The sequence below is a fragment of the Pseudoalteromonas rubra genome, from assembly GCF_000967655.1.
Lineage (GTDB): Bacteria > Pseudomonadota > Gammaproteobacteria > Enterobacterales > Alteromonadaceae > Pseudoalteromonas > Pseudoalteromonas rubra_A.
Genome location: NZ_JXYA01000037.1, coordinates 1 through 57,671, shown reverse-complemented (window position 1 = coordinate 57,671; position 57,671 = coordinate 1). Strand labels below are relative to the sequence as shown.

The window sequence follows — 57,671 nt, the reverse complement described above, 5'->3', positions numbered from 1 at the left end:
ACATCGTGGCGATAGAATCACCTTGCTATTTTGGCATTGTTGAGCTGGTAGAAAACCTGGGACTGAAAGCGATAGAAATCCCCGTATGTCCGGACGACGGGCTGTGGCTTGACGATCTCAGTGCTGCGTTGTCACGTCATTCCATCAAAGCCTGCCTGTTCTCGACCAGTATTAATAACCCACTGGGCAGTCAGATGCCCGAATCTCGTATGCAGCAGTTGCTGAAATTACTGTGTGCACATGACGTGGTACTCATTGAAGATGATGTGTATGGCGATTTATATTTTGGTGAGCAGCGAATAAGGCCGGCGCAGTGCTTTGCAACACCCGGCGAGGTGCTGACCTGCTCGTCGTTTTCTAAAACCGTAGCGCCGGGTTACCGGGTTGGCTGGATGCTGGCAGGGCCTTACAGCGCGCGGGCAAAGCGCTTTAAACGTGCGCTGAGCTGCTCGGCGCCGATGATGAATCAATGGGCGTTGGCAGATTTTATGGCCAGTGGTGAGTTTCAGCGCCATTTACGGCAATTACGCAAGCGCCTTTACGATAATAAACAGAAAATGCGCCTGGCTGTGCAAAAGTACTTTCCCGAACATGTGCGTGTCAGTGACCCAAAAGGGGGATGTGTGTTGTGGCTGGATCTGGGCGGAGCTTACGATGGCGGCCTGTTTTTTCAGCTGGCACTGCGCGCGGGGATCAGCGTAGCGCCGGGCGCGATATTCAGCGCCTATGAGCGCTATCGCAGTTGCGTGCGGATCAGTTATGGTTTGCCCTGGAGCGCAGAAATGGAGGGTTATGTGCGCACCCTCGGCGCGCTCGTACAGCAGGCGAAAAAGCAGCCACAGCCGCAGTCAGTGTAATACTGATGTCGGTGTGGCTGACTGCGCAGGGAAAACCTTTAGCGATAGTTAAACAATTGATAGCCTTCTAGCTGAGGGATCATCGCACTCAGCTGTGCTTCTTGTACTGCAATTGTTTCAAACCGGCCACATAATGCGTTGGCCTGTTGCTCCAGAGCTTTTGCCTGGCCTTCGACGCGTTGCTCCAGCTCACTGCCGAGACTTTCCATGCGCTGCTCGAAGCTGTCCATGTCGCCACCGGAGTTCACCATTTCAGATCCAATGGCAACCAACAGGCTGCCAATTGACTCCATCATGGCACCTTCTATGGCTTGTTCTATTTTTTCTTCAAACTGGTGCTCAAACTGCTCACCAAACTCATTAAAGGTTTGCTCACCCATTACAAAGGTACCTTGTTGATAGAACGCGCCTTCAATCTCTGAGTGCAGCTCGTCAATCAGCCCAGTCAAGGTATCAAAGCTATGCAAATTGAAGGCGGAGGCGACTTCCCCAATAGCGACTCCGGCCAGCTCGACGCCCTGCAATGCAATGCTGGCCACTTTGGGCAGTTCGGCCCTGAGGGTGTCGGCATACGTTTGCATGGCCAGGCGTTCATCCTGGCTGAGATTAACGGGTTGATCTGCGATATACAGATAGCCCTGCGCGTCTATCATCACAGGCTGACCATTGCCATTTTTGATATACACCTGATCGGGCGTAATTTGTACATCGTTTTTAAAATCTACGGCGCACTCATCAGTGTTGACAGAAAAATGTGTATCGGTATGGGCTATCGCCTGGCTAGATAAAACCAGCGTTGAAGCGAGTAAAATTGTTTTCATGCTATGTTCCTTGGGCTGTTGATGACACAGAGGAAGTAACAAAAACAGTGCCAGATTATTATGCTATTGATAAAAATGGCTTTTTATTGTTTTGGTCGCTTTGCTGGCGTGCTTGTTAGTTAGTGATATGACCAAAAAATAGTGATTTTAACCAGTTTGTATATTGGCTATTTTGGCAATAAAAAATATTTATCGTATAGATAAAAAAGTCTTGCTTTTCAGCGCCCGCATTTAGCGCTAAATACTAACTTAAGCAGTGTCAGCACAGCGTGGACTGCTGGACCATTTAGCACAATTAAGTTTTGGAGCTCATCGTGGGTAAAACATTTTCCTATGATCCGTTAGATGACGATTATGAAGACGACTTCGGGTCGTTAGACAAAGAATTACAGGCACAGCAAAAGAAGCGGGTGAAACGCCGTCTGGATGACTATCTGGAGCAGAAACGGCTGAAACGTAATCTTGGAGAGGACGACCTAGACTTTTTAGATGATTGAGCGGGTAAACTGGCCAGTCAGGCCAACTCGACATGACCTAATGTGCCGAGATACAGAATTAAAGACGAAGGCAGCACCAGCTGCCTTACTTATTTTATAAGCTTAGTCTTTGAATGAATTGTGGCAATCTTTACAGCCTTTTGCCCAATCTTTGAATGCCGCGCCAATGATCTTTTTGTCACCTGATTGTGCTGCTACCGACAATTTTTGCGCATAGTCTGCGAAAGCTTGTGCTTTCTTATCAAACGTCGCTCTGTCAGACCAGATTGCTGGTAAAGCGTCTGTTGCGCCTTTATCAGATCCTGCCGGGAAGGCTTCCCAAGGCATTGCAGACAGCTGGGCTGCATTGTTTGCGCGCTGCTTAAAGCGCTCCGCATCAAACGGTACCTTGCCTTTGAGCATATCGCCCATATCGCCAATCTGATAACGGATCAGCTGAAACGCGGCTTTACGGTACTCGATGGCGTCTTCTGGTTTTTCGAATATTGAACTTGCTTGTACATTCAGAGCGAGTCCGCTTAGCAAACTTGTTAATAGTAACGTGATTCTCATTTTGACCCCTTAAATTAAAAAACAGCTCCTTTTCTATGCCTTTACAAAAGATATTGCAAGTCTCTTAGACGAGTTGGGTGTTCTGGACTAAAGTTGATGTTCAATTTGTATTTTTTTTGTTCTCTTTGCTTTACAACTTCATCAATGTGACAACATGATGGCGTATTGGTTTACGTTTGTTTACAGTCTCAAACTTCTTAATAAACATAGGCTTGTGCCTATTGTTGTGATTTGATTGAAAACTTTGTAACTTCTTTGTGTGTTTAATATTGTAATTAACAGTGAAGTCACACTATATTGATGGACGAATCTACTCTCTAAAACTAAAAGAAACATCTTTTACACAACAAGTCCTAGGGGAAACTATGGCCAAGTATTCATTTAAAGCCACCGCGGTAGCAACAGCGGTCTCAGGTGCATTAATGGCAGCGTCAGCGACGGCTGCGACGCAGCTTCCAACAGCACCCGCTTCTTTACAGGTAAAAGCTGAAGCACTCAGCAACCCGCAACAGGAAAGAGCAGGAGCATATCTAGTTGTTCTGAAGCAGTCTACAGCGGTTGACCTGATGTCTAAAGGTACGTACAGCAGAGCCGCAGCAAAGCATACATATGCCACCGTACAGGCCGCACAGTTTAATTTAAGAGAACAAATTCAAAAGCTTGAGCCGAGTGCTAAAGTACTGGGTTCAACCAAAGTGCTGGCTTCTACGCTGATCGTTGAGGCATCCGACAGCACACTTGATAAACTGCGTAATGATGCTTCTGTAGAGCGTATTTTACCACTTCGAAATTCGCGACTGTTTGTTGAAGAGAGCTCAGGTTACATCGGTGCTGATGCCGTAAAACAAAACCTGAATGTCACCGGTAAAGATGTCAAAGTAGCAGTATTGGATACTGGTATTGACTACACACACAAAGTATTTAACGAAGCCGCCGGTACAGTCGAAGCTTATGAAGCGGAAGCTGCCGACCCGACAACTGTAGCTTGGCCACAGGGTCAGGTAAAAGGTGGTTACGACTTTGTACGTAACGATGCTGACCCGATTGAGGATGATCCTAAGTTTCGCCCGGAAGCGGATGGACTTTCTGACCACGGTACCCACGTATCACATGATGTAACGGGTATCGCACCAGATGTTGAATTGTATGTGTATTCAGTGTGTGGTGATGAGGGTTGTACCTGGGCTGCGCAGATCAACGCACTTGAGGCGGCAATGGATCCCAATGGTGATGGCGACATCAGCGACCGTGTTGACCTGATGAATATGTCACTGGGTGGCGAATTTGGTAGCACGTACACCGGCGACGGCACACAATACCTTATCCAGCGCGCGGTTGAGTTAGGCACCAACATGATCATTGCGGCCGGTAATGACGACGATATTCCGTTCCGTGTTGGTGGCCCAAGTACAACACCTAATGCGATTTCAGTTGCGTCTTTGACTCACCCTACACTTGAGAGCCTGTTCGGTGAAGGCACAATGGCCGGTTCAGAAACTGTGATCCAGCCTGCGAGCTTTGGCCCGCAAGCAGCTTTTGCCTTTACCCAAGACGACGCCGAGCTGGTTTACCCAAGCGAAAACCAAAATGGCTGTGACCTGGATGGCGGAGCAAACCCGTTTGCTGACATGGACTTTACAGGTAAAGCGGTTCTGATTGACCGTGGTGCCTGTGCTTTCACAGAGAAAGTACTTAATGCTCAGGAGCGTGGTGCAGCACTGGTTCTGATTGCGAACAACAATGACGATGGTACACCAGCACCTATGGGTGGTAGCGATGCGGCAGTGACTATCCCGTCTGTGGGTATTAACTTTGCAGCCGGTGCAGCGCTTAAAAACCAACTGCGTGATGGCGCGGCAACCTATAGCATCTCTGGTACTTTGAAATCTCAGACCGGCGGCGTGTCTGACTTCTCTTCACGTGGTCCTTCAATGGACGGTTTGTTGAAGCCTGAAATTGCGGCACCGGGTTCAGATATTCTGGCGGCGCTTCCAGGTAGCGGTGATCAGCTGCACAGAAAGTCTGGTACCTCTATGGCAAGCCCAATCGTGGCAGGTGCTGTGGCACTGATGAAAGAAGGTCGTCCTGAGCTGGATGCCTTTGAAATCAAAGCAATGCTGATGAACACTGCCAACCTGGATATCCATGTAGATTCATTGAATGTTGACCCTGCGTCACCACTGGCGCCAATCAGCCGCATCGGTGCGGGTCTGGTTGACGTTGAAAAAGCGATTGCGTCGCCTGTGGCTGCCTGGGTAGACCTGCCAGAGTTTGATACTAAGCAAGCGGCTCTGTCGTTTGGTGCTAAACGTCTTGCAGAGACTAAAACCTATACTAAGTCTGTCGTGTTACGTAACTTCTCAAATGAAGAGCGCACTTATAACTTGCGCATGGAGCACCGCTATCAGAACGATGTGGACTCTGGCGCAGTGATGTTTGAGCACCCGCAGACAGTAGTTGTACCAGCAAATCAGACAATCCTGATTGACGTTGATATGACCATAGATCCAAGCAAGCTGCCTGAGTTTGGCATCATGAACCCGTTCGACAATGACGAACTGGCACAAGGTGTTGCAGCACTGGATTTAGCTGAGTACGACGGTGCCTTAATCTTTGATGATGCGGCAACAGATGGCGACCATGATTTGCATGTTGTTTACCACGTACTGCCAAAAGCAGCTGAGGAAGCTGAGTTTGGTATCGAAGCTGGCGAGGAAATGTCTCACCTGATGGTTAAGAACACCGGTGCTGTGGCTATCTCGGGTATGGCTGAGCAAGTTGTGGCAATCAGTGAAGATGATAACCGTCAATTTGACATCAAGTCGGTTACAACCGCAGCATTCCAAAGCGATAACTGTGATTCAGGCATTTTCACAACTTTCTCTATTCAGTTACAGGATGGACTTAACCACCTGCGTCAAGCTGGCTACCGTATGGAGTTTGATCTTAACAACGACGGTATTGCTGATAAGTTCATGACGAACCTGAACGATGTTGGTGACAATGCCGCAGTGCGTGGTCGTAGCCGTACACTGATTGGTTCAATCGTTGATGGCGAGGATCAGTGGGAGTGGGGTACGCCTATGTTACATGAGTCTGGTGAAGACACTGTAACATTTGCTGCGTGTACTGAATTACTGGGGCTGAATGCAGACGCGGTTGGCATGCCATTTGGTATTCAGGCGTTTGTTGGTCTGGAAAACTACGATGTTGGTATCTGGGATAAGCCGACTGATTCAGTAAATGGTGGCTTTATCTTTGGTATGAACCCGACGGTCACGCTGAAAGACAGTGAAGATCAAGCACTAAGAGAGTTGGCACCAGGTGAAAAAGCGATGGTTGAGTTCGATATGCCATTTGCGTTCACATCCACTACAAGCACAAACGTCATGGCAGTTGTGCCAGGTGACTTGGACGTACCAGCGCTACCTGAACTGGTTGTTGACGGTGACTTGAGCGTAAGCGAAAACGCTGAGCCAATGCCTGTTGCAACGGTTACCTTCGGTGCTGAGTCTCCTGCGTTCCCAATTATGGGTTACCGTATAGAAGGCATGCACGCAGACAGCTTCGCGATTGACAATAAGGGCGTTATCTCACTGGTAAGCTCTGAAAATCTAGACGTTGAGATGGGCGTTGAAAGCGTAGAGCTGAAAGTGATGGCGATGGACACTCTGGGTTCTTCAACCATGACTGACATTGAAATCGCAGTGACCAATGAGCATGACGAGATGCCAGTGGTTGCACACGGCCAAGTGTTCAGCATGATGGACGGTGCACCAGCCGGTACTGTTGTTGGTACGCTTGACTACGCTGTATTTGAAAGCGCAGCTGATGGCATTGTTGGTGGTACTGTAGAAGGTACTGACCTGTTTGAAATCAACGAGAAAGGTGAACTGGTAACAACAGCTGAAGTCAACCAGCTGGCAGTGCCGAGCTATACCTTCAAAGTAATGGTTGAAGACAGCGTAGGTCTGAAGTCTGAGATGGTTGACGTAACGGTTGATGTTGTACTGAACCCTGCACTGCACTCACCAGTGGTTGACCACGGTCAAATCTTCTCAGTAACTGAAAACGCTCAGCTAGGTACTGTTATCGGCAGACTGGCTTACTCTGACCCAGATGCAGATGTATCACCTGTAACTGAGTTCATCGTAACGGGTACTAATCTGTTCACTGTTGACGCTGATGGCGCCGTCCGTGTGAGCGGCGAAATTGACTTCGAATTTGAAAAAGAAGTGAGCTTCCAGGTTCAGGCGAAAGACTCTGCACAGTTTGTATCAGAGGTTGTAACTGTACGTGTTAACGTGACTAACGTGACTGGTGGTGATGACAATGACGACGATGATTCAGGTTCACTGGCTTGGTTGACGTTACTTGCAGCACCGTTTGCAGCACTACGCCGCCGTAAGCGTAAATAAGCAACTAATTAAGCATTAGTTGAAAAAACCGCTCCGGGTTCGCCCGGGGCGGTTTTTTTATGGCTGAGCGCGAAGGAGCAGGATTGGCGCTATCACGGTTAGTAATAGCGCTATCCATTGTGAGCGTCATAAGGTGATGGATGGACAGGAGAAGTATTCGCTCAGGCTGCTTTCACAGCCCGGGCATGAATGAAAAGGTTGTGTGTTTGGGTCACGTGTCGTAAATGAGCTGGTTATTCCCCGATATCCTTGAATATCATGCCACGCCGCATGCTGCGAGTGGCCAAAAAAACCTCAGCGAGTAACGCCAAAAATGCGCAGATCAATAGCAGCATGGCGGCGATAAAGCAGCTCGACAGGGTCACGCCCAGTGATAGGGTATACAGGTGAGACACAAACAGCACCATGACCACGGCGCATACTAACAGCGCAGACAGCACGCTCATGCTAAAAGCCACATGAATATAGCGCGAACGTTTAAGTAAAGCGCGCATTTCACGGGTAAGGTGATCTTTTAGCTCTTCATCCTGGCTGTTGTTTAATTTACGGTCCAGCAATCGGGCTCGGTCGGTGATCCGCGCCAAACGATTTGATAAGACCCCCAAAGTGGCTGCAATACCGGTGATCAAAAAAACCGGTGCTACCGCGGTTTGGATCACCTTGGCCATCGTTAGTATGCTGACAACATCCCCATTCATCGCCAGCGTACCTGCTCAATGATCCCCGGCTGTTCACCAATCAGTGTATTCACGACCCGATTGTGCTCGTCCAGCATGATCAGGCGCGGGATCCCTTTATTGGCGTAGTGCTGGTAAATGGCGCGATCGGGGTCGGCAACCAGCTGAAAGTCGATACCAAAGGATGTTCGGAATGCTTTGAGTGTATCGGCATCTTCTTCACGGCCTATGGCAATGATCTGCAGCGTGGGATCCGTCAGCAACGCAGACGCCTTGAGTTCATTCAGGGTGCGTTGAGAGTCAGAACACCAGGTGGCAAACAGAATTACCAGCTTCTTTCCCCGGGCCAGCACGACTGGTTGGCCATCTATATTGGTCAGCTGAGTATGCTTGAAGATGTCACCCGGATTGATGTAAGTTTCATACCCCTTTGCATGGGGGACGGGCTGCTGTGTGGTATGACAGGCGCTAAGCTGGCTGCCCAGCGCAGCTATCAAAGCAGCCATGGCGAGACGTTTTATCATTATTGTGGTCCTTGCGTTACAATGCTCCCCATTAATGCGTATTTTTCAGGTGAGTGCAAGTTTCAACGACGTATCTTAGGATGCGCCTAAACACACCCACCTGAACCCATCAGAGTTCATTTCAGAGTGTCACAACCATGTTGTATGTTTCTTTGTTCTTTTCGGCGTTGCTCTCCGCAACCTTATTGCCAGCCTCTTCGGAGTTGTTGCTGAGTGGGTTGGTTGTAAAGCAGCAGGGGGCGCTGTTAATGCTGTGGCTCAGTGCAACGGCCGGCAATGTACTTGGCAGTGTGATAAATTATTACTTGGGCACTATGGTGAGCCGAGTTGAAAACAAACGCTGGTTTCCCGTTTCCAGGCCAGCAATGGACAAGGCGCAGCGGCAATTTCAGAAATATGGCGTGTATAGCCTGCTGTTTGCCTGGCTGCCCGTGGTGGGCGATCCGCTCACGCTGGTTGCCGGTGTTTTTCGCACTCGATTTAGCCTTTTCCTGTTGCTGGTGACTGCGGGTAAGGGTCTGCGATATGCGGTGGTGATAGGGCTGGCAGCCAAATTGATATAAGCGGCTGCCAGGTTGTGCTTAGGCGGGTTTGCGCCACTCAAGGGTCAGAGAAACTGAGTCCGCAAAGCGCAGTGCATGCGGTTTATCAACCCTGACCTTGGCATAGCTGACGTCCGGGTGCTGATGACACTCCGTCAGAATGTCGGCGACCAGCTTCTCTAACAACAGGAAGTGGCCGTCCTCGACTTTCGCTATCACCGCTTTGGTAATGGTTTTGTAGTTCAGTGCGTGGCCAACCTCATCGTGGAACAGGCACTCCGCATCAGCCGGGTAGTGGATCTCGATATTGATCACCACGTCCTGTTTTTTCTCTCTTTCTTCTTGATTGAAGCCGATGAAAGTACGTAACCTCAGGTTCGTAATATTGATGATGGCCGTGTGCATAAGCGGTCCTTAGCGTTTCAGTAGTTGTAGGAATTCATTGCGTGTTTTGGCATCTTCACGGAAGTTACCCAGCATGACGGAGGTGCGCATCTGTGAGTTTTGTTTCTCAACGCCACGCATCATCATACACATATGCTTTGCCTCAATGACTACACCGACACCGCGCGCTCCGGTTACTTCCTCTACGGCTTTGGCAATTTGGTGCGTCAGCTGTTCCTGGATCTGAAAGCGGCGTGCGTACATATCAACAATGCGTGCAAACTTAGATAAGCCTAACACCTTACCATTGGGAATGTAAGCGATGTGGGCGCGCCCGACAAAAGGCAGCAAGTGGTGTTCGCACATAGAATACAGCTCAATGTCCTGGATCAGTACCATGTCATCAGCGTCAGAGCTAAACACCGCGTTGTTAGTCACATCACTGAGCTCCTGACGATAGCCCTGAGTCAGGTATTCCATTGCCTTGGCAGCACGTTTGGGGGTATCGAGCAGCCCTTCACGGTCTTTGTCCTCGCCAACGGCGGTGATGATCTGTTGAAAACTGCTCTTTAATTCTTCATGCATAATAAAACTCACTGTAGTTGATTCGCTCAGGCCCGCTATTTCAGGTGGCGGCCTCCGTCAACGGCCAAGGTACGGCCGGTGATGTAATTACTTTTACGCAGCAACTCGATGGCGTCGATCACTTCGCGACAACCCGGTTCAATGCCCATAATGGATTTTTTCAGTGTTTTCGCCCTGTATTCCTCACTGTCATCTTGATTAAAAATGATCAGTGACGGGGCCACCGAGTTTACTTTGATATCCGGCGCATACTTGGCTGCAAAGGAGCGGCTGAGGTTATCCAGAGCCGCTTTGCTGGCCGCATAGGCAATATGTTTCGGGCTGCCTTTTTCGACCACATAATCCGTAATATGAATGATGTCCGCGGTTTCATGATAATTTTGCAGCAAAGGCGCCAGGCCCATATTCAGCAGATATGGCACTTTGGCGTGAATGTGCATCATGGCATCAAACAGGGCGTTGTGATCCGGGTTACGCGCTTCACAATCCCAGCTGGATGCATTGTGTATCAGAGCGCTCAGCGTATCGGTGTGTTGCTGAACCTGGGCAATTAATGCGTCAACAGCTCCGGCTTGATTGAAATCAGCCTGGATACAGATCACGCCCTGTTCAGTCAGGGTGTCGATGACCGGGTGTTTAGTGCGATATGTCATGATCACCGGGATATCTTCAGCAACAAAGTGCTGAACCATCGCCAGCCCAATACGCTGTGCGGCTCCGGTGATCAAAATGGGCGCTGTCATTGGCATCTATCCTTCTTTGCAAAGTGAACGGGTGGCGGGTGCTCCCGCGATTGTACCTGTAGTGCGTCTGGCCTTTTACGTGGTGCAGCGCAGGCCAGATCACTCAGACTACATTGAGGTATTACTCATGGTCGTAAATAGTTGGTATGGGCTGGCGCTTGTGTTGTGTCTTTTGATAAATATTGATCAGCAGCTGTTCAACATCCAGACTGATGGGCTGACCTTCCAGAAAGTCATCAATGTCATCATAGCTCAGACCCAGCGCCTCTTCGTCGGCAAGACCCGGGCGGTCACACTCTAAGTCCGCGGTGGGGGTTTTATGTACTAATGATTGCGGTGCACCCAAGTGATCGGCCAATGCACGCACCTGACGTTTAGACAGACCAAATAGCGGGGCTAAATCACAGGCACCGTCGCCAAACTTGGTATAGAAACCGGTGATATTTTCTGCGCTATGATCGGTACCAACCACCAGGCCGCGTGTCAGTCCTGCTATCTCATACTGAGCAACCATGCGCTGTCTGGCTTTGACATTACCTTTCACAAAATCGACCAGAGCGGCACTGGGTAACTGGGTATCGCTGAGCTGCATCGCCTGAATTGCCTGCTCATGCATGGCATCGGCTGCGGCCTTGATATTAACGGTCAGGCGCTTACTGGGCTGAATAAACTCCAGTGCCTGTTGCGCTTCGTCTTCATCAGCCTGGGTGCCGTATGGCAAGCGCATGGCAATAAACTGATATCCCTGGCGACCTTGTTCTGTATTCAACTCGTCAATGGCCAGCTGGCATAAGCGACCACAAGTCGACGAGTCAACACCGCCACTGATCCCCAGTACCAGACTGTGGCAATGGGCTGAGATCAGGGTTTGTTTAATAAACTGAACACGTCGGGCAACTTCTGCCGCAACATCAATGGTTGGCTGAACTTTCATTTCAGCAATGATAGCTTCACGCATGGGGACTCCCTCTGACCTGCCGTATTTCATTCGGTTGGTCTAATAATGACTGATTGTTCTAAGTTTACTTGAAATTATGACAGATTAGATCTGTTTCTTGCCGTGATAGTTACAAACCCAGGTGCTGCTTGATAGTCTGTAGTTCCTGCTTAAGCTGATCGATTTCCTGCAGGAGTTCATCCAGGTTCACGACCGGCTCTGCACCGGGTGTGCTCATCTGCTCACTGAGCGCATTGTCTTCAATGTCGCCGAACAGGTGCTGATAGCGCGCTTCGCGTTTACCGGGTTCTCTGGCCAGGCGTGTGGCAAGTTCTTGCTGTATCAGTGCGTTGAGTGCCGCTTCTACCTCACCGACCGTGGCGAACTCCGCCAGCCGACCGCTGCGAGTGCGCAGTTCGCCGGGGGTCTGTGGTCCGCGTAACAGCAGCAAGCAAACAATGGCCCGTTGTTGTTCGGTGAGCTGCAAGCTACCGAATTCGCTATTACAAAATCGATGTTGGTACTTACTTACCCGCCCGGAGAAACCTTCATCGCAGACCACTATGCGCTTTTGTTCTAGCTGTGTCAGCGTGTCCAGCACCTCTGACTCTGACAGTGACATCACAGGCTCGCGGTTCGATTTTTGATTGCAGGCATTGGTCAGTGCGTTGAGTGACAACGGATACTGATCTGGGGTCGTGGTTTGCTTCTCCAGCAGGCAGCCAATGATCCGTTGTTCAATCTTGGATAAGTTCATATTCATTCCCTATATGATGTGCTGCCGTACAGTGCAGCAGATCAGGTTAGTTTTCATGACTTTACTCTATGCGATTTGCAAGACCTTGCATAGTGGCCTCAGGTGAATAGCGGGTATTTTCAGGATGCGGTTTAGCAGGTTTTTGCTTCATCCACCCACCGCTGTAGCATTTTACTTAGCGCCGCAAAGTTAATTGGCTTACTCAGGTAGGCATCCATACCGGCAGCCAGGCATTTTTCTTCGTCGCCCTCCATCGCATTGGCCGTCAGTGCGATAATGGGAGTTTGCTGGTGTTGTTCACCGGCCACGCCGGCGCGGATTTCTCTTGTTGCCGTGTAGCCATCCATCTCAGGCATTTGGCAATCCATCAGGATAATGGCATAGGACTCGTCGCGCACTTTGAGGTGGTTAAGGGCGGCCAGGCCATTGTGTGCGCAGGTTACATGGGCGCCCAACTTCTCAAGCAGGGTGGTTGCCACGGTTTGGTTGATCTTGTTGTCTTCGACCAGCAAGATGTCGACATCCAGGCATACATCTTCAACAGTTTTAGCGGCCAGTTGCTCTTTGCGTTTCACCAGTGACAATGCATTAGCGGGGGTGAGTGGCGCAAGTAACACATTATTGGACGAAAACTGTGGCCAGGCTTGAGTCTGCGCCATGTTTTTACATAGCAGTGCATAGCTTAGCTGCTTGGTTTTGATGTGCTTCAGCAAGCGGTTGATGTCAGATTCCGGTGTATCGTTCAGCACGTCAGTGGCGATGATCAGGGCTGGCCGCTGCGATGGTGCTTCTTCATATACCGCAAGCATATGTGTAACGCTTTCAAAATGCTCGCTGGGTATGTGCCAGGCATCCAGCATATGCCGAGCAGCCAGGTCGGATGCGCTGTGGGCATCTATGACATACAGGCTGTCATTATTGGTATCCAGCGCACGGATCGGCTGAGGATCAGTGAGTTCAATGTAAAAGGTAAAAGTGCTGCCTAAATTGGGTTTGCTATAGGCATTGAGTGCGCCACCCATGAGTTCGCACAATTGTCTGGCAATTGTTAAACCCAGCCCGGTCCCACCAAACTTGCGGGTGGTTGAGGGATCGGCCTGAGTGAAGGAGTCAAAGATTTTACTCAGCTGCTGTTTACTGATCCCGATCCCTGTGTCTTCAACACTGCACCAAAGGCGTGTCTGCTCGCTGGTATGCTCCGTATAACAGGTCAGAGTCACTTTGCCGTTTTCAGTGAACTTAACGGCGTTGCTGATCAGGTTATTAAGAATTTGTTTGAGCCGGTGCGGGTCGGTTTTGGCGTGCTGATATTGCATATTCCGGCTGTCGATAAACAACTCAGTTTGCTGATCGTTGGCGCGCGGGGCAAAGGCGGCAAAACAGTCGCTGATTATCTGGATAAGATCGCATTCAATTTGCTCAATATTGAGCTTACCTGCCTCAATTTTTGAGAAGTCTAAGATGTCGTTAATAATCGTCAGTAATGACTCGGCGGAGCTTTGTGCCAGTGCCAGGTTGCGCTGCTGCGTATCTGTGAGCTGCGAATTGCCGAGGATCTCGAGCATGCCTATGATGCCATTCATGGGCGTGCGGATCTCATGGCTCATACTGGCCAGGAAGTCGGCCTTGATTTTGGCTGACTGCTCCGCCAGCTCCTTTTCTATAACGGCTTTACGCTTTGCCTGTTGTTGTTGCTGACCACTGAACAAACTCGCCAGCATCGCGGCAATGGCCTGGATAAAACGCCTGTCGCTGTCGGTCCAGTCCGGGTAAGGGTCGGCGTATTCAGTACAGAGTATGCCGCACACCGCACCGCGATGCAGGATAGGCATGATCAACATGGCTTCGACCTCGAAGGGATCGAGATACTGATCGGCCAGTGGCCGGGTTATTGGGTGCTTGGTTGCCATGCTGGCCTCAATCACCTGCTTGCTGAGCACTGCTGAAAACAGGCCTGGCAGAGTGGCTTTGCGCCAGGGAGGGAAGTGTTGCAGGCTGTCTCGTCGGGTATTACTAAAGCAAGTGGGATAGAGCAGCGCATGATCCTCGCTGAGCAACCAGATACTGGCACGTGAAGCGCGTGCGGCTTGGCACACGGCATCGGTACACAGTTCCTGGGCGCGCTCAGTGTGATTATTGAGGATGGCTTCATGGGTACTTAGTTGCGCCAGCAGCTCGTTATTTCTGGCCACCTTTTCGTGCTCAATGGCCATCATTTTGCGGTCGTTGATATTTTGCACTGAGCCAAACACCTGTAAGGTCCAGCCGTTATGCTGCTTGGCCTGAGCTTTAACGAGCACCCAACATTCTTGCCCTTTATGTGGCTGTACAATGAATTCATCCTCAAAAGGCTTACCGTATTTGATCGCCTGATTCATATGGTCCTGAAACTTCTTGCGATGCGGACCTTCTTTGAAAAACTCGGTACTGCTCATCCAGGTAGGTTGATAATCCGGTGGTACTGCAAAAATCTGACGGGTGACTTCCGACAAGGTGATTTGGTGAGTTGCTAAGTCCACCGACCAGGCACCGACTTTGGCCAGCGACCCCATGTTGGTCAGCGCACTGGTCTTGCTTTTAAGTTCAGAGAGCAGTCGGGTGTAAAACGAAAATGCGAACAAAAAGAACAGCACTATAGTTAATAATGCAAGCCGAAATGGCCATAATGCGGCGGAAGACGCTTTCCAGCCATAACGGGGGGCTGCATACATTATCCAACTGCCCGATGGCACGTGAATGGTAAATGCGAGCGGGTTGTGCTCCTGTATGGTGGGCGAGCCATAGAAATATTCGCCGCTGTCACCCAGGCCATTTTTACCCTGGATGGCGATCAGGTAATCCCCTTCTAGCTTGTTTAGCGACACTTGCTCGTACAGTTTTGGCATATCAATCACAACTGACAACAGGCCCCAAAACTGGTCTTTATCAACATACACCGGGACTCGCGCGATCAACGCCATACCGCCCTGGATCAGCTCAAGCGGTCCGGCCAGTACGATGGTGCGAGAGTCTCGGGCTCTGATGGCATCTTTCTTTTGCTGAGGGTGAGTAAGGTAGTTGAGCCCGATGGCTTTTTCATTGCCCTCGAGCGGGTAGATCATTTGTAGCACCATGTCCGGCGCCGCACCAACATTACGCAGCACCTGGCTGGTCTCAAATAGCGGGGCGGCAAAGCGCTCAAACTGCGCTTGATTGAGGTTTGGTTGTGGCGCCAATGCAATGGCTAACCCCCGGACCAGCTGAATATTAGACGCCAGCGTGCCCTCGAGCTGGGTGCGATAGACATTGAGCTCTTCAAACGTACGGTTTTTTTCCACTTCAATCAGGCGTCGCTCGTTAACGCCATCTATGTACCAACCCGCCGCCAGGATCACCAATAACAGTGCGCCCACCATAAAGCGGGTTAAAAAAGCTTTCCTTGACGACAGCACGTTTATGGGTTGCATGTAAACATGAAAAAGTATCCTTGAATCATTTAACTATAGTTGTCTGTATGAAAACTCGCCAAGGCCCAGATACATTTAAAGCACAAAAAAACCGTTGCCGAGGCTGACCAGTACCTTGGTATACATAATCTGATCTAACGCACTGATGAAGTCCTGCGAGCTGCGCTTTGCAACTCTGTGTACTGGTAGCGTCAGATTCACTGAGATGTAATGCAATACAGCGCAATAACCGCTAAGCTGGCTAAGGTTATTAATCAATCAATTGAGGGAAAGGTATGCTGACTTGGCTGAAACGCGGGGTTGCGGTGCTGGTGTTGCTTGCACTGGCTGCCAGTGCTGTGGTGTATGGCATGTTATCACTGAGTTTGCCCGCACTCGACGGGCAGGGTCAGTCGGGCGGCTTGAGTGCAGCCGTGACGTTAGAGCGAGATGCTCTGGGGCAGGCGGTGATCACGGCTCAGAACCGCCATGATGCTGCTTATGCACTGGGTTTTGCACATGGTCAGGACCGTTTTTTCCAGATGGATTTACTGCGTCGTAATGCCGCTGGAGAGCTGAGTGAATTATTTGGTGAAGCGGCGATTGGGCTGGATAAGCGCCTGAGGTTTCACCGTTTTCGTGCCCTGAGTCAGGCCATTTTGCAGCAACTGCCGGAGTCTGAGCAGGTGTTGCTGGCGCGCTATACCCAGGGAGTGAATGAAGGGCAGGCGCAAAGCGGAGTGAAAAGTTTTGAGTACCTGCTGCTGGGTGCTGAAGTCAGACCCTGGCAGCCACAAGATAGCTTACTGGTAATTTTCAGTATGTATCTGGATCTGCAGGAAAGTACGATAAAAAGAGATGAGTCGCTAATTTTGGTGGAGTCGCTGTTTGGAAAAGAAATGCTGGACTTTATTCTTCAGCCTGGAAATTATCAGGCGTCGCTTGATGGCTCTAAAGTCACCAAAAAAGAGGTCTTTATACCAAATTTAGGTGACATTGCTTATGTTGGTGACATTACTCATATCAAAGAGCTTCCGCTTTATGGGAGTAACAACTGGGCTGTTACAGGACAGCATACTCAAACTGGTGCAGCCATGCTTTCAGACGATATGCACCTTGGCTTAAACGCACCGGCTATCTGGTATCGCGCGCAACTAAACTATAACTCCGCAACAAATCAGCCCATTCAGGTGACGGGCGTCACTTTACCGGGAGCACCCGCTGTGGTGGTGGGCAGTAACAATCACATCGCCTGGGGATTTACCAATGGCTATCTGGATACTGCTGACTGGATCCAGCTCGACCCGCAGAATGACAACATCTGGGAGGTTACTGAGCAGCTGAAGTTGCCGGATGGCAAGAGTGAAACGTTCAAGCTGACAATGAGTGATTTTGGCCCGGTTAAGGAGATCCAGGGTCTGCCCTATGCGCTGAGCTGGGTGGCACACCAGGACTATTCGGTTAATCTTGGGCTACTGACACTGGAGCAGGCCGACTCTGTGGATAGTGCGCTGGAGCAGGCCGCACACATTGCTATCCCGGTGCAAAACTTGGTGGTTGTGGATGCCAAAGGCAATGCCGCATGGCGCCCAACGGGCGCGGTGCCGGGTCGCTCAGTGCCCAGTGATTTGGCGGTGCCCAGCCAGGGTTACAGTACTGACTGGCAGTACAACGAAGTGCAGCGTCCGGTGGTTAAAAACCCCTCTCATGGCAAGCTATGGACGGCCAACTCCCGGGTGGTGTCGGCGCAGCAGCATCTACGTTTTGGTGATGGTGGTTATGCACTGGGCGCGCGGGCAGTGCAGATCCGCGATCGCCTGATGGCGCAGAGCCAGTTTGATGAGGCAGACTTTATGCGTTTGCAGCTTGATAATGAAGCGCGCTTTCTCATGCCCTGGCATCAGCTGCTCAGCGAGCTACTGGCAAACAATGGCGACCGCTATGCCCGTGACAGCCAATACCTGTCCGACTGGCAGGCGTGCGCTTGCCCGGGCTCGGTTGGTTACACCCTGGTCAGGCGTTTTCGTGATCATACGCTTGATCAGCTGTTTGCACCGGTAGAAACAAGGCTGCAACAAGCAAAGGGCAGCTTGTCACCCTTAAAGCGCTATCTAGAGCCGGCTGCGTGGCAGCTGCTGCGTGAGCAACCTGCGCACTGGCAAGCACCGCATTCTGACTGGGATAGCCTGTTACTGGCTTCCTATGAAGCGGCCAAGGCGCAGCTAACAGAAACACAGGGCCGGGATATGGCGGCGTGGCAATGGGGGCGGGTGAATCAGCTCGAGGTGAAGCATCCGTTTAGTCGGCAAATTCCGCTGCTCAGTGGCTTGCTCGATATGCCGGTGGTTGCGGGGTTTGGTGATAGCTATATGCCTGCGGTACAAAAGCCGGCATTTGGCGCTTCTCAGCGCTTTATCGCGCAACCAGGCCACCTGGATAACGCCATTATGAGCATTGCGGGAGGGCAAAGCGGCCATCCTTTATCGCCGTTTTATCGGGCTGGCTTTAGTGGCTATGCACAAGGTGAGGCGGTGCCCCTGTTACCGGGTAAAATCACCCATCGCATTTCGTTTACACCCCTGAACTAGCCAGAGCGGGCTGCAGTAATACAATTGCGGCCCTTTGCTTTGCTGCTGTATAGCGCATCGTCGGCCAGCTGCAAGGTCACAGAAAAGGGCAGCGCAGTGTGCCATAAGGCCACACCAAAGCTCATGGTTGCCGTCAGCTCATCGCCGTTAAAGCGCTGCTTTTCCAGCGTTTGTCTCAGTGTTTCAAGGCGCTGAACCGCTTCTTCCAGTGCACAGTCAACCAGCACCAGTAAAAACTCCTCACCGCCCCAGCGCACCGCAATATCCTGATCAGTGACATGCTCACGCAAAATGTCAGATACGGTTTGCAGTACTTCGTCTCCCACATCATGGCCCTGCTGGTCGTTGATTTGTTTAAAGTGGTCCAGATCGGCCATGACGACGCACAGACTCTGACCATTGTGTGCACAACTACTGTGCGCCCTGAGGATCAGCTCCTTGGCATAGCGGCGGTTAAACAAATTAGTGAGCGGATCTCTGGCCGCCAGGGTCGCCAGCTGATGGCGCTGAATAAAGGTGCTTTCGCGGACATGACCAATAACGTAAATCATCGGCAAACCACAGACAAAGACATTAATAAAATGAATAGGGCGAGCGTAGTCATGGAACACAAATGCGGTTTGCACGTCATTAAACAGCTCAAACAGGGCGGCAAATAGCACGATCAGGCTCAGCGACAGGGTGATGGCCAGTCGTAATTTCAGTTTCATATCCAGCAGTAACATACAAGCGATGGTCCACAGGTAATACTGAAAGCCATAGTCCATGCCAAGCGTGGCGCACACCAGTACAGAATGGGCTGTGACTTCGACACAAAAGACCCTGAGTGCCAGATGGCTGTGGCCCAGATTGAGCAAATATATCCCCGTTGCCCACGCTGCGACGCTGGCGATATTGGCGATGGCCAGGATATACACCTGGCTGTACCAGAAGGCGAAAATAAACAGCAAATGTAAGCACAAGCAGTAGTAAGCGACTTGCTTAAACAGCTTTACTTTGACCAGCTCTACTTCATCTGGCTGACTATAAATGTGTTGCGCAATCGGCACGTAAGGCACTCAGTTGTTATTGTTGCAATATCTTCAGTATAGAAAGGGTCCACATTTTTTCCCTGAAAATTTATGTCAGGCCTGTCGCCTAGCCCGTCATGACCAGCACTGCGGCCAGTGCTATCAGCCCCAGTCCCAGCGTATCACGCCGGGCAACGGGTGTTTTCAGCCACCATAATGAGATAGCAAGGGTGAAGAACACTTCAATCTGGCCCAGGGTCTTCACATAAGCAACGTGTTGCAAACTCATGGCACTAAACCAGCCAATCGACCCGATACAGCTGGTGGTGCTGATTGCACTAGTCAGCCGGCGATGTCGCCATAGCAGTCGCCAGGAGTCGGCTTCGGCATAGCTTAGGTAACCCGCCAGCAGCAGCGTTTGACAGGATAACACCAGTAGCAATACCCAGGCTGCACTATGAGGAAAGGGTAACTGAGTGGCGATACTTGCTTCTCGCACCCACAAAGACGTGAGTGCAAAGGCACCGCCGCAGGCAAGTCCCAGCAGGGCGGTCGATAGCTGAAATTGCCGCAGGGTCACGCCGCTGAGCAGCAGCACGGCAATGCCGCCGAGCAGCACTCCCAGCCAGCCCAGCGCACTCAGGTGAGAGCCAAAAAATACCATGCCCAGCATAGCCGCCAATAAAGCCTCACTTTTGGCCAGGCCCACGCCCACAGCGTAATTATTGCGTTTGAACAGGACCACCATTAACCCGGTGGCGATGATCTGCATCACGCTTGCGCCGCCAATATAGCCCAGTAAAGTTGGATTAAAGGTCAGTGCGGGTGCCGCCTGCCAGTGGTACAGGCCCAGCAGGTATAGCGCGGCCAGAGGCGTGGCTAACAGAAAACGGGCCAGCGTGACACTGGCCACACTGGCGTGCTGGCTCAAACGGCTTTGCAGGGCGTTACGCCAAGCCTGGCTAAATGCGGCCAGACAGGTAAAGGCAATCCATTCCATACGTGATGACTTTTAGTTATTCAGGAGCCCTGACGCTACCTGCGTCGGCCGAGAATTACTAGCGCCTTGAGAAATATTCAGCATAAAAAGGGTCAATGGTGGTGCGACAATTTGCCACAGTGTGTCGCGGCTCGCCGCGCGCTATACTGCTTAGCGATGCTACTTTTTACCGCCCAGACAGCCAGTCGGGCGGTATTATTTTTCCTTTTCCAGCAGTTCAAGCTGCGTCAGGGCAATGGCCTGATAGTGTCCGGGCGGCAGAGCCTGTGCATCCAGGTGCAAATTGGCTATCCGCACCCGATATAAATCCACCACCCGATAACCACAATAACGCGCCATTTTACGGATCTGTCGGTTCAGCCCCTGTTTGAGAATGATGGTAAAGGAATCGGCTGAAACAGGCTCGACCCGACACGGCTGAGTCATGACGCCATCTACTGGCACACCTGCACGCATTTGCGCACAAAATTGCGCATCAAACGGGCGGTCTACCACCACCTGGTATTCTTTTTCCTGATGATGGTCGGGGTGGATAAGTCGGTTGCAGAGTTCGCCGTCATTGGTGAGTAGCAACAACCCGCGACTGTCTTTATCTAACCGGCCAATGGGATAAACACGCTCACCTGGAGGGAGGTAATGGATCAGGCTGCTGGCGTCGTCCGGGCGTAATTTGCAGTCTATGCCCACCGGTTTGTGGTACGCGTAGAGCTTTTTCGGGGCTGGACCGGAGACCGGGCGACCGCTGACAGAAACGTCGTCGGCGTCGGTAACATGGTCAATGTGGTTCGCCGGGCGACCATTCACAGTCACCTCTGCGGCTTCGATCAGTCGAGAGGCCTGACGGCGGGAGCAGACACCACAGTGACTCAGGTATTTGGCTAGGCGCATTGGCTGCATAAAGGAGATAACCCGGGAGCAAAAGCTCAGTATATCAATTGTGGCTGCGCGGGCGCAAAATCAGCACCGCATTTTGCTGGTCGATATCAAAGTCAAAATGGCGCAGGAAGTTCATGCCCAGCAGTCCGGGGCCAGCCCGCATCTCATTCATCACCGCAAATTGCATGGGACCGCGTACCTGATCGCCAATTTGCATCTGCTCACTTTGGTAAAACTCAACGCTCGCCAGACCATTGGCCGTAGACACAGTGCGGGTATCGAGATAGTCAACGGCCTGCGCCAGGGTCGCGAATTGCTGTTGGGTCAGCGACGTCACGCTGGCGCCGGTGTCTATCATCAATTCAATGGTGGTGCCTGCGAGTCGGGCTTCGAGGACAAAATGACTACCCAGGCGACGCAGCGGGACATGCGTAACGCCCTGTTGCAGCGCTTGGGCGCGCTGATAAAGTGCCTCAGTCTTTTGGTGGTGGCGCAGGGTATGGTCCGCCTGGGCAATTAAAAACAAGGCTTCGGCAGGCTGCAATAATGCCAGGTGTGCCTCGACCTGGTGTGTCAGCAGGGGCAGCACCTGTGGCTTTTCATCGTACCAGGGGGCGGCAAGTGTCAGCAGCTCATGCCACTGTTGCTGTTGGCTCAGCGCGACCAGACGCGGCACCAGCAAGGTATCAACCAGCGTTTGCCACTCGGTATAATGTGGGTTGCGCCGGTACGCAATAAGGAGCCGGGTAAGTGCCTCATCGGGCTGCCCAAGAGATTGATAGAGCAAAATTTCTAGCCGTTGTGCTGTCACTGCCTGGGGGTCGGCTCTGAGGTAACCCTGTACCAGCGCCAGCTGGGCAAACAACTGGGCATGGCTGGCTTGCGCCAACTGGGTATCTATCCATTGCCACCACTGCTGCGCATAGCGCTTTGTGATGTCCGGGTGGGTTTGTCGCGCTTGCAGCAAACTGGCCAGAGCCTGTTCATAACGGGCTTGCTCAAATGCCTGCTGGGCCTGGGCAACAGAGGCTGGCGTGTCGCTGTTTTTGGATTGTACTGCTCTGGCCTGCGGAGCCGAAGAAGGCAAAGTCGAATCTGCAGGTTGCAATGCAGGCGATAACTGATAGAGCTGCCAGCCCAGGTAAGTGTTGAGCAGTAAAGAGAGTCCTAACAGCGTTGATTTCACCTGCATTACCTGTGCTCCTAGCGGTGCTTACTCAGCACGCTTGCTATCGCTGAGGCAAAATCGCGATGATGGGCAATCCCTAACTTGTGCAGGCGGGTGTCCTGAAGTGCACAGTTGTGCGGTCGGGCTGCGCTTTGCGTCGGCTCAGGCAACGCAACAAGTTGTTCGGCGTCTATGCCTAACTGCGCTGCCATAGTGCGTGCCATCTGATACTTGGTCATCGCCTGAGTATCCGACACATGATAAATCCCCCCCAGTTTTTCAGCAGGCAGTGCCACTAAGTCGGCCAGCGTGAGTGCGACATCTTCAACATGAGTAGGGTAGCGGACGGCCCAGTCGTCGTGTGCACCGGATGGGGATGCTTTGAGCTGCTCGGCGATCACCGTCACAGCCGACTCGGCCAGATATTCGACCTCACCATACAGCACTGGGATGCGGATTACGCAATGGGCCGGGTCGATAGACAGTACAGCCTGCTCTGCCCGTTGCTTGCTCTGCCCGTAAAAATTGAGCGGGTTGGTTTTTGCCTGTTCGTTATAAGGCGGTTGAGCGCCGTCAAAGACGTAGTCGGTGCTGATAAAAAATAATCGGATCCCACGCTGGCTGCATTGTGTGGCCAGGTATTCACTGGCAGCAACATTGAGTGCCAATGTCTGAGCATGATCTGTTTCACAGACATCTGGTTTGCGCTCTGCGGCAGCGTGGATCAGCACATCCGGCTGGTAGGTGTCCAAAAATCGACAAACCTCAGCCTGCTCACTGAGATCCAGTGCCACCAAGGGAGCTGTAGCTCGCCGGTAGCCACACCCTATCACGTCATGGTGTGGTTCTAGTGTGCTATAAATGGCGCGCCCGAGTAACCCGGTTGCGCCGGTAATGGCGATTTTCGTCATGCTGGCTCCGTTGCGAAAGTGTGCTAACTGTGTTCTATTGTACCTGCGAACTGTTATTACAACACAGAAGGATTTGCAATGAAAATACTGAATGTCCGTGCTCTGGTGGCCACGGTATCGCTGTTTTGTGGCCATGTGGTGGCCGCAGCAATTTATCCAATTGGCAGCAGCTGCACGCTGGATGATGTCCGCCCCGCCTTGAAACTTCAAGCTGAATTAAAGCAGCGAAAAGGTCAGCAGCTCCATGATATTTTCGACTTATTAAAAGCAGATCTCTTTGATGAGCTGCAGAGTAAGTTGCCAGGCTATCCTAATGGTATTGAGATTGACTCACTCACTTTCGACTATGACGAAGTATCCGGTTCAGCGTTGTACCACACGATAGTAGAGGCTAAGCTCACGGCTCATGCTGTGAAGACATGCGCCACCAATAATCGCGTTACACGTGCCGCTGATTTGAATGTGCAACCGGTTAATCAACACCAACAGTCGTCTGTGACCGAATACGCAATCAATATTGATATCGTGCGTGAGGTGAAGCAGCAGCATCTGCCCACCAATGTTATTACGCCATCGAGCGTATTCGGTATTCATTTAGGTACCCACTTTGCGGATGCTGAACGTTTGATCGGGCGCTTTAGCCTGCTCTGGCAACTTGATGCCAAAACTCGATTGGCTACGATAGGACGCAATCATGCGTTATTTTTTATCGATGATCAGTTTGTGGGCTACCAGTATGCTAACTTTCTTTTCCCAACCGTTATTAATAATCTTGTCGAGTTTCAGTCCCTGGACATGATGCTCACTGTGGGTGAGAATTCGCTGACGGTATCAAACGGGCTCATGATGGACGACTCGCAAGGTGAGTTTATTCGTCAAGCATTTTCTGTTAATCAAACGGTTAAAGTCAGGCTGGCCGATGAGGGGAGTGAGGCCACTAAGCTGGAGCACCTTGAAATAGGGAAACTACCCACGCTTGAAAACGGGGTATCATCTTTACCTTGTTTGACCACAGCGCAGAGCACATCGGTAAAAGAAAAAGACCTTACCGGGATGATTGAGCTTGTATCAGTGCAAGGTGAGCAGGTGTATATGAGCGGGTGCAGCGAGGTGATTACCCTGGAGAAGGGCGGCAGAGTTAAGCAGTTGGATTTACTTGAACCTATCCGCATTAGAAATGCGCAACTGTGGCAGGCCACACGCCTGTTTGACTTTCAGCCGTGGCAATTTCGCCATCTTGCATATCACACATCGCTATCTGACCTTGATATAACAGATGAAGAATTAGTGGATGATGTTTTGGAAATTGAACAGCAAAGCTGGTTTGGTCACTTTTTTGTTGAACAAAGCAAAGTTGTGGCGGGCACTGTCTATTTTAGCCTATAAAGCATGGGGTCTGCACTTTAGCAGACCCCATTCCCTCAATAAGCGGTAGTTAAAGCACAATGCATCATGCCGCTTGCTGCTGACCCTGACCTTCCCAGACTTTGGCACGCAAACCAAACAGGCCAACCAGGATCCCCACGCCAATACAGAACAGGCTGATCTGCAGATACAGATTAGGCATCTGCTCCACGTTATTGGGGTCAAAATTACCAGCCAGCAGGCCCGAGATAATGTTACCGATTGAGTAAGTTAACACAAATACGCCCATCATCTGTCCGGCAAAGCGTTTTGGCGACAGCTTGCTGACTGCACTCAGTGCTACCGGGCTCAGGCATAACTCACCAACTGTATGCAGAAAGTAAGTGGTTACCAGCCACATGGGCGCTACCTTAAGGCCTTGCGCAGCGTACTGAGCGGCAAAGAACATGACGATAAAGCCGCTGGCCATGATCACCAGGCCAATGGCACATTTTACTGTGTACGACGGTGAGATCATGCGCTTGGCCAGGTTGATCCACAGGGCTGCGAAGAAGGGCGACAGTATGATGATAAAAAAGGAGTTGGTTGACTGGAACCAGGCGGTGGGAATACTAAAGTCGCCAATCAGTCGGTCGGTATAGTCGCGGGCAAACAGGTTTAAAGAAGAACCGGCCTGCTCAAACCCGGACCAGAAGCAGGCTGAGGCCACACAGACCAAAAAGAGTGCCCACATTTTGCGTTTCTCATCGTGCTCCAGCTCACCGGCAAAATAAATAAACCCGTAATAGGCGAAGAAGATAAGGGTAAACGCCACAGCCACATATTGGGCAACCACCACCGGATTAATGGTGATCAGCCCGCTGTAGGTGAGTGCCACCACGCCCGCAACGACGGCAACCACCGCGCCTATGACCGACCAGGCCTTGCGTGCCTTTTCAGCAGAGAGCGGGTTGCTGGGCTGGTCGCCGACCTGGGCAATATTACCCAGAGTGTGACGATACTGAATTAGGCCAACGCCCATGCCTACCGCGGCGGCACCAAACGCCCAGTGCCAGCCCAGATTTTCCATAAAGTAGCCACAAATGGTATAGCCGAGCACCGACCCCAGGTTGATCCCCATGTAGTACAGGGCATAGCCGCCATCGCGTCGTTCGTCTTCGTCACGATAAAGCTGACCCACCATGGCGCTGATATTGGGCTTTAGCAGGCCGGTGCCTGCAGCCACCAGGATCAGGCCAATAAAAAAGGTTTCATGGGCCGGAATGGCCAGCACGATATGGCCACACATGATGATGATGCCGCCGTACCAGACGGTGCGCTGACCGCCCAGCAGGCGATCGGCTATCCAGCCACCGGGTAAGCCCAGAAAGTACACCGCGCCTGTGTATAAGCCATAGATGGCCGCAGCTGCTGCCACGGTGAACTCCAGGCCTTCTTCTTGCAAAGAGGCGGTCATAAAAAGCACCAGCAGGGCGCGCATGCCGTAGTAGCTCATGCGCTCCCACATTTCAGTAAAAAAGAGGGTAGACAGGCCTTTGGGATGGCCAAAAAATCCCGTATCAAGATGAGTGTCCTGAGATGACATAGTAGACTTCCGATTGTTGTTTTATTATCCGAAAGTCTTATTAGTACGTGATTTGTTAAAAATTTGCAACCGAAGTCAGTTGGCCTTCGACCGAGAGGAAATGCCCTGCGCAGAGGTTATTTCAGCAGTAATGACAGGGCATGGATATCACCAATTTCAATGTCGGCGAGACCCTGATAACGGTAGGCAACATCCTGATTGTTAAGCCAAACACTGCGACATCCAGCCAGGTTGGCACCTTGCACATCCGTATCCAGGCTGTCACCTATGTGCAGTATCTGGTGCGGCGCCACAGCGCAGTACTGACAGGCGGCGTCAAACAGATCGGCGTGGGGCTTGGCACGGCCATCTCGCCCTGCCATAAACACCTGTTCGAACTGACCGGCGAGGTTGAAGCGCTCTACCTCAACATTGCCATTGGTGATGGCAATCAACCGGAAGCGCTTGCTCAAACGCGCCAGCAGCGCCAAGACCGATGCACTGACCTCAATCTGACTGCGTGCGGTTGCGAACGCCTGATAGGCGCTATGGGTGTGGTGTTCAATGTCTGCATCGCTATATCCGGCTTGCTGTAAGCCATAGCGCAGCGCAGCCTGACGCCAGCGGGTAACGTCATTGGTGAGCTCGCTTTGCTCGGTGGCAACGTGCTGGCGGCATTCGAGCCAAAATTGTGGACCCTGGGCACGCCAGGGCGCTAGTGCATTCACGTAGTCGTTCATTGCCTGCACCGCATTCGCAATGATAGGGTGGTTGTTATACAAAGTATCGTCCAGGTCGAAGCTCAGTACCTGGATCTCATCAATAGCACGGTTAAATCGCATAACACCTCTCAGTTGTTCAAGTTTGCCAGAGTGTACCTAAAGAAACGCTTCAGGCCTACTTAGTCTTTACGTTGTTTTCGGGCTCGGGGATGGGCGTTGTCATACACTTTGGCAAGATGACCAAAGTCGACATGGGTATAGACCTGAGTTGCCGATAGGCTGGTGTGGCCCAGCATTTCCTGGATGGCCCGTAGATCGCCACTGGATTCGAGTAAGTGGGTGGCAAAGGAGTGACGTAGTTTGTGGGGGTGAATGGTGCCCGTAATGCCCTGGCGGATCCCCCATTCCTGCATTCTGGCACGTACGTGACGGGCCGAGATGCGGGTTTTGCGTTTGCTGACAAACAGTGCTGGCTCATCAGCAGGTGCAAACAAAGGACGATACTTGAGCCACAGTGCAATGGCCTCCAGGGCCTTACCGCCCACGGGCACAACCCGCTCTTTATTGCCCTTACCCAGCACCCGTATTTCACCATCGCGGATATCGTGCAGATTGGCATTGGCCAGCTCACTGATCCGCAGTCCGCTTGAATACATCAGCTCCATCATGGCCTTGTCGCGCACTGCGAGCGCATCGTCATCTGCAATGTCCAGCAGTTGTGCCATCTGATCCACATCGAGGCTTTTTGGCAGTGGCTTTTGAAATTTTGGTCCGCGCAGCCCCTGGGCCGGGTTGTAGGCGTCTTGATCTGTGGCGTGTTTGTGCTGCAAAAACTTGTATAAGCTGCGCACACAGCTGAGTTTTAGATTGATACTGCGCGGGTTGTATTGGCGGGTGCGCAGCTGCATTGAGTAGCGCCTGACCAGCTCACTGCTGACTGCCAGCCAGTGCTCACAGTGGGGGGCAAAAAAAGCTGCCGCCTGCAATAACTGGCGTTGATACTGTCCCAGGGTGTGGGCTGAGTACTGACGTTCAAATTTCAGGTAATTGGCAAAGTCGGCAATCGGCTCCAGCCAGCCCGGCCCAAGCTCGCTTGGATCCACATCCAGGTGGGGTTTACTCATGCCAGATGCTGCAATCTAAGTTGCAAAGAAGACACCAGCTCACTGACAAACAGCGAGCCGTTACCAGGAGCAAAATGATCGGCGCAATGACTGGCAAACAATAACACGGCCTGCGGGTTATCCTTGTCGCCCAGTGTATATAACGCAAACGACTGACATTGTTCGTCTTCGACCAGGCCGGTGCGTTCTGCCTGATTCAGGCGGCCCTGATAACCATTGCTGTCTTTTAAGCGGCTGTGCCTGAGCGCATTCACTGCACGGGCTTGCTCACTGTCGTCACTGAGGTTAACCAGCTGGCAGTGATTGACGTTAGGCAGTTGGGTTAACTCCTGACTCAACAGCTCGGTCAGGGCTGACACATTCTGACATTGCCACAGGCGTCGCTGACACTCACTGAACAAACGATAAATCTGTTCATTTTCTTGTGCGTGCGCGACCATCTGCGCAATTTGCTTTTGCAGCTGCTGATTTTGTTCACGCAAAGTACGTTGCTGTAACAGTGCCAGGTTAGGCGCGCCCTGGGTATCGTTGTACAGGTTCAGCTCCAGCAACAGATACGGGTGCGCTAGCAAAAAATCGGGATGTTGGTGCAGAAAGTCCTGCACCTGCTGGTGTGTCAGTGGACCTTCTGAGTGGCTCATAACGCAATTTGTCCGTCAAAGACGTGTTCTGCAGGGCCAGTCATTTTAACGCTCTGGCCAGGGCCATTCCAGCGCACCTGAATGCTGCCTCCGGGCAGGTCAACACGCACTGTGCTGGCCAGTTTATCCTGCGCTATGCCGACGACTGCGGCAGCGCAAGCGCCACTGCCACATGCCAGGGTTTCTGCGGCACCCCGCTCCCAGACACGCAGTTTGATATGTTCACGGTTAATGATCTGCATAAAGCCAATATTAGCACGTTTTGGAAAGCGCTCATGGGTTTCCAGCAGCGGTCCAAGCGTGCTCACATCTGCCCGCTCAATGTCTTCGACCTCAATCACGCAATGCGGATTCCCCATAGAAACCACACCACAAAACACCGTATGTTCTTCGGCGCGCAGAATATAGGTTTGTTCTTGCTGTTTTGCCTTAAATGGCACCTGTGCGGGCGCAAATTCGGGTTTGCCCATATTCACGGTGACCTGGCCGTCTTTTTCGGTAAACAGCGTAATATTGCCGCCTTTTGTGGACACGCTCACTTTGTGTTTGTTGGTCAGGCCCTTCATGCGGACAAAGCGGGCGAAGCAGCGTGCGCCATTGCCACATTGTTCTACTTCGGTGCCGTCGGCATTGAATATACGATAATGAAAGTCCAGGTCGGGCGAATAGGGCGGTTCAACCAACAGTAGCTGGTCGAATCCGATGCCAAAATTGCGGTGTGCCAGTTTACGGATCTGGTCCCGCGACAAAAAGACATTCTGGGTCACGTTATCCACGACCACGAAGTCATTGCCCAAACCATGCATCTTTGAAAAATTTACAAACATAAAGCCTTATCTATTTTGGTGTCGCGCTGTGTATGCACGCACCTATTTTATGATTGTGATACCCTTACTTTGCCACGCCGTGCGCTATTACGGAAGCACTTGCTCGCCCTGCCACAGCGATTCCAGCGTTTCTCGTTGGCGGATCAGGTGGCAAGTATCGCCATCGACCATAATTTCTGCAATGCGCGGGCGTGAGTTGTAATTTGAGCTCATGGTAAAACCATAGGCCCCGGCGCCGCGTTGTGCCAATAAGTCGCCAGGCTGAATCGCGAGCGGTCGATCTTTGCCGATAAAATCTCCGGTCTCACAAACAGGCCCTACAACATCATAGGTATGCAAAGGCGTATCATCTTGCCTTGGGGCAACCGCAATGATCTGCTGCCACGCCTGATACAGCGAAGGGCGCAGCATGTCGTTCATGCCTGCATCGACAATCGCAAAATGCTTGTCTTTGGTTGGCTTCAGATATTCCACTTTGGTAACCAGTATGCCGGCATTCGCTGCAATGGCACGGCCTGGTTCAAAGATCAGCTCCAGATGTTGATAGTCGGCAAGTCGTGCCTTGACCTCAGCGGCGTAGGCGCTGGGGTGGGGTGGTTTTTCGCTGTCGTAGGGCACGCCCAGACCGCCACCAATATCCAGGTGCTTTAATGTAATACCGGCCGACTCAAGCGTGTTGACCAGCGCCAGTACTTTGTCCAGCGCGGCAATAAAGGGCGCAACTTCAGTGAGCTGTGAGCCGATATGAAAATCGATACCCACCACTTCGATGCCGGGCAGAGCACATGCCAGTTGATAGACATTAAAGGCTTCTTTAATGTCGATGCCGAATTTATTCTCTTTCAGCCCGGTGGAAATATAGGGGTGTGTTTTGGCATCTATATCCGGATTAACCCGAATAGAAATGGGCGCAAGCAGCTCAAGCTCACTGGCAACCTCACTGATGCGACGCAATTCAGCGGCAGACTCTACATTAAAACACTTGATGCCTGTTTTAAGCGCAAAAGCAATTTCCTGTGCCGTTTTGGCAACGCCGGAAAACACGATTTTGGCCGGATCGCCGCCGGCTTTGAGTACCCGTGCCAGCTCACCCTGAGAGACAATATCAAATCCGGCCCCCAATCTGGCTAAGACATTCAGCACAGCCAGGTTGCTGTTGGCCTTGACGGCATAACAAACCTGGTGAGGGTGTCCCTGTGCCGCGTCGGTGAACGCATGATAGTGGCGCTCCAGCGTCTTTCGGGAATATACATAACAGGGAGTGCCATAGTTTTCGGCGATATCACGGATGGCTACCTGCTCGGCATGGAGATGATTATCCTGATAGTGAAAGAAATCCATTTATGACTCCTGTTTCGTATCAGCATCCTCAGACGATCCGCTATCCTTGTCAGGCTGAGGAGCCTGCTCGGGCGCGTTGGTCGGTTGGGCGCGTTGCTCGGGTAAGTATAGAGGCCCACTCTGACCGCATCCACTTAACAGCAAGAGGCTGGTCAAGATCAGGGTAAATAGGCTAAATTGAGTGTGTGTCGCTTTCATTAGATTAATGATGTCAGTGCCTTTATAATCGCAGAGTAACAGAATTGGTAAAAAAAGCAGCTTAGAAAGTAAATTTAATTGCGCCAAAGTGGCGGACTTTCGGGGTTTGCACAGTAAGGATCAAGCTATGACAGATCATGAATATCACGAGTTAGCCGATGCGTTAATGTTAACCATTGAGGAACAAATTGACGACTGTGAGGTAGACCTGGATTATGAATCGGCATCCGGGATCCTGGAAATCATTTTTCCGGATCGCAGTAAAATAGTGATTAATAAGCAAGCCCCGCTGCACCAGGTGTGGGTGGCCACTAAGTTTAACGGGCATCACTTTGAATTGCGCGACACTCAGTGGATTGATAACCGCAGTGGCGCTGAGTTCTGGCAGTTTATGAGCGATGCCGCTACCCGCCAGGCGGGCCAGCGCATTGAATGGCAGCACGACTGATGCTGCCGTTTGTAGAATACCCGGCCCAGGGAACCCACAGGGCAAGTGTGATTTGGCTGCATGGCCTTGGCGATTCTGGCGACGGCTTTTTACCTATTGCGCCAGAGCTAAGGTTACCCGCCGAACTGGGTGTCCGGTTTATTTTTCCGCATGCGCCAGAGCAGCCGGTAACCGTGAATAATGGCATGGTGATGCGCTCCTGGTATGACATCAAATCTTTTGATCTGGATAAAAGAGCCGACGAAGCGGGTGTGAGAGACTCAGCGAAATTGGTCGAGGCATTAATTGATGCCGAGCTGGCTGCGGGCATTCCGCCGGAGCGTATTATTTTGGCTGGTTTTTCGCAAGGCGGCGTGATGGCGCTGCACGTAGCACCGCGTTTTAAGGCCCGCATGGGCGGCGTTTTGGCACTCTCTTGCTACATGTGTGCCCCGGATAAACTGGCTCAGGAGGCACGGCAAACCGACCTCAATGTGTTTATGGCACATGGCAGTTTGGATCCTGTGGTGCCGATGATGGCAGGACGACAGGCATTTGAAACCTTACAAGCACAAGGCTATGAAGTAAGCTGGCAGGATTACCCGATGCAGCATCAGGTTTGTCAGGAAGAGCTGGAGGCAATCCGCACCTGGTTACTGGCCAGGTTAACGTGACAACAGAGTGAACACCCATGACACAACGCATTGTGATTAAAACAGCGGTAACCAAAGCAAACGAAGGCCCGGCCAGGCCCGTGACCTACCAATATCACTGGCGCCGAATTGGTGCCGTTGGCAGTGTGGCGGCATGTGGCTTAGCCGCTTTGTTTTATGGGATAGTAAATTCGGTCAGTGCCGATGAGCAACCAGCTTCGGCACTGAATGACTATCAGGCGGCTGCGCAATCAGACCCGCAACCGGATGGTGTTAAAACATCTGCGCCCGTCAGTGAGCCCGTGCCTGTTAGTGTCGCGGCATCCGCGCCCAGTGAATTCGCCGCTGAGCCTGTCATCGAAGCATCACCAACTCAGGCAGTTGTGATGGCAGCTGTCGTACCGGCTGTCACCCGGGTTGAAGCAGAGCTGGATGATGAGCAAAGCAGTGACGATGTTGCGCCGCAGAGTGCGGATGTAATGACCGATGAAGAAGCCAGCAACGAGCCGACCAAGCGCTTTGCTGACGACGCTCAGGTGGCCAGCGTGGCCATGGCGGCACAAGTGGATACCAATCACATCAGCCGCGCAGTGCTCACCACTGAGGTGGTCAACCGGGAGCCGGTGAATGTACTCAAAGACAGCGTTGAGCAATCGGCCTTTGCGGATAAGTTGTATTTCTTTACCGAAGTACGTGGCCTGCAGGGACAAACCATCCGCCATTTGTGGTTTCATCAGGATCAGTTGATGGCAGAAATAGATCTGGCCATCAGTGCTTACCGCCATCGCACCTATTCCAGCAAAAACATAATGCCCAGCCAAAGTGGCCAGTGGCGCATTGAAGTGATCACCGTTGATGAGCAGCTGTTGGCACAAAAAACCTTTAGAATTATTGCAACCGCTCAATAGTGAGCAGACTGAGTAAAGCATGACGACGAAAAATAACGTGTTGCGTATCGCAACAAGAAAAAGTGCGCTGGCCTTATGGCAGGCCGAATTTGTAAAAGCCGAACTGGAAAAGTTTCACGCCGACCTGACCGTCGAGCTGGTACCTATGTCGACCAAGGGGGATAAAATCCTCGATACGCCGCTGGCTAAAATTGGCGGTAAAGGCTTGTTCGTAAAAGAGCTGGAGCAGGCCATGCTGGAAGGACGTGCGGATATCGCCGTGCATTCGATGAAAGACGTGCCGGTTGATTTCCCAGCAGGGTTAGAGCTGCATACTATTTGTGAGCGTGAAGATCCGCGCGATGCGTTTGTGTCGAACCAATATCAGGCCTTGGCTGACCTGCCTGCGGGCGCCGTAGTGGGCACCTCCAGCTTGCGTCGTCAGTGTCAGATCCGCGCAATGCGCCCGGATCTGGTGATCAAAGACTTACGTGGTAATGTGAATACCCGGCTGGCGAAACTGGATGCCGGTGAATTCGATGCCATTATTCTTGCCGCCGCAGGCCTGATCCGACTGGAAATGGCTGAGCGCATTGCCAGCTTTGTCAGTGTTGAAGACTCTCTGCCGGCCAATGGTCAGGGCGCGGTTGGGATTGAGTGCCGCAGTGATGATGCACAGGTCCAGGCCTGGCTGGCCCCACTGGAGCATAGCGAAACGCGGATGAGAGTACTGGCAGAGCGCGCCATGAACCGTCGCCTGGAAGGGGGCTGTCAGGTGCCGATTGGTGCCTTTGCCGAAATTGCAGGCGAGCAGCTAACACTGCGCGGCCTGGTGGGCGCAGTTGACGGCAGCCAGATCTTACGCGGTGAGCAAAGCGGTCCGGTTGCGGATGCTGAGCAATTGGGGATCCGCCTGGCAGAGACTTTGCTGGCACAAGGTGCGGACCAAATTCTGGCCGAGGTTTATCGGGACAACTAATGTGAAACTAGCCATCACCCGCCCGGCCGGCAAAGGAACCTTGCTGGCGCAGCAGCTTGAAGCGCAGGGGGTCCCGTGTGACTGCACCCCCGTACTGGAGCTGGTAAAACTGCCTGTCAGCGAGGCCGAGCTGGCGCCCATTGTGGATGCCGAGCAGCTGATCTTCATTTCTCAGGATGCCGTGCACTATCTGGCACAGCATCAGCCTGATTTTTCCCCCGATTGTCAGTTTTTCGCCGTAGGCGAGCAGACCGCAGCCGCCATCGAGGCCTGTTTTGGTCGCCGTGCGCGTGTGCCAAAGCAACATGACTCAGAGGGATTGCTCGCGCTGCCTGAGCTGCAACAGGTTGAAGATAAACGGGTTGTGGTGGTCAAAGGGCGTGGCGGCCGCACCTTGATCAGTAAAATACTGAAACAGCGTGGTGCTTTGCTATCGCATTGTGTGGTGTATGAGCGGATCCCGGCTGCGACTGGCTCTGATATCTGGTTGGACCACTGGCAAAGGCAGGGTATTGACGGTATAGTAATCACCAGTAATGCGGCCATTGATGCCGTTTTTAATACCCAGCAGAGCGAATTACTGAATTGGCTGAGCAGTCGCCGGTTTTATCTGGTCAGTCAACGCAGTGCTGAATACCTTCGCGAACAATACGCGATTGAAGACAAACAAATCGCCATCAGTGCAGGGGCAGATAACGATGCGTTACTGGCCTGCATTATGGATAATCAGCCCCGCCAAGGTGGAACTATGACAGAACAACAACAAGGTCACTCAGGCCCTCAGTCTTCGGGCAAGGCAGCCAAACCCGCAGCCGTCTCAGACAAAGTCAGCAAAACTGCCGTACTGGCGCTGCTGGTGGCGTTGGCGTCCGGCGCCGGTGCTGCGGGTGTGTATTATCTTGGACAGCAGCAGCTGACTCAGTACCAGCAGGCTGTGGATCAGCTTAACCGCGACAATCAGCAATTGCGCCAGGCACTGAGTGCCAGTGAGCAAACGCTGGCTGCGCTGAATACGCAGGTGAGCCAGCGTGAGCAACAAGTTGCAAAACAACTGAGTGCGCAAACTCAACAGCTTGAACAGCGGCTGCAAAGCACATTACAGGCTGCTAAAAAACAGCTTGGCGGTGCTCAGAAAGCCGAAATCAATGCGCTGATCCGCAGCGCAGAGTTTCAGGCCAATATTCAACGCCATTATCTGGCGGCGGGGGCAACGCTCACACGGTTACATGATCTGGTGCGTTCGCAAAGCAATACAGCAGCGGTGCAAACCGCCATTGCCGCCGATCTGGCCCTGCTCAATGCGCAGCCGAAACCTCAGCAAGAAGCACTGTATCTGGACTTGCACGGCTATATTAGCCAGGCTGACAATTTACCGTTACAGGTGATGACTAAACCGACGCAGCAACACAGTGAGCAGAGTGAACTGACCGAGCAGGTGAGTGACTGGAAAGCCAATGCCTGGCGCTCCTGGCTCAAAATTCAGGATCAGTTTATTAAGGTGCGCTCGCATGATAAACCTGTCATCGATCCGCTACTGGACGGTGAAGAGCAGCAGCTTATTCGGGCCCAGCTGAGCAGTTATTTACGTCAGGCGCAGACGGCTCTGATGCAGCACCAGCAAAGTGTTTATTTCACCGCCCTGGAAGGGGCAAGCGCCACCTTAGCGCGTTATTACCGTACCCAGGACAGTGCGGTGGCGGCAATGCAAACCGGCCTGAAAGTATTACAGCAGCAAGAGTTTGCAACGCAACGCGTGCTTGAGCTACAAACCCCGCAGGCGGTGAAGGAGTGGTTACAATGACACGCACTCTGATCTCAGTCATGGTGCTGCTGGGTGTGCTGGCGGCGGGCCACTTGCTGATCGATGAAAAAGGCTACTTACTGGTTGCGGTGAACAACTACACCATAGAAACCTCCCTGTTTGCACTCGGTGTCATACTGATTTTTGCGCTGCTGTTGGGATCTGTGCTGTTAAACCTGGCCGGAACTTTGTGGCGGGCATTTGCCCGCAGTCGCGGCTGGTTGAAAGGCCGTAAAAGCAAGCGCCAGCAACAGGCGTTTGAAGCCGCGCTGTGGGCATGTATCAATGGCGATGACGAACAATTACAGCAGGCCCTGAGCATCGCTGATTTACCAGATCAGTGGCAGGATCAGCAGCGTGCAATGGCTGCACGGGTTGCATTGCAGCAGCTACAGCCGGCTCAGGCATTGGCACACCTGCAGGCAATGTCGCCAGAGTCACAAGGTCAGGTGGCCAAGTTGTGGCTGGAAGCGAACCAGGGTGAACAGGCACTGCTGTTACTTGGCGCACAAATGGACGAGAAAAAAGTCTCGGACAATGTTGTGGCCAGTTACCTGGACGCTTTGCTCCAGGCCGGTAAAGGGCAGCAAGCACTGGCACTGATCCAGCAAAGGCACAAACAGCTGGGCTGGTCAGAATCGCGCTGGCAGCAGTACCTGCATGCGCTGTTTGCCATTGACGAAAGCTCGGCTCAGACCACGTTTAATGCCTTACCCAAAGCGTTGCGGCCATTGGCTGCCCCGGCACTGACTCAACAGGCGCTGCGTTTGGGTCAATTTGATGCGGTGCGCGGAGACTTATTAAAGTACCTGAAAAAAGGTCAGTATCAGCAGCTCGCTGAGGCCTTACAATATGCTGGCAGTTCCGATCCTGAATTACGCAAACTGATCCAGGCGGCATTGCAGAAGCAGCCGGAGCAGGCGGAGTTATTATTCAGTCTGGCATGTCTGGCCAATGCCGAAGGAGAGCATGAACTGGCGGCCAAGATTTTCGACACACTGGCAAAATCGCCGTGGCAGGCACTGTGGCAGCAGCAGGCAGAGCAGGCTTATGCCAAAACCGGGCAGTTTGATAAAGCCTACCTGTTGGCTACGCAGTAACCTTAAGAGATTTATAATACCAATTTCACTTAATACCTGTTCAATTTGACGGAGCAAATATGACGCTAACTGTGTTAAAAATTTCTCATTTAGAACCTCATACCTTAGACATAGGTTCACAAATTTTTGCCTTGTTATCGAACATATTTTCTCGCCTCAAAATAGAACACTTAATTAAGCAAATTGGTATAAAAACCGGTCGCCCGACCGGTTTTTTTGTGCCAATTTTCCCCTACAAGTTGTGCTCGCATTGGGGGTGCCTGGGTTTAATTTGTCACTTTGCGGATATTTGTCCTTGAATCTACACTTAGGCTGCGTATGATCTGAAAAATTTTATCTGCAATCCGGGTGTCCTATGATCAATACCAAACTACCTTTACTTGATTTACATCGCCACTTAGACGGTAACGTCCGTGCTGAGACCATACTGGACCTCGGTCAGAAGTTTAATATGCCATTGCCTGCGCTGGATGTAGAAGGTCTGAGGCCTCACGTCCAGGTCATTGACAATGCACCTAACCTGATGGCCTTTCTGGCAAAGCTGGACTGGGGCGTTAAGGTATTGGGAGATTATGATGCCTGTCGCCGTATTGCCGTAGAAAATGTCGAAGACGCCATGGCGCAAAACATGGATTACACTGAGCTGCGTTTTAGCCCGTATTACATGGCCAAAACCCATAACCTGCATCCGCAGGGCGTGGTGGAAGCCGTGGTCGACGGGATCAAAGCCGCAACGCGCGGGCTGGATATCCAGGTGAATCTGATTGGCATTATGTCGCGCACCTTTGGCGTTGAAAAATGCCAGTATGAACTGGATGCCTTGCTGGCGTTTAAAAACGATTTGGTAGCGGTCGATTTGGCCGGGGATGAAATCGGCTTCCCGGGTGCTTTGTTTATCGATCACTTCAAGCAAGTACGCGATGCGTATCTGGGTGCCACTATCCATGCCGGAGAAGCGGAAGGTGCCAGCAGCATCTGGCAGGCGATCAACGAGCTCGGCGCAACGCGCATTGGCCATGGCGTAAAAGCCATCGAAGATCCTAAACTGATGGATTATCTGCGCGATAATCGCATTGGTATTGAATCTTGCCTGACCAGCAACTTACAGACCAGCACAGTGGCAAGCATAGAAACACACCCGCTTAAACAGTTCCTGGACCACGGTATTCTGGCCACAATCAACACCGATGATCCGGCGGTACAAGGGGTCGAGCTGGACAACGAGTTTGAAAAAGCGGCGCCACTGGCGGGCCTCAGTGAGTCAGATATTCTTCAGGCGCAAAAGAATGCGATTGAAATTGCCTTCTTAAGTGATTCAGACAAGCAGGCGCTGTTGCAAAAATACGCCTAACCCTGCGCGTTAAGCTGCTCAGTGTGCTGAGCAGCTTAAGTAATTCTCTTTCAGTGCACTGAGCACCTGGCTGCGGGTTACAACTGCAATTACCTTGTCATTTTCGATGACCGGATAAATTTTAGGCTTGTCCTGTTGCATCTGTGTGGCCAGGTCGACCACAGTCGTGGTTTGACTGACCGACAGAGTCTCTGTGCGCATGAGCTGACCAACCGCAGTGGCACCATCACAAAAGTAACTGCTTTGCAGTAACGGCGTCAGTAATTGTTGCTCAGAAATAAAGCCCACCAGTTTACCTTCGCTATTTTGCACCGGTGCGCCGAAGAGGGCGAACTTTTCGAGCTGAGCAATGGCGTCGGTGATTTCGGTCTCGGGTGTGATCAGCGGAAACTGGGTCGACATGATGTCTGCGATAAATTGTTTAGCCATATGAATTCTCCTGTTAAGTAACAGAGTCAGTATGGATCAAGGCAATTGATTTTTAAAATGGATTAATTATATCGCAGCGATTGGTTTTATGAATTGATGCGCGATCTGGCAACCGCGCATCACAGTGCATTACTTGATAAATGCAAATGCATCCGCGAACATAAATTCGCGCTGGGCGCCGTGGGTGATGAAGTCATCACGCACAATGCCAATCATGTCAAAGCGACCCGCCATGTAAACACTGTATGGCTCCAAAGACACAATGTCTTTCATCACCGCCTGGTGCACGTAACCGGTATGGCCCATCCAGGCCTCTGAGGCATGTTCTACCACAGGAATAAACTGGAAGTTGGCTCTGCTGTTTGCCCAGGCTTCCATTTCCGCTTTGGCATACAAAGCAGATTCTTCTTTAACACCCCAGTAAAACAGTACCGGCTGATCGTAGTTAATTTCAGCGAGGTGGTCGGCCATGGATTTGACGTAAGAAAATCCGGTACCGCCCGCCAGCAAAACCAGCGGTCTTGCCTGCTCAGGACGAACCTGAGAGACACCCAAACCCACTTCCAGGTCTACCTGAGTCTGGCTGGTGTGCGCCGCTTTTAAATGATCCAGCGCCTGCATCGCGTAAGAATCGGCACCCGAGGCACCAATATGCAGCTCCAGGGCGTTTTTCTTTGACGGGCTGCTGGCGATAGAGAAGGCGCGTTTGTCTTTTTCACCCAGTACTAATTGCAGGTAATGGCCAGCGGCAAATTCGGCATCCTGCTCCGGTGTTAAGACAACTTTAGATACGTATTCAGTCAGTGGCGAAATCTCGGCCACGGTGGCTTTAAGTACTTGCATTTTTTACCTTAGAAAATAAGCACGGTGGTGAAAGTGTGTGCACTTTAGCACACTCACGTTTACCCTGTAACCGCTTTCACACCGAGACAGACAGATTCCGGCATGATGCATTGCGACATGCCAGAAAAAAGTCTGTCAGATTAATTAGGGCTTCATGATTTTGAGGCTGTCCCAGATGTCATCTACGCGTTGCTTGGTTGCCTCATCCATCACAATGGGCTCGCCCCACTCACGGTCGGTTTCACCCGGCCATTTGTTGGTGGCATCCATCCCCATTTTTGAGCCAAGGCCTGATACCGGCGACGCAAAGTCGAGGTAATCAATCGGTGTATTTTCTATCATAGTGGTGTCTCTGGCGGGATCCATCCGCGTAGTGATTGCCCAGATCACATCGTTCCAGTCTCTGGCATTGACGTCATCATCGCAGACAATCACAAACTTGGTGTACATAAACTGACGCAGGAAGGACCACACGCCCAGCATCACACGTTTGGCATGGCCCGGATATTGTTTCTTCATCGTCACCACCGCCATGCGGTAAGAGCAGCCTTCTGGTGGCAGGTAGAAATCGACAATTTCCGGAAATTGCTTTTGCAATATGGGCACGAAAACTTCGTTCAGTGCAACGCCCAAAATAGCTGGCTCATCGGGTGGTCGGCCGGTGTAGGTGCTGTGATAAATGGGATTTTCACGATGTGTGATATGGGTCACCGTCATGACCGGGAAGTCATCGACTTCGTTATAGTAACCAGTGTGATCGCCATAAGGGCCTTCCGGTGCTGTCTCGCCCGGTTGAATGTAGCCTTCGAGAATGATCTCTGCAGTGGCCGGCACCTGAAGGTCATTAGAAATAGACTTTACCACCTCGGTTTTACTGCCCCGCAGCAGACCTGCAAAGGCATACTCGCTGAGGGTATCGGGCACCGGCGTTACTGCGCCGAGGATGGTAGCCGGATCGGCGCCGAGTGCAACCGACACGGGATACGGTTCGCCCGGGTTTTGCTGGCACCATTCCTGAAAATCCAGTGCCCCGCCACGGTGCGACAACCAGCGCATAATGATCTTGTTTTTGCCGAGTAGCTGCTGACGATAAATGCCCAGGTTCTGACGTTTTTTATGGGGTCCTCGGGTGACCGTCAGGCCCCAGGTGATCAACGGCGCGGCATCACCGGGCCAGCAATGCTGAATGGGCAGGCGGGTGAGATCCACCTCATCCCCTTGCAATACCACTTGCTGGCAGGGGGCTTTTTTCAGCTCCTTAGTTGGCATATTGAGCACTTGCTTGAATACCGGGATCTGGCCAAGCGCTTCTTTGATGCCTTTTGGGGGCTCTGGCTCTTTCAAAAATGCCAGCAGTTTACCGACTTCGCGTAATTCGCCGACATCATCCTGGCCCATGCCCATCGCCACCCGTTTGGGGGTGCCGAACAAGTTGGCCAGCACCGGCATATCAAAGCCAATGGGGTTTTCAAACAGGATGGCAGGTCCCCCGGCGCGCAATGTACGATCGGCAATTTCGGTCATTTCCAGTTTGGTGGAAATGGGCTGGCTGACCCGCACCAGCTCACCCTGTTTTTCCAGCAGGGCAATAAATTCTCTCAAATCTTTATATTTCATCACTATCTTGGGCTACTCAGAGTTGATGGCGCTAGTATAACAAGTCGCCAGAGGTAGAACAGGTATTTACGTTCGTCGTGCCCGTCTGGTTTACCCGGTGACCCTGAGTGTGTATTGCAACTTTATTAACTACTATTATGCTAACAGTAGAATTAATTGATTCGACGCAATAGTCCTTAGTCCTCATATATCTTTGCTTTTGGCTTTCAGTTATAGTCGGACGCATTGCGCAGTATTTGTTTGGAGGCGGCTTGAAAATAACAACCATAGTAGCCAGCTCATGTATTGCCATTTTGGCCTCATTGTTTGCAATGGGCAGCGAGGCGGCGTCCTCTTTGCCAATGAGTGCATTTGAGCAACACAGTGCGGTGATGCTGATCATTGAGCCCAAATCTGGCGACATCGTCCAGGCCAATGAGGCGGCTGCACAGTTTTATGGCTATGACAAAACACAGCTGGAAACCATGCAGATCCAGCAGATCAATCAGTTTTCAGCCCAGCAGGTTGAGCAGGAGCGCATGTCTGCGCTCAGTGAAGGCCGTAACTACTTTATCTTTCAGCATCAGCTTGCCAATGATGAAGTGCGCACTGTGAGTGTTTATTCGGCGCCGTTCCGTGGTGCACAAGACCAGCCTTTGTTGTTATCGGTGATCCAGGACATCAGCACACAGCGCAGTCTGGAGCAAGACTTATGGCATTATCAGTCGAACCTGGAGCAACAAGTGGCGCTGCAAACCGCAGAGCTGAAAGACGCCAACACAGTACAGCTTATTTTGCTTGGCAGTGTGATAGCGATCCTGGCCGGGTCCATTTTGGTGCTGGTGATGTTTACGCTGCGCCTGCGCCGTGCCAAGCGTCGCACAGATCTGCAGAAAAACCGCTTCAGTGCCATCTTCAACGCCATTGGCGATTATCTTATCTATACCAACTCAAGCAATGTGGTGGCTTCGGCCAATCAGGCAGCGCTGCGCGATTTAGGTTCTATCCAGGGGCGCCCTATGGCGTTTGTGCTTGAAGACTGCCCTTGCCTTGAGGCACTTGGTGCAGAACCCATTGAGTGCCAGGTGACACTGGCCGGTCAGCAACGCGATGTAGAGATCAGCAAAACCCCGGTGCTGGACAGTGCCGGTGTACAGAGCGGCTCGATTTATCTTATTCAGGACATCAGCAAGCGCTTGGCGGACGAAAAAGAGCAGCGTCTTGCCAGCACGGTATTTGCAACCACCAGTGAAGGCGTGCTGGTCTCTAATCGTGACAATCAAATTCAGATGGTTAACCAGGCTTTCACCGATATCACCGGCTTTTCGGCCGAAGAGGTACTGGGAAATACGCCGTCGATTTTTAACTCGGGCCGCCATGATGCCGCCTATTTTGCTCAGCTGTATGATGCGCTGAGTGCGCGTGGGCACTGGGAAGGTGAGATCTGGAACAAGCGTAAAAACGGCGAAGTATACCCAAGCTGGTTGCAGGTCTCTGCGGTATTTGATGCATCCGGCGAAATCGATATGTATGTCGCGCTGTTCAACGACATTACCTCGCGTAAGCGCAATGAGCAATTAATGTGGCAGCAGGCCAACTTTGACAACCTCACCGGGCTTGCCAACCGTCATCATTATCACACTAAGTTTGACCTGGCCCTGGCTCAGGCCAAGCAAAAGCAAACCCGTCTGGCGGTGTGTTTTATCGACCTGGATCGCTTTAAGGCAGTAAATGATACGCTGGGCCACCATATTGGTGATCAGCTGCTCGTTGAAGCGGCCAATCGGATCCGTGAGTGCACCCGCAATTCAGACACGGTGGCGCGCCTGGGCGGTGATGAGTTTGCGCTCCTGCTACCAGATATGGCCAAGATCAGCGACATGGAAAAGCTGGCAAGCAAAGTCCTGCATGTACTGAGCGAGCCGTTTTTTCTCGAAGGCCATGAAGCATTTGTGTCTGGCAGCATGGGGATCACCTTTTATCCCGATGATGGCGCCGATCGCAAAGTGCTGCTCAGAAATGCCGACAGTGCCATGTATAAGGCAAAAGACCATGGCCGAAATTGTTTTCAGTTCTTTACCTCTGCAATGCACGAACATGCCAAAGCACGCAGTGCGCTGGAAGGGGCGCTGCATCGTGCGCTGACAAATCGTGAGCTTTACCTGGCATATCAGCCCATTGTTGGTCAGCAGCGGCTGGGGTGCGAAGCGTTACTGCGTTGGCACAACCCTCAGCTTGGGCAAGTGTCACCGGCTGATTTTGTGCCCATCTGCGAGGAACTTGGGCTGATCATCACCATCGGCGAATGGGTATTGTATCAGGCCTGTGCGCAGGCCAAATCCTGGATCACACAAACCGGTCAGTCTTTGTTTGTGTCGGTGAATGTGTCGAGCACACAGTTTAAGCGCCAGGATATTGCCAGTCTGGTGGCTAAAGTGCTCAAGGAAACCGGATTGGCGGCCGAGGCATTGACACTGGAGATCACCGAAACTGTGCTGGCAGATAACTCGGGCCATATTCAGCGTCAGCTGGAGACTTTGCGTGCAATGGGGGTGGGTCTGGCGATTGATGATTTTGGCACCGGGTATTCGTCTTTGAGTTATCTGAAGCGCTTCCCGCTTTCGAAATTGAAAATTGACCGCGCCTTTATTCGTGATTTGCCAGACGATGAGGAAGACAGGGCACTGGTGAGTGCTATCATTTCCATGGCTGGTCAGCTGCATCTAACAGTGATTGCCGAAGGGGTTGAAACACCCGCTCAGCTGGCGTTTTTACAGGAACTGGGCTGCGATTATACGCAAGGCTTTTTACATGCCAAACCCGGTGACGCAGCGCAATTCGAAGCTTTTATCCGCGATTATAACGCGCTGCCAGACACGGCGGCTGAGTCAACCAGTCTGGCGCGTTAGTCACAGGCTACATTGTCCGGGCACAGCGTATCGAGCAGTGTCTGGGCTTTGTGATTGCCATGTGCGGCGGCCTGGCGCAGCAAGGCTATTGCCTGTGCAGGGTCGGCCTCGCCACCTTCGGCCCCAAGCAGCATAGTGGCCAGATTGTATTGACCCCAATGATCCTCCTTATGTGCAGCCGCAGCAAAGGCCTTGCGCGCCTCGGGCAGTTCACCCAATTGATAGTGTGCAATGCCACGCTGGTTGTCTGGTGAAAGTTGGTATTTCGCCGCCGGCACGTGCAGACGGGGAAGTGCTCTGGGCTTGACGATGCCGCCCATCACATAAATATCATTAGGCCGGTGGATGGCGTAGATTGCGTTACGCGCAAAGTAATCCGTCAGTGCGGCTCTTGGCCACTCAATGGGGTCTGGGTCGAAATAGTTGTCGATCATCAGATTGTCTAACTGAATGGCGCGTTTTATATCTCGTTTGCGTCCATAGGTATAGCGTCCTTGTTTAACCGTGATCGTATCTTCGCTGGTAGCAATGACCTGGGTGATGCGAAACTGGGCCTGGTAGACTCTGTCTGTATCGAAGCGTCCGAGATCGATTAAGATCAGATCATCTGTTTGCGGGTCGAGTAACAGGCGCTGATATTGGGCCGTCTGCTGCACCTGTTGCTGCCAGAAATACGCGATGATACCCAGCAAACAAGTTATCATCAGGCCGTGTTTAAAGCGGATCAGAAAGCGGCTGATGATGTCATGAGACATAAACAGCCCGGCGATGAGTTTATTCAAAGTCACTCCCTGTGGTTGGAACTGGCACCAAACCTGTCAGGCTGGTGCCGGTTTGGCAGAGTCCGTCGCGCCAATAAAGCGACGATTACTTACCCTGCATTGGGGTTTTGCCGTTCGCTGCCATCAGCGCAAAGACGGCATAGGCGGCGGTATTTTGCTTGAGTTTATCCGGGTCGACTTTATCCAGCGTGTCGTCGGCCGTGTGGTGATAATCAAAGTAGTCAGTACCATCCTGATGGAGATCGAAAATCGGCGCAGAGGTTAGGTTATTTAATGGGATCAGATCCGGACCACCGCGCGCGCGGTTGGCACCAATATATTTGATACCTAGCGGTTTCAGCTGCTCAGCAATGGCGCGTACCAGTGGCAAAGAAGCGGCGTTCACATTGGACTCAAAGGCATATACCACGTCGGCACCAAAGTCGGATTCGGCAGCGGCAACAATCTGCGTCAGATTGTCCTGATGGCGTTTAAAGTAAGCTTTTGCTCCCCATAATCCCAGCTCCTCGGCGGCAAACAGCACTACCCGGATGCTGCGCTTGGGGCGAGTCACAGACGCAATGTGCTTGGCCGCTGCCATGGTCAGCGCCATACCGGCCCCGTCGTCCAGTGCACCTGTGCCCAGATCCCAGGAGTCATGATGGCTGCCAAGCAGCACGTATTGGTCAGGATAGTCCGAGCCGGTGATTTCACCGATCACGTTAAAGCTGGTGCCTTCGCCTAGATCTTCGGTCTGAATATTGATTTCGACCTGCGGGGTGTGACCATGCTTGAGCAAGCGTGCGATTTGATCGGCGTCCGGGTTTGCAATGGCGGTCGTTGGAATTTTTGTGACCTGATCATCGTAATGACTGCCGCCGGTGTGGGCAAAGCGGTGATGGGCGGTACTGACCGAGCGCATCATGTAGGCAATGGCACCTTTTTTGGCGGCCTCTACAGCGCCCTTATTACGTGCCTGAACGGCCGGGCCGTAGCCGTTGCCATCGATATCCCGGTTCATTCTGTAGTTAATAAAAGCAATTTTACCTTTCAGGCTGCCCGGCGGTGCGGCTTTGAGTTCGTCGAATGTTTCAAACAATACGACCTCGCCACGCAGACCCTGCTCGGGTGTACTGATACTGTTGCCCAGCGCGGTGATATGCAGAGGCTGTTCACTGGGGGCGATCAGTTTCGCCGATTCGTGATAGCGGCGCCATTCAGGGAATGTCGCGGCTTCCAGCCAGACTTTGTCAAAACCCAAGCGCTTAAGGTGTTTTTCTGCCCAGGCCACCGTTAACTTGTCATTTTCTGTACCAGGCAGGCGCGGGCCAATCTCTGTTGTCAGCGACTCCAGTAACTGCCAGCTTAAATCACTCTGGCTCGCCAGTGTGCGCACTTTAGCGACGTCTTCGAGTTGTGTTGGCGTGAATTCCTGCGCCTGTGCAACCGCACTGACGGTTAATGCACACAGTGGTAACAGCCAGTGTCTGGCAGCGCTGCTTAGCCTGCTAAAAGGCGTAAAGCGTATCATCTGATCCATAGTAACCCTTGGTAATTTATATCGCCTGAGATTGTCGCAACAATTGCTGCTAAATTAAACTGTTTCGGGGTGAACGGGCGTTTTTGCTTACTGAAGTGACGGCACTATGCGGGATTTGCTAAACTTGGCGGATTAAGTTCATCCGAGGTAATAGTGTGACTCAGTCGTTTAATCAAGTGCCATTGGCCCGCCATCTGCAAACTGGTTTACAACAAGCCGGTTTTACCACCATGACACCCATTCAGGCGCAGGCATTGCCCGCCATTATTGCCCGCCAGGATGTGATTGCTCAGGCAAAAACCGGGTCGGGTAAGACACTGGCCTTTAGCCTTGGCTTGCTCAATAAACTGGCGGCCGAAGAGCAGGTGATCCAAAGCTTAGTGCTGGCGCCCACCCGCGAGCTGGCGCAACAGGTCGCTACAGAGATCCGCAAGCTGGCGCGTAGCATGCAAAATATCAAGGTACTCACAGTGTGTGGAGGTGAGCCCATTGGGCCGCAGATCAGCTCTCTGGAGCATGGTGCGCACGTTGTAGTTGGCACACCGGGTCGGATTGAAGAACACTTGTATAAGGGCACGCTTGACCTGACTCAGGTGCACACCTGGGTCCTGGATGAAGCCGATCAGATGTTAGCCATGGGCTTTGTTGAAGCGCTCGAAAATATCGCAATTTACCTGCCGCCGGAGCGTCAGACACTGATGTTCAGCGCCACCTATCAGCAGGACATCGAAGCGCTGACACAGCAGTTTATGCGTGAACCTGTGATGGTCAAAGGAGAAGAAGAGACCCTTAACCGGCAGATCAAACAGCAGTTTTTTGCCCTCAAAAACAACAAACTGAGATTTAATACACTGCGTCTGTTATTGCAGCATTACAAGCCGGTCAGCTGTATTGCCTTTTGCAATACCAAAGTTGAGACCAAGAAGCTGTACAGTGAACTCAAAAGCTGTGGCGTCAATGTGGTGACTCTGCATGGCGATCTGGACCAGGCCGAGCGGGTGCGTTCATTGATCCGTTTTGCCAATAAAAGTGCTTCGGTGTTGGTGGCCACCGATGTCGCGGCACGGGGTCTGGATATCGAAGATGTAGATATGGTGGTTAACTATCATATGGCGCTGGATCCACAAACGCACGTGCACCGGGTGGGTCGTACCGGGCGCGGTGGCAAGAAGGGACTCGCCTGTTCGCTATATGGCGAAAATGAGGCCTTTAAAGTTGCCAAACTGGGTGAAATCTACGAGCAAACGTTTGAGCCGGCAACGCCACCACCTTTGAGCCTGCTCGACAAGCCGGTCTTTAAACCCCCAATGGTTACCTTGCAGGTCGATGGCGGTAAAAAAGACAAGCTGCGCGCCGGGGACATTGTCGGATGTCTGACGTCGGAGCAAGGGGTAGGTGCCAGCCTGATTGGCAATATCGATTTACTGGACCATCAAGCGTTTGTCGCCGTGGCCAGAGAAGGGGTCAAACCGGCGCTCAGAAAGCTGCAGGAGAGCAAGCTCAAGGGGCGTAAATTTAAAGCCAAGCGGATGAGCCTGTAGTTATTCTTCCGCATGGGCATAGTACTTGAGTTGTTCGTATTCGTGTTGCAGCTGCACAAACGCTGAACTCTCCCCTTGTTGGTCCGGGTGGGCCGCAAAAGCCAGCGTGCGCCAGCGCTTACTCAGTTGGCGCCGTGAATACGGATTGGGCAGTTGCCACTTCTGTATTAATTCGTTGTGCTGCTGTGGTGCCAGGGTAGGTGCTTTTAGATAGCGTTGCCAAAACTGACCCAGCAGCGCGTTCACTTCCTCTTTGCTGGTATCATAGTTGCACCAATCTAAATAATATTCTCTGAGCGGATCCCGGGTTTGTAATGCAGACGGGAGGGACTGCTCACTCAGGCGGATATCCATTGCCTCAACCTGCAGATAATAGCCTTGCTCAGCAACCTCTTGTTGCAGTTGATACAGGGCATTCATCAACAAAAAATTACGCTTAAAGAGGTCTTTATCCGGGTCGCTGTCCAGCGTTGGCAGGCCGACTTCGGCATCCAGGGTCGCAGCCAGCCGGTGTAGTTGCGTGGCGCGCTCACGGGTGATTATCCTAAATGTGGCATCAAGGAGGGGGTTCAACATTGTTCCGCCTGTAAACATAGTGTATCTTCTTTGTTCAATTCTTATTTTTTGACGCGTTGATTGCAAGTAATACGGGGCAGGCAGGGATGATAAAGGGTTTTAAGTGGGCTGTGACCACAGTGCTATTAGTGGGTATATGGTCGGCACAGGGCCATGCTGATACGTCTGCTGCCAAACCGGCGATTGCGTCGCAAATTGACGCGTTATCAGAGCTGCCAAACTGGCAGGAGCAAGTGCTCAGTGCTGAGCGCTTGTTACAGCACAATGAACTCGGCCCCGTGCAACGTGCCGCCACCCTGACAGCGATCGGAAAAATTGCCCTGGAGAGCGCACGTTACGACATGGCGATCCGCTATTTTGAACAACTTGAGTCTTTAAGTCGCAGCGAGCAGTTGTCTGACAGCTTGTATCATGCTCTTAAGATGCAAGGGATCAGCGCCTTCTACCAGGGAGACTATGCCGCGTCGGTGACCGACTATCAGCAGGCGCTGAGTGTGGCAGAGCAAAGAGATAACCCCATTGAGCGCGCGGATATCCATAATAATCTGGGTATGTCATTTATCCAGATCCACGACTTAGAAGCGTCACTGGAGCATTATCTGGCTGCATACATGTTGTATGAACAATACGGTAACGAGCAAGACAGAGCTGACATGTTATTGAATCTGGCCGGGGTGTATATTCGCCAGTTTCGCTATGACAAAGCAGAAGAGTTACTCAAGCGCGCGATGACCTTGTTTGAGCGCCTGGGAGATCAGTATGGTGTGGCACTGGCACAGGGTAACCTGGGTGTCATTTATACTGAGTCGAACCGTCCTGAGCTGGCGCGCGTCGCGGTAAAAGCCGCCGTAGAGTACTATCACAGCATCAATGATACGCGCCATCTGGCATTCGAATACGTCAATATGGCAAAACTCAGCCTGCTGCTTCGCGATTACACAACGGCAGAGCAGGAAGTGAACTTTGCCATGTACTATGCCGAAAAAGCCGACAATCAGGCTGGCGTCATGCATGCTTTGCACCCAACGGCCAGGCTACAGTTAATGCGTGGTGATATCAGCGCAGCCGAAGTGAGTATCGAGCGGGGTTTAACGCTGACCCGTAAGCTGGGAGACAGGCTCAGGGAGCGTGAATTTCTGCATTTGCTGGCATTGGTGCAGGCGGCCACAGGCAAGATGCAGGCTGCGGCAGAAACGCTGGATCACTACCGGGACTTACAGTTTTCTTTGCTGAATGAAGGCCTGATCACTCGCCTGAATAAATACCAAAGTAAGTTTGAAGAAAGCCAGTTAAGCCAGGAGCTGGCAAAAATGAAGCAAGCGCAGGAGCTGCAAAAGCTGCAAGACGAGCAGCGCAATCAGTTACTGTGGATGAGTGGCTTGATCTTGTGTCTGACCTTGATTTCTGTGTTTGCCTTTTATCATCGCGCGAACGAGCGGCGGGCGAAAATTGAACTCAGCAAAAAAGTGGCGCAGCGCACTGCACAGTTACAACAAAGCGCGGATGAGTTACGTAATGCCAACCAGGTGAAGAGCCAGTTTTTAGCAAATATCAGCCATGAAATTCGTACCCCATTGACGGCTATTTTGGGCCACGCAGAGAGTTTGCAGCAAGACTATGCACATGATGCTCACCTGGTGTCCTCTTTGGCGGTGGTAACACGTCAGGGCAATCATCTTAAGGATCTCATCAGCGATGTACTGGACTTGAGTAAAATCGAGGCGCAGCGATTTGAGCTGGAATACACCGAGTTTACCATCGAGAATTTACTGGCGGATGTCTGCGATATGTTCCAGCGTCCCTGCATGGAAAAATCGCTTGCCTTACTGGTCGAAAATGACTTGCCCACACCCTACCTGGTGCGGCTTGACTATGTGCGGCTGAAACAGATCTTAATTAACCTGCTCAGCAATGCGGTGAAGTTCACCCATCATGGGCAGGTTGAGCTGCTCATCAGACAACATGACGATGGCCTGATTTTTATCGTCCGGGACAGCGGTATTGGCATGTCTCAGTCCCAGGTGGCACGGATTTTTGAGTGTTTCCAGCAAGGAGACAATAGCATCACCCGCCGTTTTGGCGGCTCAGGATTAGGACTCAGTCTGTCACAGCATCTAGCTAAAATGATGGGAGGAGAGATCTCGGTACACAGTGAAGTGGATAAGGGCAGCCAGTTTACGCTGTTAGTGCCTTGTGCACGCTTAAGTCAGGGCAGTGAAACAGGCGAAGAGGCTCACAGGGTGGAAGATGCTCTGCTACCGGCCTCAGAAATACGCTTATCCGGCACTGTGTTGCTGGCCGAAGATCATGATGATAATCGTGCTCTGATCGTCCGTATGCTTCAGAGAATGGGCCTCGAAGTAGATGCGGTCAGCAATGGACGACAAGCCGTGGAGCGCTGTCTCAGCGCCTACCCGGATGTGGTGTTGATGGACATTCAGATGCCCCAGATGGATGGCCTGGAAGCATTGAAATTGCTGCGCCAGGCAGGCTTTGAAGGTGACGTGTATGCACTGACGGCCAATGTGATGGAGCATGAAATCAAAGATTATCTTGCCCAGGGTTTCAGTGGTCACCTGAGCAAACCGATTAACCGCGAGCTGTTATATCAGACGCTTGCCAAGTCTTTACAGCGTACCTGTGACGCTCAGGCACTGGACCTGGCGATCGACATGAGTGACCTCAAACAGAGCTTTGCGCAAACGCTGGAACAAGAGCGCTATAAGCTGATTGATCTGTGGCAGGAGCAGGACTGGCAAGCCCTGCAGCATCATTGCCACAAATTGAATGGCGCAGCGAGCATGTTCGAGTTTGTGCATATCGCCGATGTTGCCTCGCAATTTGAAGCTGCTCTGAAGCAACAACAAACCGCACTGTATCAGGACTTGTTTCTGATCTTGTGTGATGAACTCAAGGTGTGCAGTTATTCAGAACAATTCGATGTCACCTAATTCACTGTGTTGGTCAGGCTGTTTAGTGTGGCCTGGCTTCGACACCGCCTTCGACTCTGTATCATAGTTATAGCGACTGGTGTCGGTGCGGTGGGACATATCCAGCTCAGGTCGCTGGGCTGTAAAAATTGACAGCTTTTCATGAATGCTTGCGGCCAGGTTAATCAGATCGCTGCTTGATACGGCCTGGATCTTGGAGGCCGATAGTGCATCCGAGTTGAGTTCAACCATAGACTCAATGCTCGACTGTGCTTCGTCTGAGACCGCCTTTTGCCGGCTTACCTGGTCGTGAATACTGTGCGACATCGCATTAATTTCAATCATGGCGCCTTCTATCTGGTCGACTTCTTTGGTGGAGGCTTCTGATAAGCGGACCGTTTTATCAGTTTCTTCCAGCGCAGTGAGCATCAGCGCATGGGCACTGTCTGTGCCTGCCTGAATTTTATTGACCATGGTCCGTACTTCCTGCGTTGACTGACTGGTGCGTGCGGCCAGGCTGCGTACTTCGTCCGCGACCACTGCAAAGCCCCGGCCTTGCTCACCTGCTCGGGCTGCCTCAATAGCGGCATTCAGCGCCAGTAAGTTAGTCTGATCAGCGATGGCATTAATCACGTCAATGACCGAGCTAATGGCGTCGCTGTCTGCTTTCAGTGCCGCTATTTGTTCACTGGTGGCCTGAATATTCGCTGCCAGCGTCATCAGGCTTTGCTGGCTCCGGTCAGTATCAACACGGGTTTTTTTGACCGCTTGTGTGGCGTTTTCGACTGAGCTGTAAATTTTCTCCAGACTGTCATCCAGCTCTCTTGATACCGTCAGCATATGATTGATGGCCGTGGCGAGATCCGCGCCGTGGGCATGCTGTATGGTGGCCTTTTGTGTCATTGAGGCATAGGTATCGCGCAGGCTGTCGGCCATAGGGGTCAGACGGGAAGAAGACGCATAGACTTCGCCAATAATGTGTTCCATCATGGCCATACTGGCATTAATGGCCAGGCACGCTTTAGGCAGTGTTTTGTCCTGTTCGTCAAAACGAAAGGTGAGGTCTATGGTGTCCTGGTGATGTAGTGCGCTGACAAAGCTTTGTAAATAGGCACCCTTTTCTTGTTTTTTATCTAGCCACACGGTGATCAGCACAGACGCAACCAGCATCATGGTGATTAAAGTGGCAGTGACAGTCAGGGGGAGGGAAAAGATGGCGGTACAGACCAGCACGGCGGCTATGTTCACTGTCGTCACGGCCATGGCACTGGCTACTAAACGCATGGGTATGGGTTCCTTTATCGGACTTGCAGGATAAGGAGCGTGTCCTTATTTGCGTTCAAATGTCTTATGCATATCCTTTAATATATAGAACACACCCTTGAGAGTTCCAAGCAACGAGGGCATAAAAAAAGCCTGCATAAGCAGGCTTTTTCTGTTCAAGCGATTGGTTATTTACGCTTCATCGAGTCAAAGAACTCGTTATTGGTTTTGCACATTGACAGCTTGTCGATCAGAAATTCCATTGCATCGATTTCGCTCATCTCATGGACAATTTTGCGCAAGATCCACATTTTTTGCAGCTCATCTGGTTTTGTGAGCAGTTCTTCGCGGCGCGTACCTGAACGGTTAAAGTCAATGGCCGGGAAGACACGCTTTTCAGCAATCTTACGGTTTAAGTGCAGTTCCATGTTACCGGTACCCTTAAACTCTTCGTAAATAACTTCATCCATTTTAGAGCCCGTGTCGATCAGGGCTGTAGCGATGATAGTCAGGCTGCCGCCTTCTTCTACGTTACGTGCAGCACCGAAGAAGCGCTTTGGCTTGTGCAGTGCGTTAGCGTCGACACCACCTGTCAGTACTTTACCTGACGATGGGATCACTGTGTTGTAGGCACGAGCAAGACGCGTGATAGAGTCCAGCAAAATGATGACGTCTTTTTTGTGCTCAACCAAACGTTTCGCTTTTTCGATGACCATTTCTGCAACCTGCACGTGGCGGCTTGCTGGCTCATCGAATGTTGAGGCGACTACTTCACCTTGTACCAGGCGCTGCATTTCTGTTACTTCTTCCGGACGCTCGTCGATCAGCAGTACCATCAGTGTTGCATCTGGGTTGTTGTAAGAAATAGACTGTGCAATGTTTTGCAGCAGCATGGTTTTACCGGCTTTAGGTGGTGCAACAATCAGTGCACGTTGACCTTTACCGATTGGAGAAGCCAGGTCCAGAACACGCGCAGTGATGTCTTCTGTACTGCCGTTACCACGTTCCATTACCATACGTTCGTTGGCGTGAATTGGCGTCAGATTCTCGAACAGGATCTTAGTTCTGGAGTTTTCTGGCTTATCGAAGTTAACTTCGTTTACTTTCAGCAGCGCAAAGTAACGCTCACCATCTTTTGGTGGGCGGATCAGACCGCTGATGCTGTCGCCTGTACGCAGGCTAAAACGTCTGATCTGGCTGGGCGAAACATAAATGTCATCCGGGCCTGCCAGGTAGGAGGCTTCTGATGAGCGTAAAAAGCCGAAGCCATCCTGAAGAATTTCCAGCACGCCGCCGCCATAAATGTTTTCGCCGCTTTTAGCGTGCGCTTTCAAGATGGCGAAGATGATGTCTTGTTTTCTCAGACGGGCAACGTTCTCGAGCCCCATAGACTCGGCAAGTTTTACAAGCTCATTGATTGACTTGTCTTTCAGTTCGCGTAAATGCATATTGGTGGGTTCTTTATTTAAAAGTTGTTCTCTCGTGGTACGAGGGATTGAATTGAAATTGCTTTAGGTTAGTGGCTCTATAAGTTAGCAGCTAGGGGAGCAGTCGTCCAGTCTTTATACAAATTTAATCAGGCAGGCCAAAATGGCGCTACCTGATGTCTTTAGACTGTGACTGATTGGCGACCAGCGTATGCCGGTGCCATTAATCAGTGATCAGTTAGATGTTGTTCTCAAGGAACTCAATCAATTGTGTTTTTGACAATGCACCAACTTTAGTTGCCGCTACAGCACCGTCTTTGAACAGAAGCAGAGTTGGGATGCCACGAATACCGAACTTAGGCGGTGTTAGCGAGTTTTGGTCGATATTAAGCTTAGCTACGGTCGCGCGACCTTCGAACTCGTCTGCAATTTCGTCCAGGATAGGGGCGATCATTTTACAAGGACCACACCACTCAGCCCAGAAATCTACCAGTACAGGGGTATCCGACTTAAGCACGTCTGCTTCGAAGCTGTCATCAGTTAGTTGAATAATTTTGTCGCTCATTGCGCTCTCCGTTAGAATTAGGTCAATTATTTAATGCGTATTTAAACACTCTTGTTTCTTATTGCAAGTTTAAACGTTATGCTTAATTGCTATGACTAAGACACATTTGACCAATAAAAAATTTATCGACTTTGCTTTAGCGCCGGAAGTGGTCGCCGGTTTGACAGCGAGTGGCTTCGAATACTGTACGCCAATCCAAGCAAAGTGCATGCCCTACATTAGTGAGGGCAGAGACATTGCCGGTCAGGCTCAGACAGGAACAGGTAAAACGCTCGCGTTTTTAACTGCGACATGCCACAGACTGTTGCAAAGCCAATCTGACGCTCAGGTTGCCGGTCAGCCACGTGCGTTGATCATGGCACCGACTCGAGAGCTTGCGATCCAAATCCACAAAGACGCACAAATATTGGCGCCGGCGTGTGGGTTAAAGCTTGGCTTAGTATATGGTGGCGAAGAATACGAAAAACAACGGTCGCAGTTAGAAAAAGGGGTGGATATCCTAATCGGCACGACCGGACGCCTGATCGATTTCTATAAACAAGGTGCCTATAACCTTAATAACATTGAAGTTGTTGTACTTGATGAAGCGGATCGCATGTTTGATTTGGGCTTCATTAAAGATATTCGTTATATGTTCAATCGTATGCCGGATACCCAACAACGTCTGAACCTGCTGTTTTCTGCAACCTTGTCTTATCGCGTGCAGGAATTGGCTTTTGAACACATGCACAACCCTATTCATGTGCAGATAGAGCCGGATGTAAAAACAGGCAAACGGATCAAAGAAGAATTGTTTCATCCCTCGCAAGAGGACAAAATTCCTTTACTGCTCACCCTGATTGAGGAAGAGTGGCCAGACAAGGCCATTGTATTTGCCAATACTAAGCATAGTTGTGAGAACGTCTATGAATGGCTGAAAAATGATGGACACCGGGTGGGACTGTTAACCGGTGATGTGAATCAGAAAAAACGTTTGTCGATTTTGTCTAGGTTTACCAAAGGTGAGTTAGATCTGCTCGTTGCGACGGATGTTGCAGCGCGGGGCTTACATATCCCTGAAGTGAGTCATGTGCTCAATTTTGATTTACCAGACGATTGCGAAGATTACGTGCATCGTATCGGTCGTACTGGCCGAGCGGGTGCATCAGGGCATGCAATTAGCTTTGCCTGTGAGCAATATGCTTACAACTTACATGAGATTGAAGAATACATTGACCATGCAATTCCGGTTTCTCACTACGATAAGTCAGCATTACTGGATGATATAAAAGCGCCAGCCAGACAACAAAGGCGCAGAAATCCATCCGGTCAGCGCGGTAATCGCAGCGGTAATAACCGCCGACAAGGTAGTTACCAAAAATCGCGCCCGCGCAGCTAGCCGGGCGTTTTGGTAGAGGTAAATAGAGGTTAGTGAGCGTGGTTCAGAAATCTCCACACGAAAATGTGTATGCGGTGATTGATTTAGGATCAAACAGCTTCCATATGCTGATCGCAAAACATATGGCCGGCGGCGTGCATACAATCGGGCGAGTAAAACGTAAAGTACGCCTGGCCGCAGGCCTGGATGAGCAAAACCTGCTGAGTGAAGAAGCGATGCAGCGAGGTTGGGAGTGTTTATCTTTGTTTGCCGAACGGCTTCAGGATATTCCGGCCGGAAATATTCGTATTGTCGCGACTGCAACTTTGCGTCTGGCGACCAATGCCAATGTGTTTAAGCTTAGAGCAGAGGAAATTCTTGGTCATCCTATCTCTATTATTAGTGGTGAAGAAGAAGCGCGCTCTATTTACAAAGGCGTTGCACATACCTCCGCATGTCAGGGGCGACAACTTGTTGTCGATATAGGTGGTGCAAGTACAGAAATAGTCATTGGCCAAGGTTTTGAAGCGCACTTATACCACAGTCTGAATATGGGGTGTGTTACCTACTTGGAGCGTTACTTCTCTGATGGCGCACTGAGTGAGGCAAATTTTGCTGCGGCCACAGCGGCTGCGCATAGTGTCGTTGCACCTTTCGCAACACAATACAAAACTGCCGGGTGGGAGCTGGCGATTGGCGCATCCGGCACGGTACAGGCTATTCAGGAGATCTTTGCTGCGCTTGGCTTAGATGAATTGCTGACTCTGGACAAGCTTCAGGCAATTCGCAAGCAGGCAATCCAGTTCAAAAGCATAGAGCAGCTTGAGCTACCGGGATTAAGCGAAGAGCGCCGCCTGGTATTTGTATCCGGGTTGGCGATATTGATAGCGCTTTTTGAAGCATTACAGATTGAGCGAATGGGTCTGGCTGGCGGTGCATTACGTGAGGGTGTCCTATATAGCATGATTGATCAACTCAATCAGGCTGATATTCGTAAACGGACGCTTGATGGTTTTATGTCGCGATATCATGTTGACACTAGCCAGGCGGCACGTGTTTTTGAGATATGTAAAATACTACTGAAGCAGCTCGAAGCTCCGATGCAGTTTGACTTTCAAAATGCCTGTGACTTATTGAGCGCAGCTGCATCTATGCACGAGATTGGCCTGGTCGTTGATTACAAGTCTTATCACCAGCACAGTGCCTACATTTTGAAGCACACAGGTATGCCGGGATATTCGCGAGTACAAAAGCAGATGGTAGTCGCTTTAGTCGGTAATCACCGACTTGATGTCGAAGAAAGTTTGCTTTCTCAGTTTGGTAATCATCAAGGGTTGATTGAGTTGCTTGTCAGGATACTCCGGGTTGCAGTGATTTTATCAATGCGCCGTCAAGATGATGTACTACCTGATCTCTATATTACGGCAACCGAGCCTGAAACACTGACCCTGACTTTACCAGGAGATTGGCTACATGAGCATCCATTGATGCGAAGTGAGCTGGAGTCAGAGGCCGGGTATCAGGAAAAAGCCGGTTGGATATTGAAAATTGAGCGCGATTAAGCGCTCTTTTTGTACATAAAGTATCAAAAACCCCCGTTTTGCTGTAATTTTGTCCGAACGCGCCGTTTTTCTCACTTTTCTTCAAAAAAGGGGTTGCGTTGAGTTTCGATTTCCCTATAA

49 protein-coding genes (1 of these 49 running past the window's edge) are annotated in these 57,671 nt (G+C 51.5%); 18 read left to right on the top strand and 31 right to left on the bottom strand.

Annotated features, from left to right (window positions below; all coding sequences use genetic code 11):
* A protein-coding gene (locus TW77_RS15530; RefSeq protein ID WP_046005892.1) for a PLP-dependent aminotransferase family protein crosses the window boundary here: on the top strand, window positions 1-857 show its 3' portion. The gene continues 598 nt to the left of window position 1, outside the view; only the last 857 of its 1,455 coding nucleotides appear in the window; the start codon falls outside the window, past its left edge; the stop codon is at window positions 855-857.
* A 38-nt stretch (window positions 858-895) separates the two neighbouring features.
* Here TW77_RS15530 and TW77_RS15525 read toward each other — a convergent pair whose 3' ends face one another.
* The gene (locus tag TW77_RS15525) at window positions 896-1,678 is read right to left on the bottom strand and encodes a YggN family protein (RefSeq protein WP_046005891.1); all 783 of its coding nucleotides are present in this window, start codon (window positions 1,676-1,678) and stop codon (window positions 896-898) included.
* A gap of 314 nt (window positions 1,679-1,992) precedes the next feature.
* Here TW77_RS15525 and TW77_RS15520 point away from each other — a divergent pair, with 314 nt between their 5' ends.
* On the top strand, window positions 1,993-2,175 hold the full coding sequence (locus tag TW77_RS15520) for a PA3496 family putative envelope integrity protein (RefSeq protein WP_046005890.1): 183 nt from the start codon (window positions 1,993-1,995) through the stop codon (window positions 2,173-2,175).
* A 102-nt stretch (window positions 2,176-2,277) separates the two neighbouring features.
* Here TW77_RS15520 and TW77_RS15515 read toward each other — a convergent pair whose 3' ends face one another.
* Window positions 2,278-2,727, bottom strand: coding sequence for a c-type cytochrome (locus TW77_RS15515; protein WP_046005889.1), 450 nt, complete (start codon window positions 2,725-2,727; stop codon window positions 2,278-2,280).
* Window positions 2,728-3,092: 365 nt separating this feature from the next.
* On the opposite strand from TW77_RS15515, the gene TW77_RS15510 reads away from it, so the two are divergent.
* Window positions 3,093-7,145, top strand: coding sequence for a S8 family serine peptidase (locus tag TW77_RS15510; RefSeq protein ID WP_046005888.1), 4,053 nt, complete (start codon window positions 3,093-3,095; stop codon window positions 7,143-7,145).
* A gap of 233 nt (window positions 7,146-7,378) precedes the next feature.
* Here TW77_RS15510 and TW77_RS15505 read toward each other — a convergent pair whose 3' ends face one another.
* Window positions 7,379-7,843 (bottom strand): DUF2721 domain-containing protein, encoded by a 465-nt coding sequence (locus TW77_RS15505; protein WP_046005887.1) that lies wholly within the window; start codon window positions 7,841-7,843, stop codon window positions 7,379-7,381.
* Window positions 7,840-8,346: a TlpA family protein disulfide reductase gene (locus tag TW77_RS15500; RefSeq protein WP_046005886.1), complete on the bottom strand. Its 507-nt coding sequence runs from the start codon at window positions 8,344-8,346 to the stop codon at window positions 7,840-7,842. The genes TW77_RS15505 and TW77_RS15500 overlap by 4 nt, the downstream gene beginning before the upstream one ends.
* 137 nt (window positions 8,347-8,483) lie before the next feature.
* Between TW77_RS15500 and TW77_RS15495 the strand changes: the two genes are divergently transcribed.
* A complete protein-coding gene (locus TW77_RS15495) occupies window positions 8,484-8,909 on the top strand; it encodes a YqaA family protein (protein ID WP_046005885.1) in 426 nt (141 codons plus the stop codon).
* 18 nt (window positions 8,910-8,927) lie between these two features.
* Here TW77_RS15495 and folX read toward each other — a convergent pair whose 3' ends face one another.
* From folX to TW77_RS15465, 6 genes are all read right to left on the bottom strand, one after another.
* Window positions 8,928-9,293 (bottom strand): dihydroneopterin triphosphate 2'-epimerase, encoded by a 366-nt coding sequence (folX, locus tag TW77_RS15490; RefSeq protein ID WP_046005884.1) that lies wholly within the window; start codon window positions 9,291-9,293, stop codon window positions 8,928-8,930.
* Between the two features lie 9 nt (window positions 9,294-9,302).
* Window positions 9,303-9,857: a GTP cyclohydrolase I FolE gene (gene folE, locus TW77_RS15485; protein WP_046005883.1), complete on the bottom strand. Its 555-nt coding sequence runs from the start codon at window positions 9,855-9,857 to the stop codon at window positions 9,303-9,305.
* Window positions 9,858-9,892: 35 nt separating this feature from the next.
* Window positions 9,893-10,600 (bottom strand): dihydromonapterin reductase, encoded by a 708-nt coding sequence (gene folM / locus TW77_RS15480; RefSeq protein ID WP_046005882.1) that lies wholly within the window; start codon window positions 10,598-10,600, stop codon window positions 9,893-9,895.
* Window positions 10,601-10,721: 121 nt separating this feature from the next.
* Window positions 10,722-11,558, bottom strand: a complete 837-nt coding sequence (gene nadE / locus TW77_RS15475; protein WP_046005881.1) for an ammonia-dependent NAD(+) synthetase — start codon at window positions 11,556-11,558, stop codon at window positions 10,722-10,724.
* 109 nt (window positions 11,559-11,667) lie between these two features.
* Window positions 11,668-12,294: a YceH family protein gene (locus TW77_RS15470; RefSeq protein WP_046005880.1), complete on the bottom strand. Its 627-nt coding sequence runs from the start codon at window positions 12,292-12,294 to the stop codon at window positions 11,668-11,670.
* Window positions 12,295-12,425: 131 nt separating this feature from the next.
* Window positions 12,426-15,740 carry an ATP-binding protein gene (locus TW77_RS15465; protein WP_046005879.1) on the bottom strand — a complete coding sequence of 1,105 codons (3,315 nt, stop codon included), beginning with the start codon at window positions 15,738-15,740 and terminating at the stop codon, window positions 12,426-12,428.
* Window positions 15,741-16,015: 275 nt separating this feature from the next.
* Here TW77_RS15465 and TW77_RS15460 point away from each other — a divergent pair, with 275 nt between their 5' ends.
* Window positions 16,016-18,307, top strand: a complete 2,292-nt coding sequence (locus TW77_RS15460; RefSeq protein WP_046005878.1) for a penicillin acylase family protein — start codon at window positions 16,016-16,018, stop codon at window positions 18,305-18,307.
* Here TW77_RS15460 and TW77_RS15455 read toward each other — a convergent pair.
* From TW77_RS15455 to TW77_RS15435, 5 genes are all read right to left on the bottom strand, one after another.
* Window positions 18,304-19,365: a GGDEF domain-containing protein gene (locus tag TW77_RS15455; protein ID WP_082078945.1), complete on the bottom strand. Its 1,062-nt coding sequence runs from the start codon at window positions 19,363-19,365 to the stop codon at window positions 18,304-18,306. The genes TW77_RS15460 and TW77_RS15455 overlap by 4 nt on opposite strands.
* Before the next feature lie 79 nt (window positions 19,366-19,444).
* Window positions 19,445-20,317, bottom strand: coding sequence for a hypothetical protein (locus tag TW77_RS15450; RefSeq protein ID WP_046005877.1), 873 nt, complete (start codon window positions 20,315-20,317; stop codon window positions 19,445-19,447).
* Window positions 20,318-20,512: 195 nt separating this feature from the next.
* A complete protein-coding gene (locus TW77_RS15445; RefSeq protein WP_046005900.1) occupies window positions 20,513-21,205 on the bottom strand; it encodes a pseudouridine synthase in 693 nt (230 codons plus the stop codon).
* A gap of 43 nt (window positions 21,206-21,248) precedes the next feature.
* Window positions 21,249-22,385, bottom strand: coding sequence for a retropepsin-like aspartic protease family protein (locus TW77_RS15440; protein WP_046005876.1), 1,137 nt, complete (start codon window positions 22,383-22,385; stop codon window positions 21,249-21,251).
* A gap of 11 nt (window positions 22,386-22,396) precedes the next feature.
* Window positions 22,397-23,272, bottom strand: a complete 876-nt coding sequence (locus TW77_RS15435) for a dTDP-4-dehydrorhamnose reductase family protein (RefSeq protein ID WP_046005875.1) — start codon at window positions 23,270-23,272, stop codon at window positions 22,397-22,399.
* A gap of 78 nt (window positions 23,273-23,350) precedes the next feature.
* On the opposite strand from TW77_RS15435, the gene TW77_RS15430 reads away from it, so the two are divergent.
* Window positions 23,351-24,658 (top strand): hypothetical protein, encoded by a 1,308-nt coding sequence (locus TW77_RS15430; protein ID WP_046005874.1) that lies wholly within the window; start codon window positions 23,351-23,353, stop codon window positions 24,656-24,658.
* A 64-nt stretch (window positions 24,659-24,722) separates the two neighbouring features.
* Here TW77_RS15430 and TW77_RS15425 read toward each other — a convergent pair whose 3' ends face one another.
* The 7 genes from TW77_RS15425 to lptM all read right to left on the bottom strand — a co-directional run bounded on the left by TW77_RS15425 (window position 24,723) and on the right by lptM (window position 31,054).
* Window positions 24,723-26,222: a peptide MFS transporter gene (locus TW77_RS15425; RefSeq protein ID WP_046005873.1), complete on the bottom strand. Its 1,500-nt coding sequence runs from the start codon at window positions 26,220-26,222 to the stop codon at window positions 24,723-24,725.
* 116 nt (window positions 26,223-26,338) lie between these two features.
* On the bottom strand, window positions 26,339-27,043 hold the full coding sequence (locus TW77_RS15420) for an HAD-IA family hydrolase (RefSeq protein ID WP_046005872.1): 705 nt from the start codon (window positions 27,041-27,043) through the stop codon (window positions 26,339-26,341).
* Between the two features lie 59 nt (window positions 27,044-27,102).
* Window positions 27,103-28,047, bottom strand: coding sequence for a tyrosine recombinase XerC (locus TW77_RS15415; protein ID WP_046005871.1), 945 nt, complete (start codon window positions 28,045-28,047; stop codon window positions 27,103-27,105).
* A complete protein-coding gene (locus TW77_RS15410) occupies window positions 28,044-28,688 on the bottom strand; it encodes a DUF484 family protein (protein ID WP_046005870.1) in 645 nt (214 codons plus the stop codon). The genes TW77_RS15415 and TW77_RS15410 overlap by 4 nt, the downstream gene beginning before the upstream one ends.
* Entirely contained in the window at window positions 28,685-29,515 is an 831-nt protein-coding gene (gene dapF / locus TW77_RS15405; RefSeq protein ID WP_046005869.1) for a diaminopimelate epimerase, read from the bottom strand. The genes TW77_RS15410 and dapF overlap by 4 nt, the downstream gene beginning before the upstream one ends.
* Before the next feature lie 87 nt (window positions 29,516-29,602).
* Entirely contained in the window at window positions 29,603-30,856 is a 1,254-nt protein-coding gene (gene lysA / locus TW77_RS15400; RefSeq protein WP_046005868.1) for a diaminopimelate decarboxylase, read from the bottom strand.
* Complete coding sequence (gene lptM / locus TW77_RS15395) at window positions 30,857-31,054, bottom strand: LPS translocon maturation chaperone LptM (protein WP_046005867.1); 198 nt, start codon at window positions 31,052-31,054, stop codon at window positions 30,857-30,859.
* Window positions 31,055-31,181: 127 nt separating this feature from the next.
* Here lptM and cyaY point away from each other — a divergent pair, with 127 nt between their 5' ends.
* The 7 genes from cyaY (at window position 31,182) to add (ending at window position 38,252) form a co-directional block, all read left to right on the top strand.
* Window positions 31,182-31,502, top strand: coding sequence for an iron donor protein CyaY (gene cyaY / locus TW77_RS15390; RefSeq protein WP_046005866.1), 321 nt, complete (start codon window positions 31,182-31,184; stop codon window positions 31,500-31,502).
* A complete protein-coding gene (locus TW77_RS15385) occupies window positions 31,502-32,155 on the top strand; it encodes an alpha/beta hydrolase (RefSeq protein ID WP_046005865.1) in 654 nt (217 codons plus the stop codon). The genes cyaY and TW77_RS15385 overlap by 1 nt, the downstream gene beginning before the upstream one ends.
* 17 nt (window positions 32,156-32,172) lie before the next feature.
* On the top strand, window positions 32,173-33,042 hold the full coding sequence (locus tag TW77_RS24365; protein ID WP_052713218.1) for a DUF2914 domain-containing protein: 870 nt from the start codon (window positions 32,173-32,175) through the stop codon (window positions 33,040-33,042).
* Window positions 33,043-33,061: 19 nt separating this feature from the next.
* Window positions 33,062-34,000, top strand: a complete 939-nt coding sequence (gene hemC / locus TW77_RS15375) for a hydroxymethylbilane synthase (protein ID WP_046005863.1) — start codon at window positions 33,062-33,064, stop codon at window positions 33,998-34,000.
* Window position 34,001: 1 nt separating this feature from the next.
* Window positions 34,002-35,801 (top strand): uroporphyrinogen-III C-methyltransferase, encoded by a 1,800-nt coding sequence (locus TW77_RS15370; protein ID WP_046005862.1) that lies wholly within the window; start codon window positions 34,002-34,004, stop codon window positions 35,799-35,801.
* Complete coding sequence (locus TW77_RS15365) at window positions 35,798-36,901, top strand: heme biosynthesis HemY N-terminal domain-containing protein (protein ID WP_046005861.1); 1,104 nt, start codon at window positions 35,798-35,800, stop codon at window positions 36,899-36,901. The genes TW77_RS15370 and TW77_RS15365 overlap by 4 nt, the downstream gene beginning before the upstream one ends.
* Before the next feature lie 355 nt (window positions 36,902-37,256).
* Window positions 37,257-38,252 (top strand): adenosine deaminase, encoded by a 996-nt coding sequence (gene add / locus TW77_RS15360; RefSeq protein ID WP_046005860.1) that lies wholly within the window; start codon window positions 37,257-37,259, stop codon window positions 38,250-38,252.
* Window positions 38,253-38,270: 18 nt separating this feature from the next.
* Here add and TW77_RS15355 read toward each other — a convergent pair whose 3' ends face one another.
* The 3 genes from TW77_RS15355 to ubiD form a co-directional block, all read right to left on the bottom strand.
* Window positions 38,271-38,681 carry a CBS domain-containing protein gene (locus tag TW77_RS15355; RefSeq protein WP_046005859.1) on the bottom strand — a complete coding sequence of 137 codons (411 nt, stop codon included), beginning with the start codon at window positions 38,679-38,681 and terminating at the stop codon, window positions 38,271-38,273.
* 129 nt (window positions 38,682-38,810) lie between these two features.
* The gene (fre, locus tag TW77_RS15350) at window positions 38,811-39,524 is read right to left on the bottom strand and encodes an NAD(P)H-flavin reductase (protein WP_046005858.1); all 714 of its coding nucleotides are present in this window, start codon (window positions 39,522-39,524) and stop codon (window positions 38,811-38,813) included.
* A gap of 144 nt (window positions 39,525-39,668) precedes the next feature.
* Entirely contained in the window at window positions 39,669-41,141 is a 1,473-nt protein-coding gene (gene ubiD, locus TW77_RS15345) for a 4-hydroxy-3-polyprenylbenzoate decarboxylase (RefSeq protein WP_046005857.1), read from the bottom strand.
* A 251-nt stretch (window positions 41,142-41,392) separates the two neighbouring features.
* Between ubiD and TW77_RS15340 the strand changes: the two genes are divergently transcribed.
* Complete coding sequence (locus TW77_RS15340) at window positions 41,393-44,029, top strand: sensor domain-containing protein (protein ID WP_156158686.1); 2,637 nt, start codon at window positions 41,393-41,395, stop codon at window positions 44,027-44,029.
* Here TW77_RS15340 and TW77_RS15335 read toward each other — a convergent pair.
* Window positions 44,026-44,811: an SEL1-like repeat protein gene (locus TW77_RS15335; protein WP_046005856.1), complete on the bottom strand. Its 786-nt coding sequence runs from the start codon at window positions 44,809-44,811 to the stop codon at window positions 44,026-44,028. The two genes, TW77_RS15340 and TW77_RS15335, sit on opposite strands and share 4 nt — an antisense overlap.
* A gap of 85 nt (window positions 44,812-44,896) precedes the next feature.
* Window positions 44,897-46,330: a M28 family peptidase gene (locus TW77_RS15330; RefSeq protein WP_240479504.1), complete on the bottom strand. Its 1,434-nt coding sequence runs from the start codon at window positions 46,328-46,330 to the stop codon at window positions 44,897-44,899.
* A gap of 155 nt (window positions 46,331-46,485) precedes the next feature.
* Between TW77_RS15330 and dbpA the strand changes: the two genes are divergently transcribed.
* The gene (dbpA, locus tag TW77_RS15325; RefSeq protein ID WP_052713217.1) at window positions 46,486-47,871 is read left to right on the top strand and encodes an ATP-dependent RNA helicase DbpA; all 1,386 of its coding nucleotides are present in this window, start codon (window positions 46,486-46,488) and stop codon (window positions 47,869-47,871) included.
* Here dbpA and TW77_RS15320 read toward each other — a convergent pair whose 3' ends face one another.
* Window positions 47,872-48,447, bottom strand: coding sequence for a DNA-J related domain-containing protein (locus TW77_RS15320; RefSeq protein WP_046005855.1), 576 nt, complete (start codon window positions 48,445-48,447; stop codon window positions 47,872-47,874). It abuts the gene before it with no gap.
* Window positions 48,448-48,533: 86 nt separating this feature from the next.
* On the opposite strand from TW77_RS15320, the gene TW77_RS15315 reads away from it, so the two are divergent.
* Window positions 48,534-51,398: an ATP-binding protein gene (locus TW77_RS15315; protein ID WP_052713216.1), complete on the top strand. Its 2,865-nt coding sequence runs from the start codon at window positions 48,534-48,536 to the stop codon at window positions 51,396-51,398.
* Here TW77_RS15315 and TW77_RS15310 read toward each other — a convergent pair.
* The 3 genes from TW77_RS15310 to trxA form a co-directional block, all read right to left on the bottom strand.
* Window positions 51,375-52,661: a methyl-accepting chemotaxis protein gene (locus tag TW77_RS15310; protein ID WP_046005854.1), complete on the bottom strand. Its 1,287-nt coding sequence runs from the start codon at window positions 52,659-52,661 to the stop codon at window positions 51,375-51,377. The genes TW77_RS15315 and TW77_RS15310 overlap by 24 nt on opposite strands.
* Before the next feature lie 167 nt (window positions 52,662-52,828).
* Window positions 52,829-54,088 carry a transcription termination factor Rho gene (gene rho / locus TW77_RS15305; protein WP_010387091.1) on the bottom strand — a complete coding sequence of 420 codons (1,260 nt, stop codon included), beginning with the start codon at window positions 54,086-54,088 and terminating at the stop codon, window positions 52,829-52,831.
* Window positions 54,089-54,305: 217 nt separating this feature from the next.
* Window positions 54,306-54,632 carry a thioredoxin TrxA gene (gene trxA, locus TW77_RS15300; protein WP_010387092.1) on the bottom strand — a complete coding sequence of 109 codons (327 nt, stop codon included), beginning with the start codon at window positions 54,630-54,632 and terminating at the stop codon, window positions 54,306-54,308.
* 91 nt (window positions 54,633-54,723) lie between these two features.
* On the opposite strand from trxA, the gene rhlB reads away from it, so the two are divergent.
* Window positions 54,724-56,010: an ATP-dependent RNA helicase RhlB gene (rhlB, locus tag TW77_RS15295; RefSeq protein WP_046005853.1), complete on the top strand. Its 1,287-nt coding sequence runs from the start codon at window positions 54,724-54,726 to the stop codon at window positions 56,008-56,010.
* Window positions 56,011-56,048: 38 nt separating this feature from the next.
* Window positions 56,049-57,551: a guanosine-5'-triphosphate,3'-diphosphate diphosphatase gene (gppA, locus tag TW77_RS15290; protein ID WP_046005895.1), complete on the top strand. Its 1,503-nt coding sequence runs from the start codon at window positions 56,049-56,051 to the stop codon at window positions 57,549-57,551.
* Window positions 57,552-57,671: the final 120 nt, after the last annotated feature.

Excerpts from the sequence above, each read along its gene's own strand:
- TW77_RS15425 (WP_046005873.1), bottom strand. The coding sequence starts at position 26,222 with ATGTCATCTCAGGACACTCATCTTGATACGGGATTTTTTGGCCATCCC.
- TW77_RS15450 (WP_046005877.1), bottom strand. The coding sequence starts at position 20,317 with ATGGAATGGATTGCCTTTACCTGTCTGGCCGCATTTAGCCAGGCTTGG.
- TW77_RS15500 (WP_046005886.1), bottom strand. The coding sequence starts at position 8,346 with ATGATAAAACGTCTCGCCATGGCTGCTTTGATAGCTGCGCTGGGCAGC.
- TW77_RS15365 (WP_046005861.1), top strand. The coding sequence starts at position 35,798 with ATGACACGCACTCTGATCTCAGTCATGGTGCTGCTGGGTGTGCTGGCG.
- TW77_RS15430 (WP_046005874.1), top strand. The coding sequence starts at position 23,351 with ATGAAAATACTGAATGTCCGTGCTCTGGTGGCCACGGTATCGCTGTTT.
- rho (WP_010387091.1), bottom strand. The coding sequence starts at position 54,088 with ATGCATTTACGCGAACTGAAAGACAAGTCAATCAATGAGCTTGTAAAA.
- TW77_RS15415 (WP_046005871.1), bottom strand. The coding sequence starts at position 28,047 with ATGAGTAAACCCCACCTGGATGTGGATCCAAGCGAGCTTGGGCCGGGC.
- fre (WP_046005858.1), bottom strand. The coding sequence starts at position 39,524 with ATGCAAGTACTTAAAGCCACCGTGGCCGAGATTTCGCCACTGACTGAA.
- TW77_RS15410 (WP_046005870.1), bottom strand. The coding sequence starts at position 28,688 with ATGAGCCACTCAGAAGGTCCACTGACACACCAGCAGGTGCAGGACTTT.
- folM (WP_046005882.1), bottom strand. The coding sequence starts at position 10,600 with ATGACAGCGCCCATTTTGATCACCGGAGCCGCACAGCGTATTGGGCTG.
- TW77_RS15460 (WP_046005878.1), top strand. The coding sequence starts at position 16,016 with ATGCTGACTTGGCTGAAACGCGGGGTTGCGGTGCTGGTGTTGCTTGCA.
- TW77_RS15315 (WP_052713216.1), top strand. The coding sequence starts at position 48,534 with ATGATAAAGGGTTTTAAGTGGGCTGTGACCACAGTGCTATTAGTGGGT.
- lysA (WP_046005868.1), bottom strand. The coding sequence starts at position 30,856 with ATGGATTTCTTTCACTATCAGGATAATCATCTCCATGCCGAGCAGGTA.
- TW77_RS24365 (WP_052713218.1), top strand. The coding sequence starts at position 32,173 with ATGACACAACGCATTGTGATTAAAACAGCGGTAACCAAAGCAAACGAA.
- ubiD (WP_046005857.1), bottom strand. The coding sequence starts at position 41,141 with ATGAAATATAAAGATTTGAGAGAATTTATTGCCCTGCTGGAAAAACAG.
- TW77_RS15470 (WP_046005880.1), bottom strand. The coding sequence starts at position 12,294 with ATGAACTTATCCAAGATTGAACAACGGATCATTGGCTGCCTGCTGGAG.
- add (WP_046005860.1), top strand. The coding sequence starts at position 37,257 with ATGATCAATACCAAACTACCTTTACTTGATTTACATCGCCACTTAGAC.
- TW77_RS15355 (WP_046005859.1), bottom strand. The coding sequence starts at position 38,681 with ATGGCTAAACAATTTATCGCAGACATCATGTCGACCCAGTTTCCGCTG.
- TW77_RS15465 (WP_046005879.1), bottom strand. The coding sequence starts at position 15,740 with ATGCAACCCATAAACGTGCTGTCGTCAAGGAAAGCTTTTTTAACCCGC.
- TW77_RS15445 (WP_046005900.1), bottom strand. The coding sequence starts at position 21,205 with ATGCGCCTAGCCAAATACCTGAGTCACTGTGGTGTCTGCTCCCGCCGT.
- folE (WP_046005883.1), bottom strand. The coding sequence starts at position 9,857 with ATGCATGAAGAATTAAAGAGCAGTTTTCAACAGATCATCACCGCCGTT.
- TW77_RS15435 (WP_046005875.1), bottom strand. The coding sequence starts at position 23,272 with ATGACGAAAATCGCCATTACCGGCGCAACCGGGTTACTCGGGCGCGCC.
- TW77_RS15440 (WP_046005876.1), bottom strand. The coding sequence starts at position 22,385 with ATGCAGGTGAAATCAACGCTGTTAGGACTCTCTTTACTGCTCAACACT.
- nadE (WP_046005881.1), bottom strand. The coding sequence starts at position 11,558 with ATGCGTGAAGCTATCATTGCTGAAATGAAAGTTCAGCCAACCATTGAT.
- TW77_RS15505 (WP_046005887.1), bottom strand. The coding sequence starts at position 7,843 with ATGAATGGGGATGTTGTCAGCATACTAACGATGGCCAAGGTGATCCAA.
- rhlB (WP_046005853.1), top strand. The coding sequence starts at position 54,724 with ATGACTAAGACACATTTGACCAATAAAAAATTTATCGACTTTGCTTTA.
- TW77_RS15495 (WP_046005885.1), top strand. The coding sequence starts at position 8,484 with ATGTTGTATGTTTCTTTGTTCTTTTCGGCGTTGCTCTCCGCAACCTTA.
- TW77_RS15320 (WP_046005855.1), bottom strand. The coding sequence starts at position 48,447 with ATGTTGAACCCCCTCCTTGATGCCACATTTAGGATAATCACCCGTGAG.
- trxA (WP_010387092.1), bottom strand. The coding sequence starts at position 54,632 with ATGAGCGACAAAATTATTCAACTAACTGATGACAGCTTCGAAGCAGAC.
- TW77_RS15515 (WP_046005889.1), bottom strand. The coding sequence starts at position 2,727 with ATGAGAATCACGTTACTATTAACAAGTTTGCTAAGCGGACTCGCTCTG.
- lptM (WP_046005867.1), bottom strand. The coding sequence starts at position 31,054 with ATGAAAGCGACACACACTCAATTTAGCCTATTTACCCTGATCTTGACC.
- hemC (WP_046005863.1), top strand. The coding sequence starts at position 33,062 with ATGACGACGAAAAATAACGTGTTGCGTATCGCAACAAGAAAAAGTGCG.
- folX (WP_046005884.1), bottom strand. The coding sequence starts at position 9,293 with ATGCACACGGCCATCATCAATATTACGAACCTGAGGTTACGTACTTTC.
- TW77_RS15510 (WP_046005888.1), top strand. The coding sequence starts at position 3,093 with ATGGCCAAGTATTCATTTAAAGCCACCGCGGTAGCAACAGCGGTCTCA.
- TW77_RS15310 (WP_046005854.1), bottom strand. The coding sequence starts at position 52,661 with ATGCGTTTAGTAGCCAGTGCCATGGCCGTGACGACAGTGAACATAGCC.
- dapF (WP_046005869.1), bottom strand. The coding sequence starts at position 29,515 with ATGTTTGTAAATTTTTCAAAGATGCATGGTTTGGGCAATGACTTCGTG.
- TW77_RS15385 (WP_046005865.1), top strand. The coding sequence starts at position 31,502 with ATGCTGCCGTTTGTAGAATACCCGGCCCAGGGAACCCACAGGGCAAGT.
- cyaY (WP_046005866.1), top strand. The coding sequence starts at position 31,182 with ATGACAGATCATGAATATCACGAGTTAGCCGATGCGTTAATGTTAACC.
- TW77_RS15420 (WP_046005872.1), bottom strand. The coding sequence starts at position 27,043 with ATGCGATTTAACCGTGCTATTGATGAGATCCAGGTACTGAGCTTCGAC.
- TW77_RS15330 (WP_240479504.1), bottom strand. The coding sequence starts at position 46,330 with ATGGATCAGATGATACGCTTTACGCCTTTTAGCAGGCTAAGCAGCGCT.
- TW77_RS15525 (WP_046005891.1), bottom strand. The coding sequence starts at position 1,678 with ATGAAAACAATTTTACTCGCTTCAACGCTGGTTTTATCTAGCCAGGCG.